Source organism: Streptomyces sp. NPDC007971 (assembly GCF_042958635.1).
Taxonomy (GTDB): domain Bacteria; phylum Actinomycetota; class Actinomycetes; order Streptomycetales; family Streptomycetaceae; genus Streptomyces.
In genome coordinates, this window is sequence record NZ_JBIBJK010000023.1 from 110,968 (window position 1) to 167,872 (window position 56,905).

The 56,905-nt window shown below is 71.7% G+C and carries 44 protein-coding genes, 1 tRNA gene and 4 pseudogenes (2 of these 49 running past the window's edge); 21 read left to right on the forward strand and 28 right to left on the reverse strand.

What is annotated here, in order from left to right:
• Positions 1-1,602: the 3' portion of an aminopeptidase N gene (pepN, locus tag ACFZCP_RS37150; RefSeq protein ID WP_391437709.1), read on the forward strand. 840 nt of this gene lie to the left of the window's left edge; 1,602 of the gene's 2,442 nt are visible here — the last part of the coding sequence; its start codon lies beyond the left edge, outside the window; it ends in the stop codon at positions 1,600-1,602.
• Between the two features lie 405 nt (positions 1,603-2,007).
• On the opposite strand, the gene ACFZCP_RS37155 is transcribed toward pepN, so the two are convergent.
• The 5 genes and pseudogenes from ACFZCP_RS37155 to ACFZCP_RS37175 all read right to left on the reverse strand — a co-directional run.
• Complete coding sequence (locus ACFZCP_RS37155) at positions 2,008-2,514, reverse strand: GNAT family N-acetyltransferase (protein ID WP_391437715.1); 507 nt, start codon at positions 2,512-2,514, stop codon at positions 2,008-2,010.
• Between the two features lie 8 nt (positions 2,515-2,522).
• A complete protein-coding gene (locus ACFZCP_RS37160; RefSeq protein WP_391437722.1) occupies positions 2,523-3,233 on the reverse strand; it encodes a hypothetical protein in 711 nt (236 codons plus the stop codon).
• A 300-nt stretch (positions 3,234-3,533) separates the two neighbouring features.
• Complete coding sequence (locus tag ACFZCP_RS37165; protein ID WP_391437729.1) at positions 3,534-5,108, reverse strand: alpha/beta fold hydrolase; 1,575 nt, start codon at positions 5,106-5,108, stop codon at positions 3,534-3,536.
• A 462-nt stretch (positions 5,109-5,570) separates the two neighbouring features.
• Positions 5,571-6,149 (reverse strand): annotated as a pseudogene (locus tag ACFZCP_RS37170) (LLM class flavin-dependent oxidoreductase); the annotation flags it as partial.
• A gap of 468 nt (positions 6,150-6,617) precedes the next feature.
• A pseudogene (locus ACFZCP_RS37175) lies at positions 6,618-6,927 on the reverse strand (IS5/IS1182 family transposase); the annotation flags it as partial.
• A 257-nt stretch (positions 6,928-7,184) separates the two neighbouring features.
• On the opposite strand from ACFZCP_RS37175, the gene ACFZCP_RS37180 reads away from it, so the two are divergent.
• The gene (locus ACFZCP_RS37180) at positions 7,185-7,355 is read left to right on the forward strand and encodes a hypothetical protein (protein ID WP_391437732.1); all 171 of its coding nucleotides are present in this window, start codon (positions 7,185-7,187) and stop codon (positions 7,353-7,355) included.
• A 253-nt stretch (positions 7,356-7,608) separates the two neighbouring features.
• Here the strand turns inward: ACFZCP_RS37180 and ACFZCP_RS37185 are convergent, their stop codons facing one another.
• Genes ACFZCP_RS37185 through ACFZCP_RS37205 form a run of 5 tightly spaced genes read right to left on the reverse strand, consistent with a single transcriptional unit; the run spans position 7,609 to position 13,976 of the window.
• Positions 7,609-8,544, reverse strand: coding sequence for an ROK family protein (locus ACFZCP_RS37185; RefSeq protein ID WP_391437737.1), 936 nt, complete (start codon positions 8,542-8,544; stop codon positions 7,609-7,611).
• On the reverse strand, positions 8,541-10,349 hold the full coding sequence (locus ACFZCP_RS37190) for a dipeptide ABC transporter ATP-binding protein (protein WP_391437742.1): 1,809 nt from the start codon (positions 10,347-10,349) through the stop codon (positions 8,541-8,543). Before ACFZCP_RS37190 ends, ACFZCP_RS37185 begins: the two co-directional genes overlap by 4 nt.
• Positions 10,346-11,227, reverse strand: a complete 882-nt coding sequence (locus ACFZCP_RS37195; protein WP_391437748.1) for an ABC transporter permease subunit — start codon at positions 11,225-11,227, stop codon at positions 10,346-10,348. The genes ACFZCP_RS37190 and ACFZCP_RS37195 overlap by 4 nt, the downstream gene beginning before the upstream one ends.
• Positions 11,224-12,183 (reverse strand): ABC transporter permease subunit, encoded by a 960-nt coding sequence (locus ACFZCP_RS37200; protein WP_391437753.1) that lies wholly within the window; start codon positions 12,181-12,183, stop codon positions 11,224-11,226. The genes ACFZCP_RS37195 and ACFZCP_RS37200 overlap by 4 nt, the downstream gene beginning before the upstream one ends.
• Before the next feature lie 2 nt (positions 12,184-12,185).
• Positions 12,186-13,976: an ABC transporter substrate-binding protein gene (locus ACFZCP_RS37205; RefSeq protein ID WP_391437760.1), complete on the reverse strand. Its 1,791-nt coding sequence runs from the start codon at positions 13,974-13,976 to the stop codon at positions 12,186-12,188.
• A 185-nt stretch (positions 13,977-14,161) separates the two neighbouring features.
• Between ACFZCP_RS37205 and ACFZCP_RS37210 the strand changes: the two genes are divergently transcribed.
• A complete protein-coding gene (locus ACFZCP_RS37210; protein WP_391437764.1) occupies positions 14,162-15,358 on the forward strand; it encodes an ROK family protein in 1,197 nt (398 codons plus the stop codon).
• A 208-nt stretch (positions 15,359-15,566) separates the two neighbouring features.
• On the forward strand, positions 15,567-17,075 hold the full coding sequence (locus tag ACFZCP_RS37215; protein ID WP_391437769.1) for a M81 family metallopeptidase: 1,509 nt from the start codon (positions 15,567-15,569) through the stop codon (positions 17,073-17,075).
• Positions 17,076-17,248: 173 nt separating this feature from the next.
• On the opposite strand, the gene ACFZCP_RS37220 is transcribed toward ACFZCP_RS37215, so the two are convergent.
• Entirely contained in the window at positions 17,249-17,632 is a 384-nt protein-coding gene (locus ACFZCP_RS37220; RefSeq protein WP_391437772.1) for a hypothetical protein, read from the reverse strand.
• A 553-nt stretch (positions 17,633-18,185) separates the two neighbouring features.
• Here ACFZCP_RS37220 and ACFZCP_RS37225 point away from each other — a divergent pair.
• Together ACFZCP_RS37225 and ACFZCP_RS37230 are read left to right on the forward strand one after the other, a co-directional pair.
• A complete protein-coding gene (locus ACFZCP_RS37225; protein WP_391437777.1) occupies positions 18,186-19,124 on the forward strand; it encodes a CHRD domain-containing protein in 939 nt (312 codons plus the stop codon).
• A gap of 508 nt (positions 19,125-19,632) precedes the next feature.
• Positions 19,633-19,848, forward strand: coding sequence for a hypothetical protein (locus ACFZCP_RS37230; protein WP_391437781.1), 216 nt, complete (start codon positions 19,633-19,635; stop codon positions 19,846-19,848).
• A gap of 117 nt (positions 19,849-19,965) precedes the next feature.
• Here ACFZCP_RS37230 and ACFZCP_RS37235 read toward each other — a convergent pair whose 3' ends face one another.
• Complete coding sequence (locus ACFZCP_RS37235; protein WP_391437785.1) at positions 19,966-20,910, reverse strand: hypothetical protein; 945 nt, start codon at positions 20,908-20,910, stop codon at positions 19,966-19,968.
• A 249-nt stretch (positions 20,911-21,159) separates the two neighbouring features.
• On the opposite strand from ACFZCP_RS37235, the gene ACFZCP_RS37240 reads away from it, so the two are divergent.
• Together ACFZCP_RS37240 and ACFZCP_RS37245 are read left to right on the forward strand one after the other, a co-directional pair.
• Positions 21,160-21,825 (forward strand): VC0807 family protein, encoded by a 666-nt coding sequence (locus ACFZCP_RS37240; RefSeq protein WP_391437789.1) that lies wholly within the window; start codon positions 21,160-21,162, stop codon positions 21,823-21,825.
• Between the two features lie 582 nt (positions 21,826-22,407).
• Entirely contained in the window at positions 22,408-23,907 is a 1,500-nt protein-coding gene (locus ACFZCP_RS37245; RefSeq protein ID WP_391437795.1) for a S1 RNA-binding domain-containing protein, read from the forward strand.
• A gap of 117 nt (positions 23,908-24,024) precedes the next feature.
• Here ACFZCP_RS37245 and ACFZCP_RS37250 read toward each other — a convergent pair whose 3' ends face one another.
• Both ACFZCP_RS37250 and ACFZCP_RS37255 read right to left on the reverse strand, forming a co-directional pair.
• Complete coding sequence (locus tag ACFZCP_RS37250; RefSeq protein ID WP_391437798.1) at positions 24,025-25,605, reverse strand: hypothetical protein; 1,581 nt, start codon at positions 25,603-25,605, stop codon at positions 24,025-24,027.
• A gap of 237 nt (positions 25,606-25,842) precedes the next feature.
• Positions 25,843-27,459, reverse strand: a complete 1,617-nt coding sequence (locus ACFZCP_RS37255; protein ID WP_391437803.1) for an ADP-ribosyltransferase domain-containing protein — start codon at positions 27,457-27,459, stop codon at positions 25,843-25,845.
• Positions 27,460-27,650: 191 nt separating this feature from the next.
• Here ACFZCP_RS37255 and ACFZCP_RS37260 point away from each other — a divergent pair, with 191 nt between their 5' ends.
• Complete coding sequence (locus tag ACFZCP_RS37260; RefSeq protein WP_391437813.1) at positions 27,651-28,328, forward strand: macro domain-containing protein; 678 nt, start codon at positions 27,651-27,653, stop codon at positions 28,326-28,328.
• Positions 28,329-28,815: 487 nt separating this feature from the next.
• Here ACFZCP_RS37260 and ACFZCP_RS37265 read toward each other — a convergent pair whose 3' ends face one another.
• From ACFZCP_RS37265 to ACFZCP_RS37290, 6 genes and pseudogenes are all read right to left on the reverse strand, one after another.
• Positions 28,816-30,030, reverse strand: a complete 1,215-nt coding sequence (locus ACFZCP_RS37265; protein ID WP_391437828.1) for a cytochrome P450 — start codon at positions 30,028-30,030, stop codon at positions 28,816-28,818.
• Between the two features lie 701 nt (positions 30,031-30,731).
• A pseudogene (locus ACFZCP_RS37270) lies at positions 30,732-30,830 on the reverse strand.
• A gap of 408 nt (positions 30,831-31,238) precedes the next feature.
• Positions 31,239-31,997: an SDR family oxidoreductase gene (locus tag ACFZCP_RS37275; RefSeq protein ID WP_391437833.1), complete on the reverse strand. Its 759-nt coding sequence runs from the start codon at positions 31,995-31,997 to the stop codon at positions 31,239-31,241.
• 159 nt (positions 31,998-32,156) lie between these two features.
• Positions 32,157-32,843: an SDR family oxidoreductase gene (locus ACFZCP_RS37280; RefSeq protein WP_391437837.1), complete on the reverse strand. Its 687-nt coding sequence runs from the start codon at positions 32,841-32,843 to the stop codon at positions 32,157-32,159.
• Between the two features lie 559 nt (positions 32,844-33,402).
• Complete coding sequence (locus tag ACFZCP_RS37285) at positions 33,403-34,830, reverse strand: alkaline phosphatase family protein (RefSeq protein WP_391437842.1); 1,428 nt, start codon at positions 34,828-34,830, stop codon at positions 33,403-33,405.
• 403 nt (positions 34,831-35,233) lie between these two features.
• Positions 35,234-35,308 (reverse strand) — tRNA-Met (locus ACFZCP_RS37290).
• Between the two features lie 388 nt (positions 35,309-35,696).
• Between ACFZCP_RS37290 and ACFZCP_RS37295 the strand changes: the two genes are divergently transcribed.
• From ACFZCP_RS37295 to ACFZCP_RS37320, 6 genes are all read left to right on the forward strand, one after another.
• The gene (locus ACFZCP_RS37295; RefSeq protein ID WP_391437846.1) at positions 35,697-36,725 is read left to right on the forward strand and encodes a 3-oxoacyl-[acyl-carrier-protein] synthase III C-terminal domain-containing protein; all 1,029 of its coding nucleotides are present in this window, start codon (positions 35,697-35,699) and stop codon (positions 36,723-36,725) included.
• The gene (locus ACFZCP_RS37300) at positions 36,722-37,462 is read left to right on the forward strand and encodes a glycosyltransferase (RefSeq protein ID WP_391437857.1); all 741 of its coding nucleotides are present in this window, start codon (positions 36,722-36,724) and stop codon (positions 37,460-37,462) included. The genes ACFZCP_RS37295 and ACFZCP_RS37300 overlap by 4 nt, the downstream gene beginning before the upstream one ends.
• A complete protein-coding gene (locus ACFZCP_RS37305) occupies positions 37,462-38,985 on the forward strand; it encodes an AMP-binding protein (protein WP_391437861.1) in 1,524 nt (507 codons plus the stop codon). The genes ACFZCP_RS37300 and ACFZCP_RS37305 overlap by 1 nt, the downstream gene beginning before the upstream one ends.
• A complete protein-coding gene (locus ACFZCP_RS37310) occupies positions 38,982-39,149 on the forward strand; it encodes a hypothetical protein (protein WP_391437865.1) in 168 nt (55 codons plus the stop codon). The genes ACFZCP_RS37305 and ACFZCP_RS37310 overlap by 4 nt, the downstream gene beginning before the upstream one ends.
• Before the next feature lie 335 nt (positions 39,150-39,484).
• On the forward strand, positions 39,485-40,636 hold the full coding sequence (locus ACFZCP_RS37315) for a cytochrome P450 (RefSeq protein ID WP_391437870.1): 1,152 nt from the start codon (positions 39,485-39,487) through the stop codon (positions 40,634-40,636).
• Positions 40,633-41,568 (forward strand): NAD-dependent epimerase/dehydratase family protein, encoded by a 936-nt coding sequence (locus tag ACFZCP_RS37320; protein WP_391437882.1) that lies wholly within the window; start codon positions 40,633-40,635, stop codon positions 41,566-41,568. The genes ACFZCP_RS37315 and ACFZCP_RS37320 overlap by 4 nt, the downstream gene beginning before the upstream one ends.
• A gap of 123 nt (positions 41,569-41,691) precedes the next feature.
• Here the strand turns inward: ACFZCP_RS37320 and fabV are convergent, their stop codons facing one another.
• A complete protein-coding gene (gene fabV / locus ACFZCP_RS37325; protein ID WP_391437891.1) occupies positions 41,692-42,894 on the reverse strand; it encodes an enoyl-[acyl-carrier-protein] reductase FabV in 1,203 nt (400 codons plus the stop codon).
• Between the two features lie 586 nt (positions 42,895-43,480).
• Between fabV and ACFZCP_RS37330 the strand changes: the two genes are divergently transcribed.
• A complete protein-coding gene (locus tag ACFZCP_RS37330; protein WP_391437896.1) occupies positions 43,481-44,281 on the forward strand; it encodes a GNAT family N-acetyltransferase in 801 nt (266 codons plus the stop codon).
• Between the two features lie 41 nt (positions 44,282-44,322).
• On the opposite strand, the gene ACFZCP_RS37335 is transcribed toward ACFZCP_RS37330, so the two are convergent.
• The 4 genes from ACFZCP_RS37335 to ACFZCP_RS37350 form a co-directional block, all read right to left on the reverse strand.
• On the reverse strand, positions 44,323-45,315 hold the full coding sequence (locus tag ACFZCP_RS37335) for a trypsin-like serine peptidase (RefSeq protein ID WP_391437900.1): 993 nt from the start codon (positions 45,313-45,315) through the stop codon (positions 44,323-44,325).
• 277 nt (positions 45,316-45,592) lie between these two features.
• Positions 45,593-45,919 carry a nuclear transport factor 2 family protein gene (locus ACFZCP_RS37340; RefSeq protein WP_391437906.1) on the reverse strand — a complete coding sequence of 109 codons (327 nt, stop codon included), beginning with the start codon at positions 45,917-45,919 and terminating at the stop codon, positions 45,593-45,595.
• Positions 45,849-46,217, reverse strand: a complete 369-nt coding sequence (locus tag ACFZCP_RS37345) for an esterase/lipase family protein (protein WP_391437909.1) — start codon at positions 46,215-46,217, stop codon at positions 45,849-45,851. Before ACFZCP_RS37345 ends, ACFZCP_RS37340 begins: the two co-directional genes overlap by 71 nt.
• 111 nt (positions 46,218-46,328) lie before the next feature.
• On the reverse strand, positions 46,329-47,546 hold the full coding sequence (locus tag ACFZCP_RS37350) for a protein kinase (RefSeq protein ID WP_391437912.1): 1,218 nt from the start codon (positions 47,544-47,546) through the stop codon (positions 46,329-46,331).
• A gap of 662 nt (positions 47,547-48,208) precedes the next feature.
• Here ACFZCP_RS37350 and ACFZCP_RS37355 point away from each other — a divergent pair.
• A complete protein-coding gene (locus tag ACFZCP_RS37355) occupies positions 48,209-48,967 on the forward strand; it encodes an IclR family transcriptional regulator C-terminal domain-containing protein (protein WP_391437920.1) in 759 nt (252 codons plus the stop codon).
• Positions 48,968-49,065: 98 nt separating this feature from the next.
• Positions 49,066-50,175 (forward strand): annotated as a pseudogene (locus ACFZCP_RS37360) (PP2C family protein-serine/threonine phosphatase); the annotation flags it as partial.
• Between the two features lie 413 nt (positions 50,176-50,588).
• Here ACFZCP_RS37360 and ACFZCP_RS37365 read toward each other — a convergent pair.
• Positions 50,589-51,014 carry an ATP-binding protein gene (locus tag ACFZCP_RS37365; RefSeq protein ID WP_391437926.1) on the reverse strand — a complete coding sequence of 142 codons (426 nt, stop codon included), beginning with the start codon at positions 51,012-51,014 and terminating at the stop codon, positions 50,589-50,591.
• 196 nt (positions 51,015-51,210) lie between these two features.
• On the opposite strand from ACFZCP_RS37365, the gene ACFZCP_RS37370 reads away from it, so the two are divergent.
• Together ACFZCP_RS37370 and glpK are read left to right on the forward strand one after the other, a co-directional pair.
• Positions 51,211-51,978 carry an IclR family transcriptional regulator gene (locus ACFZCP_RS37370; protein WP_362699822.1) on the forward strand — a complete coding sequence of 256 codons (768 nt, stop codon included), beginning with the start codon at positions 51,211-51,213 and terminating at the stop codon, positions 51,976-51,978.
• Positions 51,979-52,018: 40 nt separating this feature from the next.
• Positions 52,019-53,530, forward strand: a complete 1,512-nt coding sequence (gene glpK / locus ACFZCP_RS37375; protein WP_391437939.1) for a glycerol kinase GlpK — start codon at positions 52,019-52,021, stop codon at positions 53,528-53,530.
• Between the two features lie 43 nt (positions 53,531-53,573).
• Here glpK and ACFZCP_RS37380 read toward each other — a convergent pair whose 3' ends face one another.
• A complete protein-coding gene (locus ACFZCP_RS37380) occupies positions 53,574-54,362 on the reverse strand; it encodes a CAP domain-containing protein (RefSeq protein ID WP_391437948.1) in 789 nt (262 codons plus the stop codon).
• A 565-nt stretch (positions 54,363-54,927) separates the two neighbouring features.
• On the opposite strand from ACFZCP_RS37380, the gene ACFZCP_RS37385 reads away from it, so the two are divergent.
• Complete coding sequence (locus ACFZCP_RS37385) at positions 54,928-55,401, forward strand: DUF1348 family protein (RefSeq protein ID WP_391437954.1); 474 nt, start codon at positions 54,928-54,930, stop codon at positions 55,399-55,401.
• A 291-nt stretch (positions 55,402-55,692) separates the two neighbouring features.
• Here ACFZCP_RS37385 and ACFZCP_RS37390 read toward each other — a convergent pair whose 3' ends face one another.
• On the reverse strand, positions 55,693-56,905 hold the 3' portion of the coding sequence (locus ACFZCP_RS37390) for an MFS transporter (protein WP_391437959.1). The gene runs 92 nt beyond the window's last position; the window shows 1,213 of its 1,305 coding nt (coding positions 93-1,305); its start codon lies off the right edge, out of view; the stop codon is at positions 55,693-55,695.

The window sequence follows — 56,905 nt, forward strand, 5'->3', positions numbered from 1 at the left end:
ACGCCCGCCGAGAGCGAGCTGCTCGCCAAGGTGCTGCTGCACGAGATGGCGCACATGTGGTTCGGCAACATCGTCACCATGCGCTGGTGGGACGACCTCTGGCTGAACGAGGCGTTCGCGGAGTTCGCCTGCCACTGGGCCGCCGAGCGCGCCACCCGGTACAGCGACGCATGGGCGGGCCACCTGGCGAGCGACAAACTCAAGGCGTACCTCGCCGACCAGGGCCCCGCCTCGCACCCGATCCATCAGCCCATCCACGACGTCGCCCAGGCCGCGTCGATCTTCGACAACATCACCTATCCCAAGGGTGCGTCCGTTCTCCAGCAGCTGATGACGTATGTGGGCGAAGAACGCTTCAGGGCGGGGATGACCGCGTACTTCGCCCGCCACGCCTGGGGCACCGCCACACTCCAGGACCTGACCGACGCCCTCTCCGAAGCCGGCGGGCGCGATCTGGACGCCTGGCGCACGGCCTGGCTCGCCACGGCGGGCACCGACCGCTTCTCGCTGGAACGCGACGGCGACGACGTCACCCTGGTGGCCGCCGGCACTCCGCGCCCGCAGGTCCTGGCGGTGGGCGCCTACGGCAGGAAGGGCGACGTCCTGGAACGCAGGGCGCTGGTGCGTGTCGAGGTGACGCAGACCCGCACCCCGGTCACCGGCCTCCCGTCCGAGGCGGACACCGACGTGCTGCTGATCAACGACGAGGACCTGACGTTCGCCACGGTCCGCCCCGATCCCGCGAGCAGGGACGCCTTCTTCCGGTCGGCGGCGGAACTGCCCACGGCCATCTCCCGGGGCGTGGCGACCGCGACGGTGTGGGACATGCTGACCACCGGCGAAGCCACCGCCGCGGAGGCCGGCCGGTGCATCACGGGGGTCCTCGTTGCCGAGACGTCCGACGCCGTGATCGAGCCCTGTCTGACCCTTGCCGCCAACATCGCGGAACTCTGGGCGCCGGAAGCCGAACGCGAGGGGATGACGGCTGCGGTGGCGGCAGCCTGCCGGCACCTCGCCGCGGACGCGGGCCGCCGGCAGGTCGCGCTGCGCGGCCTGGCCCGCACCGCGACGGGCCGGGACGACCTGGCCTGGCTGCGCGAACAGGCGGGCGACGACGTGGACCTGCACTGGCGTGCGCTGGTCCGTGCGGCGGAGTTGGGCGGGGACGTCTCGGCGGAGACGGCCCGGCTGCTGGAACGCGACCCGGACCCCGACGCCTGGGTCCGCGGCCTCGCGGTACGGGCCGCCCTGCCGGACCCGGCCGCCAAGGCGGAGGTGTGGCAGAAGCTGGTGGAGGACCGCGAGGTCCCCGTCAGCGCGGTCGGCCAGGTGGCTGCGGCGTTCTGGCGTCCCTCCCAGGAGAGCCTGCTCGCGCCCTACACCCGGCGATACCTGGAGGCCATCCCGCAGCTGCACCGAGGCGGAATGATCCCGGCGATGGTCGCCGCGAACACCCTGTTCCCCCCGTACGCCATCGAGCCCGCGTACATCGAGGAGGCCCGGCAGGCAGCCGAGCAGGCGGCCCCGGTGGTCCGCAAGACCCTCCTGGAACGCTCGGACGTGGTACGGCGCATGCTGCACTCCCGCACCAGGACGACCTGACCGGGGCGGACTCCGAGGGCGCCGTCCGCCTGCCCGCACGGGCCCTGCACCCACGGGCGGCCGGCGGCCCGGGGCGGTGTCGGCCGGCGCCCCAGCCGGGTGTCGGCCGGCCCCGGGTCGGTGTCGGCCGGCCCCGGGTGGGTGTCGGTCGGCGCCGAGGGGCGGTGGCAGCCGGAGACGGTCACGCCGCGGCCGAGGAGGAACCGGCCGACACTTGCACACGGAGGAACCCGCCGGCACCCACATACCAGGGTGCGGCCCCCAAGAACGCGGATCAGCCCCTGGGCCGACCGCATCAGCTCTCTGCGCGGAGGACATCGGCGGCCGGGGCCGAGCGCGTCGGTTGCCGGGCCTGAGCGTCTCAGTGCCCGAGGCCCAGTGCGTCAGTCCTTGAGGCCCAGCAGATCAGCCCCCGACACCCAGCCCGTCAGCCCCGAGACCGAGGGCGTACGTGAGACCCGGTCGGCCGGACAGCTCCGTCTCGCCGGTGACGGTGAACCCGGCACGGCTCAGCACGGCCCGCGAGGCCGCGTTGTCGAGGGTGGTCGCGGCCCGCAGGACGGTGAGTCCGTATCTGCCGAGGGCCAGGCCGCACATCTCCCGCACGGCCCAGGTGGCCAGCCCGCGGCCCGCGGCCCGCTCCGCGATCCGGTAGCCGAGATCGGCGGCGCCGTCCGCGACGTCCACCAGGTTCACCCGCCCCAGCACGTCGCCCCCTGCGCCGACCAGGACGTGGAAGTAGCAGTCCCCGGCCTGCTGTTCGGCGAGCAGGGCGCGGTGCCGCTCGTCGAACCGGGCGAAGTAGTCGTCGCCCCGGTCGGGTATGGATGCGGCGAAGTAGGCCCGGTTCTCCCGCTCGAAGGCGCACAGCGTCGGGGCGTGGTCCGGACGGAGCAGTTGGAGTTCGGGCATGGGCATCCTCAACCAGCCGCCTTCACCATCGCGGAGCGGATCCGGAGCGTGGTCCCGGCGGCGACCTTCAGATCGGCGTTCTGGGAGGCGTTGAGCGTCATCTGTGCCACCCGCGCCCATGTGTTGCCGTCCGCCCAGGCGCAGACCGGGTAGGTGAGATGCTTCCCGTCCGACCAGGTACGCCGCAGCACTTCGCAGTCGACGGTGACGGCCGAGCCGGACGGCGTCACGTCCCTGGGAGGTACGAGCAGGGTCACATGGTCGGCTTCGCCGCGGTTCGCCAGGACTCGGGCGCGCACCTGGGCGGTGTGCTTGAACCGGCCGTACATGCCCGTGACCACCAGTGTGCCGTGGTCGTCGCCGGCCGGGTCGTACACCCCGACGACGCCGTGGGCAGCCTTGGCGTCCCAGCTGCGCGCCCAGTCCTTCTCCAGGGTCCGTCCCAGCGTCCCGGACTCGTCCTGGGCCAGTTCGTAGCGGCCGTCGAGCAGTGTGCGGGGCAGCGTCAGGATGGAGCGGTCCTGGGGAAAGCCGCCGTCCAGCACCCGCTCGATCAGGACGAAGGCCATCAGGGCCGAGACCGAGACGACGAGGATGCCCCCGCCGATGATCCCGAGGACGAGGCCGGCCCTGTTCTTCTTCGGGGGCGGCGGGACGATGGGCGACGTCCCCCAGGGATGGCCCTGAGGGATCTGCGTTGCCGACGGTGGCGTGTACACGTCGGAACGGTACTCCACGTGGCCACCGGTGCCACGCGCGGCCTCCCGCAGCGGGGAGCCCGAGCGTGGCGCCGGTGGCCGAGGAGAGTCCGCTGGGCGGGAGGCTGCGCCGGTTCCCGCCCAGCGGGCCGCGAACGGGCTGCCGCCGCCGGGCCGTCGACGAACGACGTCCCGGTCGGGCGGCCCGCCGACGCCTGCTCCACCGTTCCCGGCATCCGTCCCCGGCCCGCCGACGCAGACTCCTGCCGGCGGCGTGACCAGAGCGGTTGAGGTGTCGGCGGCACGCCCTCCGTGCCGTGATCAGAAGCGGGGCGCTCCCGGGGTGCGCTGCGGCGTCGGGAGGATGTGCTGGTTCACGCCCGGGCTCCGGCGGCCGGGCGCCTCGCACGTGACGTCCCGGGCCGGAAGCCTTCCGGTGCTCAGGTAGGCGTTGACCGTGCGGTTGGCGCACGAGCGCGGGTCGTCGGAGTAGACACCGTGGCCCTCGCCCCCCTCGACGTAGACCATGCGCGACCCCTTCAGGGCGTGGTGCATGCCCAGGCCGCTGGTCAGGGGTGTCTGGGGGTCCCACTGGTTCTGGACGGTGAGCACACCGACCCTGTTGTCGATCTTTGTGACGGGCTCAGCGGGTTTGTTCCAGAACGCACAGGGCGTGATGTTGGAGCCGAAGTCGCCGTACAGCGGGTACTTGGCCTTGTCCCGGATCGCGTCGCGCCGGTACTGCTCGGGGTCGTGCGACCAGGCCGCGGTGTCACCACAGACCACGGTCCAGAAGACGGCGCCGGAGTTGTCGGCCGGTGCCGCCGCGGCAGCGAAGCGACGCGGTCCCGTCCCGTCGTCCGCTGCGGGGGACCGGTGCGGGACCGGCCTGCCGTCGGCGGCCTTCTTCAGCTCGACGACCGCCTCCGCCGCGCTCTTGGGGCTGAAGAACTCGGGGCGCAGGCTGGCGCGGATGTCGTCCCCGGTGAGCTTCCTGCCGTGGACATCGACCGGATCGCGGTCGGCCCGTGCCACCAGGTCCCAGAACGCCTTCTTCACCTTGGCCGGGGTGTCACCGAGCCTGTAGGTGGTGTGGTGCTGTGCGGTCCACTTCGTCCAGCGGGTGAACGCCGGCTCAGTGCCCTCCGCCCAGACCTGGATCATGCCCCGCCAGACCCGGGCCGGATCGACGGCGCTGTCCAGCACGAAGCGGTCGGTCCGCCCGGGGAACATCTGCGCGTAGACGGCGCCCAGATACGTACCGTACGAATAGCCCAGGTAGGAGAGCTTCTTCTCGCCCAGGACGGCGCGGATGACGTCCATGTCCCGGGCCGTGTTGCGGGTGGTGATGTACGCGAGCTTGTCGCCGTTCCTGGCACGGCACTTGTCGGCGACGGTGCGGGCCCACTTGACGTCACGGCTGAACGTCTGTGATCTGTAGGGGTGTTCGGTGTTCTGCTCCGCGTCCGTCAGACCGCAGGTGACGGGGCTGCTGCGGCCGACGCCGCGCGGGTCGAAACCGATGAGGTCGTACTGCTCACGGACGTTCTTGGGCATCGACTCCTTCATCATGACCGGCATGTCCAGGCCCTCGCCGCCGGGACCGCCGGGGTTGAAGAGGATCGCACCGTGCCGCTTGCCGGGAACGCTCGTCTTCATACGGGAGATGGCAAGATCGAGCGTCTTGGAGCCGGGCCGGCTGTAGTCCATCGGGACCTTGATCGTCGCGCACTGGAATGCGGCGGGCATCTGCGCGTCGCATCGGTGCCACGCGGGCTTCTGGTTCTCGAATCTCTTCAGGGGTTCTGCCGCGGATGCCTGCGCCGGGGCGAGGGCGGGGAGCACCGTTGCCGTGATCCCCACTGCGAGCAAGGGCGCCATGCGTCCTATCCGCACGATGGCCGTTCCTTTCGATCAACTTGCAGGTCGGAACGACCATTTCGTGTCGGCGGAGGCGACCGAATCCCTCTGCGGGGCGGTCTTGCTACGACTTCCGGCGGACGCAGAAAAAGACGTGCGGTGGAGAACCCAAGTGCCCTGATTGTCATCCGCACTTATGGACGGCGGGGAGGTCCGCGCGGGACACGTACGGCAGAAGCGGCCGCGTGGCAGAGAGGCGTGTCCGCAGGGAGGAGGGCATCCGATGGGGTGGAGGGAGTTCCTCGCCGGACTGTCTGACGACGACGGTAGCGGGACAGCGCCTGCAGGCTGTCCACGCTCCGCCTGGAGCCGGGCGGCGGCATTGGCTGACCCGCCGCCCAAGGGTCGGTCACCGCATGCACCGGCGACCGGTGCCGGCCCGGGCGAGAGAGGAGACGTCGCCCTGGCCGAAGGCTCCGGATGCGACGCCGACTTGTGTCAGGCGGTTTCGCCCTGGCCCTTTGCCTCGCCGGCGCCACATACGTCGCGCAGTTGCTTGAGATAGGTCAGGCCCTCGATGACCTCAGCGGCCGGCCCGAGCAGATGGGTCAGCAGCCCGGCGCGGACACGGCCCGCGCTCCGGAAGGTCTCGACGTCGCCGACGCTGGTGATCCATACCGGAAGCTCGGCCTGGCCCGGGGGTAGGAACGACCGCACCTGCGCAGGATTCCCCATTCCGTCAGTGGCATCGATGGGCTCTCCGCGCCACAGGGCCCGCACCTGCTCGACCCGCTCGTACATCACCGTCCGGCGATCGGCGTACGCCGACGGATTCAGCGCGAAGTCGGTGGCGTGCCCTCCGGAGGCGAAGGACACTCCGGCGCGGCCGCGGGAGATGTTGTCCACCACCGACCATTCCTCTGCGATCCGCAACGGGTGGTGCAGCGGTGCCACTACGCTTCCGGCCCGGATTTTGACGCGGCTGGTGGTCGAGGCGATCGCCGCGCTGGTCACCGAGGTATTCGGATAAGTCCCACTGAATGGGTGAAAATGGCGTTCCGGGGTCCATGCGGCCTGGAAGCCGTGCTCGTCCGCGAAGCGGGCGCCGTCGAGTAACGGCCGGTACGGTTGTCCTTGGCAATTCCGCTGTCATTGGCGAAGTAGAAGAGGCTGAAATCCATCGTGAAGGCCCCCTATGCCGATCATTGATGCATAGGTGAACTGTTGTGTATGTCATGGAGCGCTGAGCTGTCCCGTATGCCGGGTCCCCTCCCGCGCCCGGTGAGCATGCGCAGCGTTGTGGCGTTTTCGCAAGCTTTTCACTGGCCGGAGCGGTGCGGAGCCAACGGCGGACGTCGCACTCCCAGGATTTTCTCAGGCAGGGGCGCCCTCGTAAGTGTCAAGCGTGCGAGCGGATGTCTCGCGAGCGAGACAGGCACAATATCGGCTGAGCTGCACCTGGGCATGCAACTGTTGCAATGCGTGACCGCTGGACAGCGGTTGTCCCGTATAGTGCGTGAGATATCCGGCGACCAGTGGTGGACCCCGGCGACGGACGGCGTTCTCGGCTTCCTGCCGGGGGCTGGGGCGCGTTCGGCCGTGCCGTTCATGATGCGGAATGAGAAGGCCCGTGCGCTGGTGGCCCGTCTGCGATGACCGGATCTCCGCGGCAAGCGCGGTCGACTCCGGATTTTGCGATCGCACGGCAGCCCTTGTTTCGTGAACGCCCAGCAGCCTTTGCGGCTGCCGGGCGGCGGGAAACCGATCGCGACGATAAGGCGGCGGCCGGCGTCGACCCGACCGGCGAGTTGCTCGACGACCGGTGGTTCTCGCGTGACGCGAGGACGGGACGGTCGCCGACCGCTGATGGCGCGGTGTCATCAGCGGTGTCGAGCGGTGTCGAGCCGTGTCGAGCGATTTCAGGCAAGGGTGAGCGATTGGCCCCCGCGTGGCCCGCCGCCCCGGGATCGGCGGGCCGGCGCTTTGGAAGGCGCCGACGCGGGGTAAGCGGAACCTACGCTTCCGAAAGCGAAAACGGAACCCCCTTCTGCTATTGACCCTCAGCCTGCCCAGAAGCAACCCTGAACCTCACGCGCCGCAAGGGAGCAGAGCATGAGCCGAGCCACCGACACCCACCGCGTCGTCGAGTACTGGACGGACAAGGGCACTCACGTGATCTTTCCCGTCGCGAGGAACGACGAAGTCGACCGCATGAGCGACGAGCAGCTGATCTCGATGTACGGCGACCCCGAGGACGGGGCTGTCGCGCGCATCGCCCGCTAGGCCGCTCCGCCACCGGTCCGCGGCCGGGAGCCGTGCGCGGCTCGATCCACGTGCCCTTCCTGTGTGCGACAGCCCCGCAGGCGTACCGGTCCTCGAAAGCGCCCTCGTGCCGAGGGGCCGGCAGCCCGGCTGTCGTGCCCCGTGGGATCAAGTGAGCGGACGGAGCCTGCGAGGCCACCCGTCATCGGTTCGACCTGGGGCACCGCCGGATCGCCTTCGTGCCGCCCGTAGGCGTTCCGCCCGCGCCGGATCCTCAGACACGGATGACCGGGCCCAGTTCCGCCCGCGCCCGGGACGCCGCGCCGACCGCCACCGCGTCGCCGCCCAGGAGGGCGGGCCGCACCCGGATCCGCCGTCCGCTGACCGGGGGCTCGTCGGTCAGCGTGTGCCTGACCGACGGTTCCAGAAGCGCCCACGCCCGGCTGACGCCTCCGCCGATCACGAAGGTGGTGACATCCAGCAGACCCGCGGCGACGAGGATCGCACGGGCCACGGCGGTGCCGGAGGCCTCGTACACGGCGAACGCGTCGGGGTCGCCGAGGGCCGCCGCCTCCGCCACCCCGCGGGCGGTGGTGGTTCGTCCGGTCCGCTCGGCGTACCGGGCGGTGATCGACCTGCCGGACGCCAGCGTCTCCAGGTGGCCGCGGCCTCCGCAGGTGCACCGCAGATCGCCGAAACCGGGCACATGGCCGATCTCGCCGGCCGCGCCGTGCGGACCGTCGTACAGCCTGCCGTCCAGCCACAGCGCACCGCCGACACCGGTGCCGAGGGTCATCCCGAGCACATGCCGCTCACCCACGACCGCGCCCCGCGCGACCTCGCCGCGCAGGAACGCGTTGACGTCGTTGTCCAGGTACGCCGGTACACCCAGCGCCTCCTCGACCGCCGCCGCCACCGGGAAACCGGCCCAGCCACGGAAGGAGGAGTCGCTGGCCACGAGGATCCGTCCGGCCGGGGCGTCCACCACACCGGCGGCGCCGATCCCGACCCCGAGCAGCCGCCCGGGCGTGCGGTCGAGGAGCAGGCGCAGGGCGTCGAGCGCGGCCGAGACCATCGCCGTCCCGCCCTCGTGCGCGGGGGTGGGCACGGCGAACCGGTCGATCACGCCGAGGTCCGCAGCGCACAGCACCACCTCGGTGAGCGTCCCGCCGATGTCGACACCGGCGAGCACCCCGGGAGGAGCCGTCACGGGGCGGCCTCCAGCCCGGGCGAGGCCCGTCGGCGGCGTTGCAGCACCGGGTCCGGCACGGGCACGGCAGCGATCAGCCGGCGCGTGTACTCGGTCCGAGGGCGCAGCAGCGTGGTCAGGGTCGGCCCCTCCTCCTCGACGGCCCCGGCCCGCATGACGACGACGCGCTGTGCGAACTCCTGCACCACGGCCAGGTCATGGGAGACGAACAGGCACGCAAAGCCCAGTTCCGCCTGCAGATCGGCGATCACTTCGAGCACCGTGCGCTGCACACTCACGTCCAGGGCGCTGGTCGGCTCGTCCGCCACCAGCAGCCGCGGCCGCAGGACCAGGGCCCGGGCCAGACTCACCCGCTGCCGCTGCCCGCCGGACAGCTCGCGCGGCCCGCGTCTCGCCAACCCGGGCGAGAGCCTGACGAGTTCGAGCACCTCGGCGACCCGCGCACGCCGCTGCGCGGCGGACATGTCCCGCCGGTGCACGCGCAGCGGCTCGGCGACGCACTGGGCGACGCTCATCCGTGCGTCCAGTGAGGCCACCGGGTCCTGCAGCACCACGCCGACGCCGGAGAGCAGCGAGCGCCGCGGCCGTCCGCGGGTCCGGGCGAGATCGTTGCCGAAGAGGGTCACAGAGCCGGCGTCCGGGCGGACGAGGCCCAGGGCGACCCGGGCCGCGGTGGACTTGCCGGAGCCGGACTCGCCGACAAGGCCGACCGTCTCACCGGTGCGGACGGTGAGGGACACGTCCCTGAGCGCCTGGACGCCACGCCGCCCGCGGCCGAAGCGCACGCAGACGCCGCGCAGTTCCACGACCGCCTCCGGCCCGGCCGACGCCTCGGCGTCTCCGGCAGGCTCCGGACTCCTGGCGTCCCCGGCAGGCTCCGGGTACTCGGCGCCATCGGCCGGTTCGGGGTGCGCGGCTTCCCCGGCAGGCCGGGGCCGATCGACGTCCCCGGCCGTCGTCGGCCCGGTGATGTTCCCGGAAGGCCGGGGCTGCCCGGCGTGCCCGGCACGCTCCGGCTCGCCCACTGCCAGGCGGGGCACGGCGGCCAGCAGCCGCCGCGTGTACGCGTGTGCCGGCCGCAGCAGGACCTCCTCCACCGGTCCCGTCTCCACGACCTCGCCCTCCAGCATGACCGCGACCCGGTCGGCGAAGTCCGCGACCACGCCCATGTTGTGCGTGACCAGCAGTACGCCGGTGCCCGCGTCGGCGGCCAACGCCCGGAGCAGGTCCAGGATCTCGGTCTGCACCGTGACGTCGAGGGCGGTCGTCGGCTCGTCGGCGATCAGCATCCCGGGCGCGTTGGCGATCGCCATGGCGATGACGACTCTCTGCCGCTGTCCGCCCGACAGCTGGAACGGGAACGCCGACGCCCGGACCTCAGGCTCCGGGATGCCGACCCTGCGCAGCAGTGCGACCGCCGTCCGGGCGGCCTCGGCGCGGGTGACCGGGCGGTGGTTGCGCACGACCTCCGCGATCTGCGCGCCCACCCGGGTCAGCGGATCGAGTGCGGTGGCCGGCTCCTGGAACACCATGGAGACCGTACGGCCGCGCAGTCCCGCCAGGCCGGACTCGTCGGCCCCGACGACCTCGGTACCGTCGACCGAGACCAGGCCCGACACCCGGGCGCTCCCCGGCAGCAGTCCCATCGCGGCGAGGGCGACGGTCGACTTCCCGGAGCCCGACTCGCCCACCAGCGCCAGCGTTTCGCCCGGCCGGACACACAGGGACACGTCCCGCACGGCCGGCACCTCGCCGGTGTCGGTCGAGAAGGTCACGGTGAGACCCTCGATCCTGAGGACGGTCATCCGCGCCCCCTCACGTCGAAGGCGTCGCGCAGCCCGTCGCCGATCGCGTTGAAGGCACACACCACGAGGATGATCGCCACCCCCGGCGGCAGGATCAGCCACCAGCGTCCGGAGTACACGGCGGTCAGACCGGCCGACAGCATGCCGCCCCAGTCGGTCGACGGCGGCTGCACCCCGAGGCCGAGATACGACACGTACGCCACCAGCAGGATCGCGTCGGCGACCTGGAACGTCGCCGCGACCACGATGGTGGACACCGAGTTGGGCAGGATGTGCCGCCCGATCGCCCGGCCGTGCGTGCCGCCGACGGCGCGCAGGGTCAGTACGTAGTCCCGGCTCTTCAGGGTGAGCGTCTCCGCCCGCACCAGCCGGGACGGCACCAGCCACGACACCACTCCGAGGACGACGATCAGGCCGAGCGTGTCCGGGGTGGTGACGGCGGAGACGACGAGCAGGATGAACAGCGCCGGAATGGCGATGCCCGCGTCGACGATCCGCATCATCACGGCGTCCACCCAGCCGCCCGCGTAGCCCGCGACCGCGCCCCAGAGCGTGCCGACGACGGTGGCGAGGATCCCGGAGGTGAGCCCGACGAGCAGGGAGACCCTGCCGCCGTACATGAGCCGCCCGAACTCGTCGTGCCCCACGGCGTCCGTGCCCAGGGGATGCGTGCCTCCCGGCGCGAGGTCGACCTGGGCCAGGTCGGTGTGGGTCTGGTCCGTCGGGTGGATCAGCGGGCCGGCGAAGCAGAAGAGCAGGAAGAGCAGCACCACGAGGAGCCCTGCCACGGCCAGCCTGTTGCGGGCGAATCGGCGCACGGGCAGCCGGTGGCCCGCCACCGGCTCGCCGGCCGGAGCGGTCGGGAGTACGGCGGTCATGTCCGCTCCGTTCTCACCCGGGGGTCCACGATCCACTGCACGATGTCGGCCAGCAGCGTGCCGATCACTGTCGCGACGGAGATGACGAGGACGCAGCCGAGCAGCACCGGATAGTCGGAGGACTGGGCGGCGCTCCAGAACAGCAGCCCCATGCCGGGATAGTTGAAGAGCTGTTCGACGACGAGGGCGCCGCCGAAGAGCACGGGCACGTAGTAGCCGAGCATGGCGATCACGGGCGTGAGCGAGTTGCGGAAGACGTGCTTCCACAGGATTGCCGCGGGCCGGGAGCCGCCTGCGCGGGCGGTGCGCACGTAGTCCTCGGCGAGGTTCTCCAGCGTCGCGGCCCGCATGTACCGGCTGAACACCGCGACCATGGAGGCGGCCCCGGTGACCACCGGCAGGACGAGGGCCGCCGGGTCCGCGAACACCTCGGACAGCGTCGCGCCCTGGGGGCCCTGCGAGGGGAACCAGCGCAGGCTCTGCGAGAACACCAGGATCAGCAGCAGCCCCAGGAAGTACACGGGCGTCGAGTACGCGACGAAGCCGAGCGCCGTGACGACGTAGTCCACCGGCTTGTTGCGCCGCATCGCCTGCCACATTCCGAGCGGGATCGCCGTCACCAGACCGACGAGCGCGGACAGCACGGTCAGCACCAGGGTCTTCGGCAGACGCTGTTCGATGAGCCGGGAGACGGTGTCGTTGAGGGTGTACGAGGTGCCGAGGTCGCCGTGCAGGAGGGTGCGCAGGTAGGAGAGGTACTGGAGGGGGAGCGGCCGGTCCAGGCCCTGTTCGTGGTTGAACGCGGCGATCTGCTGGGCCGTGGCCTGAGGGCCGAGGATCCCGCGTGCGGGGCCTCCGGGCAGGGCGTGCAGCAGACCGAAGACCACGACCGTGACGACGAGGATCACGGCCAGCGCCTGCAGGAGCCGCCGGGTGAGGTACAGCGGGGTCTCCATGGTCAGCTGCTCCACTTCCACTGTGCCGGGTGGAAGTTGGCGAGGGAGTCCTGGGAGAAGCCGCCCAGGCCGCCCCGGACGACGGAGATCTGGTAGACGGGCTCCGGCAGCCAGATCACCGGCAGGTCCCGGGCGAGGGCCGCGCTGTAGTCCTGGATCGCCCGGGTCGAACTCGACGTCGTGGACCGGGAGACGAGGTGGTCGACGTCGGGGTTGGAGTACGAGCCGAAGTTCGAGCCGCCCTTGGACTGGAACAGCGAGTCACCGGTCGGGAAGGCGGGGAAGTACCAGCTGCCCGCGGTCCCGAAGAAGGACAGCTGCCACGTGCAGACCGCCTGCCCGGCGGTGCACTGGGGGGTCTGGGAGAGCACCGAGTTCACGGGTGCGGTCCTGATCGAGAACTTGATCCCCGTCTTCGCGAGCGAGGACTGGATGGCACTCATCATGTTGTCGGTCACCGCCGAGCCGGACTGCGCCAGCACCCGCATCGCGAACTCGGTGCCCTTGGCGACGCCCGCACCGCACTGCGCCGGGCCGGTGCCAGGATCGGCACAGGTCATGACGCCGTCCTGCTCCCTCCAGCCGTGCTTGGTGAGCAGTGCACGGGCGGCCGAGGTCGAGAACGGGTACGGGTTCCTGCGCTGCACCGGGGAGACGAACCCGGACGCCTGGCCCTGCGGGACAGGTCCGTAGCCGGGCACCGCAGTGCCGTTGAAGATCACCTTCGCCAGGCCGGTCTGGTCGATCGACCGCTGCACGGCCTGGCGGGCGTAGAGCTGTCGGAACACGGCGCCCATGCCGGGGTTGTTGAAGTTGTACGGCATGTACGTGACCGCCCAGCCGGACCAGGGCTTCACCGAGTAGCCCTGGGCGGTGAACCGCTCCTTCTGGTCGAGGTCGGTCGCCTCGATGTAGCCGTAGTCGAGGGTGCCGGAGCGCAGCGCGTTCTTCTCGGCGTCCGCCGTGGTGAACGGCAGCAGGTTCACCGTCGCGATGCCGGGCTTCTCACCGCCGTCGTAGGCCCGGTTGGCGGTGAGCACCACCTTGCCCGTGGTGGAGAAGGACCGCAGCGCGTACGGGCCGCTGATGGTTCTCCACAGGGCGTCCTTCTCGTAACCGGCGATGTTCTTCGCCGCGTTGTTGAGGTACGCCCACACCTGCCGGGCGCCCGCGGGCGTGCGGTCGGCGTCGGACACTCGCGTGGAGGAGCCCGTGCGGTCCCAGGCGTGCTGCGGCAGCGGGGTGATGCTGCTCAGCTCGTTGGCCAGCATCCACTGGGAGTTGTAGGCGCGGTCGAAGGCGAGGGTGAAGTGCCGGGCGTCCTCCGCCTTGAACGACGTCCAGTTGTCGGGCGCCTTGCCGGGACTGTAGCCCGCCCACTGGGCCTTGTCGGCCTTGATGAGGTTGAACCAGAACTCCACGTCCCGTGACGTGACGGGCTTGCCGTCGCTCCAGTGCCGGTCGCCCAGCGTGATCCGCACACTCTTGCCGTCGGCGGCGAAGTCGGCGGCGGTGGCGACGGAACCGGCCTTGTTCCAGGCGATCCGCCCGGTGGAGCCGTCGTAGGCGACGAGTGGCTCCCACAGTGTGTTCGCGATGGAGATGTTGTTGGTGTTCAGGTGCGCCGCGGTGCCGATCGGCAGGATCCAGCTCGGGGTGAAGTTCGCGGGCAGGGCGTAGTCGACCGAATTGTGGGACGCGGACGACGTACCGCTCGTCCCGGAACAGCCCGCGAGCAGCAGCGTGCCCGCGGACAGGGCGGCGGCGAGAGGCCTGGTGCGAGCAGGAGACATGGTTCACCTCGGGGGAGTGGAAGGGACCGGAGGTGGGCGGGAGGCCAGTCAACGACCGCCGTGTCCGAAGAAACAGACGCACTGCTGTAAAAAGCCTGTTACTGCTGTTCTGGAAAAAGCGATGGGGGGTGGTCGCGGGCATACGCTCGACGCTTGGACCGCCGATGCCGGAAGTGGGTTCGCCCGTGACCGAAAAAAGTCCACCGCGCAGGAAACACTCCGTCGGAGTCTCGTCGTTGGCCGAGCGGGTTCTGGAACTCCTCGCCTCCGGGCAGGCGTCGACGCGCACGGAACTGGCAGGGCTGCTCGCCGCCGCCCCGTCGACGATCTCGTTCACCGTGAGCCAGCTGCTGGCCCTCGGGCTGGTCGCCGAGGAGGGCACGGTCACCTCGACCGGCGGCCGCCCGCGCAAGGCACTTCGCCTCGGAGGCAGCGACGGCTTCGCGGTGGCGGCCGAACTCGGCGGCCGGCACGCCCACATCGGGGTGGTGCCGGCCGGTGGCGGGCTCACCGACGTGTCCACGGTGCCTTTCGCCACGGCCGAGGGCCCCGAGGCCGCACTGCCCGGACTGGCGGCGACGCTGGAGCATCTCGCCGAGCAGCATGGCCGGCACGTGCTCAAGGGCGTCGGCCTCTCGCTCCCCGGCCCGGTCGACCTCGCCTCCGGTGTCGTCACGCTCCCGTCCCGGATGCCCGGCTGGAACCGCTTCCCCGTCCGTGCCTGGCTGGAGGACCGCTTCGGCGTCCCCGCGGCGATCGAGAACGACGCCAACTGCATGGCCGTCGGCGAGCACATCGTGCAGCCCGCCGAGCGCCGCCAGTCCATCATGGTGAAGGCCGGCACGGCGATCGGCGCGGGCGTGATCGCCGACGGACGGCTCTACCGGGGCGGCTCGGGCGCCGCCGGCGAGATCACCCACGTCCGCGTCGAGGCCGCCCACGACATCCCCTGCTCCTGCGGCAACACCGGCTGTCTGGAGACCGTGGCCTCCGGGGCCGCGCTCGTGCGGATCCTGCGCGAGCGGGGTCTCGGGGTGACGTCCACCGAGGACGTCGTACGGCGCGCCTCGGACGCCGACCCCGAAGCCACCCGCGCGGTCCGCCAGGCCGGGCGGTACCTCGGCATGGTGCTCGCCGCCAACGTCAACTTCTTCAACCCGGACGCCGTGTACCTCGGCGGGATCCTGTCCACGCTCGAACCCTTCGTGGCCGCCGTGCGGAGTCAGTTGTACGAGGGCTGCCACCCGCTGGTGACCGAGCACCTGGCGATCGGGAGGGCGAGCCTCGGTGCGGATGCCGGACTGCTCGGCGCGGGCCAGTTCGCGCTGCAGCGTGCACTCGCCGGTGCCCTGCGCACGGCCACCGGTCACCGGCACCCCTGAGGCCGGGCGGAGGGAGCCGAACCCGGTCCGTACGACGCGTGAAGCCGGGAGGGAGGGCCGTCCCGGTCACCACGGCGCCCGGGGCCGGGCGGGGGAGTCGAACCCGGTCACCACGATGCCTGGGGCCTGCCCCGGCGAGTACGACTCCCGGGGCGGGCGCGGGTAGCCGGCCCCGGTCACCACCACGGACCCAGACAGCGGAGGAGCCATGCCAGCATCCCGTCCCGTGATCGCCGTCGCCGGTCTCGGCATCGAGTCGTCCACCTTCTCCCCGGCCCGCACCGAGGCCGCCGCCTTCCACCCGCAGCGCGGCGCCGACGTCCTGACCCGCTATCCGTTCCTGGCCCCCGGGACGCCGTTGCGCGCCGCCGCCGACTGGCGCGGGGCGCTGGTCGGCAAGGCCCTGCCCGGAGGCGCGGTGACGGCATCCGCGTACGCCGACCTGTCCGACGAACTCATCGTGAGAATCAAGGAGTTCGGCCCCCTCGACGGCCTCTGGTACGACATCCACGGCGCGATGACCGTCGACGGCGTCGACGACGCGGAGGCGGAGCTGCTGGCCCGCATCCGCCGGACCGTCGGTGCGGACACGATGGTCTCCACCTCCATGGACCTGCACGGCAACGTCTCCCGCGCCCTGGTCCACCTGACCGACCTGATCACCTGCTACCGCACGGCCCCGCACGAGGACGTCCTGCAGACCAAGGAGCGCGCCGCCCGCAACCTCGTCGCCCACCTGCGGGGCGGCGGAACCCGGCCGGTCAAGGCGTGGATCCCGGTGCCGGTGCTGCTGGCCGGTGAGCAGACCTCGACCCGCATCGAGCCCGCCCGGAGCGTGTATGCGGCCGTCGGGGAGGTGGAGGCCACCGAGGGGGTGACGGACGCGGCAATCTGGGTCGGCTACGCGTGGGCGGACGAGCCGCGCAACCGCGCAGCCGTGGTCGTCACCGGACCTGACGAGAACGCCGTCACCGCCGGCGCCGAGCGGCTGGCCCGCGCCTTCTGGCGGGCGCGGCACGACTTCGCCTTCGTCGCCCCCACCGGCACCCTCGACGCCTGCCTCGACGAGGCGCTCGCCTCGGTGGCGCGCCCCTTCTTCGTCAGCGACACGGGAGACAACCCGACGGCCGGAGGCGCGGGCGACGTGACGTGGGGACTTCGGCAGGTACTGGCCCGCCCGGAGTTCCGGGGCCCGTCCGGCCCGACCGTGCTGTACGCCTCTCTGCCCGGACCGGCCGCGGTCGACACGGCCGTGCGGGCGGGCGTCGGCGCCACGGTCACCGTCACCGCGGGCGCCGAGAGCGACGACCGGCACTCCGGACCGCTCACCATGACCGGTGTGGTGCACGCGGTACGGCACGGCGACCGGGACGCACACACGGAGGTGGTGCTCCGCGTCGGCAGCGTGTACGTGATCCTGACCCGGCTGCGCAAGCCGTACCACCACGAAGACGACTTCACCGGCCTGCAGCTGAACCCGCGCACGGCCGACGTGGTCATCGTCAAGATCGGCTACCTAGAGCCGGAGCTCTTCGCCATGGCCGCAGGCTGGCGGATGGCACTCACACCGGGCGGCGTCGACCAGGACCTGCTGCGGCTCGGTCATCACCGCATCCGCCGGCCGATGTTCCCCTTCGACCCGCAGATGCCCGAGCCGGACCTGACGGCCCGGATCGTCGCCTCCGCCGACCGTCCGCTCGGCGGACCCGAGGAGTGAGACGGCCCGCGCCCCGCTTGCCCCACGCCGCCCACCCCGTCGCGCTTGCCGTACCGCAGCCCGTCCCGCCCCGTACCGCCGCCCACCCCGTTCGCCGTCCCGCCCCCGCAGCGCGGACGGGCCGCGGCGCGGGGGCGGGACGGCTGCTGACGAGCCGTCGGCCCAAGCCGCTGTCAGCACATGTTCTGGACGGACCAGACCGGGGCCCAGCTTCCGTGGGCGTCCGAGGAGGGCGCGCCCTTGGTGGTGAAGATCAGCTTCTTGTTCTTGTCGAACATCTTCGTCACCGTGCCCCGGGTCTGGTTGTTGTACCAGGAGCCTCCGCGGCCCATGCCGTTGGGGATCTCCTGCCTGTAGCAGTCCTTGTACTTGAATCCGAGCTGCTTGAAATCGGCCTGCTTGTAGCCGCAGAAGTACCCCTTGGGGCAGTCGGCCGGCGCGGACCGCACGGCAGGCTGAGCGGCGCTCGACGGGGCCGTGGACAGCGCCACGGCGGCCAGCGCCCCGGCGGCCACGACAAGCCGCCGCAGAGATGTCCGGCGGGTGGAGTTCAGCATGTGAGTTCCCTTCTGTACCTGCTCGACGAAGGCGGAACCGGGTGGAGCGGAGCGGCGGGGTCGCGGCGCGCGACCCCGGCTGTCCCTCCACCGGACCCCGTGGGCGTCCGGCGTTCCTGGCCCGGGGCGCCCTGGGGCTCGCATCACTCATCCCAGCGGTCCGGCGCATTGTTTCGTCAGTACCGTTCGGACGGGCAAACAATGGCCGCAGGCGGTTCTGACGGGGTCGCGCGGCGCCCGCATCGAGAAGAGGGTCAACTCGGGGTGGCGCACCGGAGTGTGGGGTGGCGCGGGTTGCCGTCAGGTGCCGGTCCGTCCGGAGGCCGGCCGGGTCCGTGCCGAGCGGTCGGCCCGCGCACCCGGCTGCCGGAGCTCGACGAGGAGACCGTCGAACTCGCCCACGAGATGTTGATCATCCGATCCGGTCGGCCGAACCTGTGACGCGCGCCACTAGTCTGGACTGAGTCCAATCCGAGATTCCTTCCGTACTCATGCACAGAAGCTGACGCAGGGGGCGTCAGCCGAGATACGGGGAGCAAAGAGAATCATGGGTATGAACAGGATGTCCTCGGCGCGCCGCAAGGGTCTGACCACCGCCGCGGTCGCGTTGGCCGCTGTCGGCGGCATCGCCACCGCGGTGATCCCGGCCTACGCCACCGAGGGCCACACCGGCAAGGACACGACCATCCTCGCCACCAGCCTGCGAGGCGCCAACGAGGTGCCCGTCGCGGGCGGGCCCGCCGTCGGGGACAAGGACGGCGCCGCGCTGGAGTTCATCAAGGTCCGGGGCGACAAGGTGTCCGTCGCCGTGGCCTGGCGCCACATCGGAAGGCCGACCTCGCTCCACATCCACGAGGGCGCCAAGGGGACCAACGGCGGCGTCAAGATCGACTTCGGCGGGCTGCTGCACAAGGCCAAGGGGCACACCGTCACCGGCACCGTGAAGGTGAACGACCCGGCGCTGCTCAAGAAGCTCACCACCGAGCCCGGTTCCTTCTATGCCAACCTGCACACGGCGCAGTTCCCGGGCGGCGCCGTCCGCGGCCAGCTCCACAGGATCACCACGCCCGTCACCTTCCGCGCCGCGACGCACAGCTTCCAGGCCTCCGTGGTCAAGGGCAAGCAGATCTACCAGTGCAAGCCGGCCGACGGCGGTGGCCACGCCTTCGCCCAGCGGGACGTCAACGCCCTGCTCGGCGGCTCCATCCGGCACTCCTCCGTCAAGCCCAACTCCGGCACCCCGCAGTGGATCGCGCCGGACGGCAGTGCCGTCACCGGTGCCCTCATCGGCAAGACACCCAACGGCAAGGGCAACATCCCCGAACTCGACCTCAAGGCCACCGGGTCGGGCAGGCACCACGGACTGCTCGCCGGCACCGCGGAGATCCTTCGGCTGAACACCGTCGGCGGAGCCGCCCCGGCCGGATCCTGCACCCCGGGCTCGATCGCCGCGGTGCCCTACCAGGCGGACTACATCTTCGTGCAGCGCTGATCCCGGCACACAGTGTGCTGCGGCGGCGTCTCCCCGACCACCCCCACGGGGACGGGGGAGGCGCCGCCGCCCACGTACGGCTTCATCCGCCCCGGGCGACCCGGCCAGGGAACGCCGCATCGAGCGTCGTCATCGCCCTCTGCCCGGGACGACCTGTGCCGACCGGGCGGCAATTCCCCGACCGGGCGGCAATTCCCCGGCCGGGCGGCAATTCCCCTGCTGACGGAGGCCAGTTACCGCCAAAACCCTGACCGATCGCCTGCGCAGCCTTCGCATCGGGAATGTTCCCCTTCCGGAGACAGGAAAGGACGTCGCGGTGCCGGGGCGGTCGCGGGAAGGGCCATGGTCATTCCGCAGGACATCGTGTTCCACCTTCCCTTCGCACCGGAGGTCAGTCCGGACGCGGACGGCGCCCGGCAGCGCAGCCTCGACTGGTGCCGACGTCAGGGACTGGTCGCACACCCCGTCGACCGGGAGCGTTTTCCTGCGCTGGGACATCGCCGGGCTGATGGCGGCGTGGGTCCCGCGGGCCGTGGGCGACCTGCTGGACCTGACGGTGGACGCGGTCGTCGTGGCCACGTTCCTGGACGACCAGTTCGACGGCCCGCTGGCCGCCCGGCCGGGCCGCGTCGCCGCGGCCTGCCGCGCGTTCACCGACGTGATCGCCTCGGGCGGCGTCGCACCGGCCGGGATGGACGTGCTCCACCCGGCACACGCGGCGTAGGTGACGGTCACGCTCGAACGGTGCGTGGCTCTGGAGGTCGGTCAGGACTTCTTCCGGCGCCGGGGCCGGGCTGCCGGTTCGGGGAGGGTGACTCGGCTGCCGGGCACAGGGACGTGGTCAGGCTGATGTTCCGCCGGCTGCGGCCCACCGGCCGCCGGTCACCTCACGTGCGACACGGCGCCACCGGCCATCCCCGCCCGGCAGCGGCCAGGTCCAGGTCGGCCGTTGCGCCGTGCGCAGTTCCTGCAGGCGCCGGGCGAGGGACGGTCCCGCGACGGCGGCACCGTCCGGCACGGCGGCGCCATGGACAGTGCGCAGGTCGGCGAAGCGGGCCAGTTCGGCCTCGTAGAGGTGCACCGCCTCCTCGGTACCCGCGACCACCTCATCGCCCGGTGCGGTGCGATGCAGGTTCAGCAGGGCGGGCGCGGTCGACTCGGCGATCGCTGCCGAGAGCCGTGCATGACCGTCCAGAATCAGATGGCAGTCGAGTCCGCTGACCCACCACAACAGGACGGGCGGGAGCGTTCCGTCACGAGCCTGCTTGCGGTACGCCTTGACCCGGCTGTCGTCGGCATCGGGCATCGGGCGCAGAGGGAAGATCTCCCACGACCCGGAGTGGACGAACCAGTCGATGTATCCGTCCGGATGGCCGTCGACGAGCATCGACTTCCAGTACTCGCCCTGCGGCCGGCGGCCGTGGTTCCAGCGCAGGAGCGGGCTCTCGCAGGACATCAGCCACCGCCCGTCGTGCAGCGGACTGCCCGGTGAGCCGAGCAGGTGCTCCATGAAGCGGTAGGCCCAGCGGTCCGGGCTGCCGGCCAGGGCCCGTGCCGTCCCGGCCCGCAACGGCGGGACGGGGGAGCGGTAGGCGTCGGTGCGCCAGAAATCGACTCCTGCGAGATGCTCGTCGACATCGGCGAGGAGCACGGGCCGCGACTGCTGCGCAAGCAGCAGCCGCCGCTCGGCACTGAACAGGCACAGACCTGGCCGGCGGCGTTCCTGTACCTCCAGGGACAGGCCCGTCCATGTGCCGTCGTCCCGAATGATGTCCGTGCGCCGCATGCCGGGACCATAGTCGGCGCACGCCCTCGACCGCACGGCTGTTTGCGCCGGTGCCCGAGTCGCTCACGGTCCGGCGCGTGCGGCGGTTCCCCCGTCAGGCACGGCCCGAGGCCGGGCCGCGTGTGTCTGGACCCCGCACCGGGGTGGGTCTGGACCCACCCCATCCCGGCGGCTGGCGGCATGGTCCGTGTTCATGCAGGTCCGTAGCGTCGAAGACATCCAGAACGGACACGGACAAGGGTGAAGGACATGACCGGGACGCACATCGTGGACAAGCACATGAGGTCGTCGAACGGACCGCTGCTGCAGAGCCTGGGACTGAACGTCGTTGCGCCGCTTGCCGTGTTCTACGGCCTGCGAGCGGCGGGGGTCGGCCTGTGGTGGGCGGTGCTGGCGAGCGCCGTCCCGCCGTTGGCGGAGGGGGTGCTGACCGTGGTGCGGGAGCGGCGCGTAGGGATGCTGGGCGTCCTCGTGCTCAGCCTCGTGATCCTGGGCGCGGCGCTGTCGGCGGTGACGGGGAGCGCGCGGTTCATGTTCGCCAAGGACGGCTGGATGACGGGGGTCGTCGGGCTGGTGTTCCTGGGCTCGCTGCGCGGACAGCCGATCATCTACCGGATCCTGTCGTCGGTGGCGAGGGGTGACAGGCGTGCGCAGGTGGAACGCAGCTGGGAGGCGTCGCCGACCTTCCGCCACGTCATGCGGCTGCTGACGGTGGTCTGGGGTGTGGGTCTGCTGCTGGACTCGGTGGTGCGGGTGGTCCTCGCGTACACCCTGCCCATCGACTCGGTGATGCTGTGGACCTCGCTCCAGTACGTGGCGCTGTTCGTGTCCCTGGAGATCTTCAGCAGGCGCTACGGGCGGAAGCCGGCCCGGATCGCCGCCATCCACCAGGAGGCCGGGACGACGCCGGCCTGACGGGTCACCATCGAGAGGTGAATCGTTCATCGAGCGCGCTGCGGGGCGCGAGGAAAGGCCTGCCGGCCACTGGATCCCGTGGTGCTGGAGCTGGCGCCTCGTCTGATCATCGTCCGGCGCTGCCGGAGACGCCTCGGCTTGCTCGCCTGGGACTGTCTGGGATTGCAGTGGGGGTGTAGTGCCGACGGGGGAACGGCACCACACCCCAACGAGAGCAGCCTACCGGCAAGTAGAGGCCCGAGACCACTCCCTCAATGATGTGCGTAGGTAAATATCTTGATTTGCAACAGGTCCTGCGCGGGGGAGGCGGCACGGCTGACGGGACCGGTCGCGGCACGCGCTCCTCGTACACCGACGGCGCAGCAGTGGGTGACGGTCACACCCGCCGGACAGCGTGGGCGCATGCTGCTCCGTTCGGCCTGGTGCGGCACGGAATTCTCCTTTGCCCAAGCATGTCGTGAGGGGCGATCCTCGAACCCCGGAGCCGGACCGGGCGGCAAGGGGTTGGACAAGGGGGCGCCTGCGCTCCCGATCACGACAGGGGTCGTTGCGCCGGCATCGTCGACGACCACGGGGAGCACCATGCTGCGTTTCGTCCACCGGATCACCAAGTACGACCCTGCCGACCGCGACGAGCGCGGCAGCTACATCGGCACCGAGGACTCGACGAGCGACCACGGCCCGGTGGAGGCGGCCTACCTGCAGGCCGTCGAAGCCTTCGCCGAGGCCGCGGGCATCGATCACCTGGTCGTTCGCGAGCCGCAGATCGGCCCCGCCCGGTTCGGCAGGGAGCAAGCGGTCCCGGGCCACGGTCTTGACGGCCTCTTCCCGCCCGACCTCAGCGGGTTCCACGACGGCGCGGAGGTGTCCGTCCGGGTCGGTCTGGAGCTGGTCCGGGCCATGCTCCGCGACAACGGTGCCTGGTGCCGCCTGGAGGTCGAGGACGCGTTCGCCGTGCACGTGGGGTGGGACCAGTACGTCTATGTCGGGAGCGACAGGCCCTGCCCCGAAGCCCTTGCGCAGGCCCGGACACTCGGCCTCTTCCCGGAACGCCTGGATGCCTCGCCCTACGATGCGGCCCACGACGAGGAAGCCGGCGTGCAACGGCCTGCCGACGACGACTTCTGGGCCCGACTGCGCCTTCCCTTCGCGGGGCGGCAGGCAGCCATTTTGGAGGAGGGGTACGTCGACAACGCCTCCCGCTGGCACCGCCTCACGGAAGAGACCCTCGACGCGGTGCGCGCCAGGCTCACCCCTCGTGCCAAGCTGACCGTCTGGCCGGACCTCTGCGCCGACGTCGGCGCGGTTCTCGCCGCACTGCCGGAGGAAGGCCCGGTGGAAGTCGTCTGGGAGGACGAGGACGGATCGATCACCAGCACGATCGCCGACGAGACCGAGTGCCGCGCACTGGCGGCCCGGGTGGGGGGTGCACGGGCCGCCGCTGCGTGGCCCCTGTATGTCGACGCACGTCATCCTTTGTGCACCGCTGTCGTGCCCGACAGGGACGGGGTGTTGCGCGCCAGATGGCGGACCGAGCCAACTCCCAGCGACCGGTGCTGGGCCTTTCTGAAGACCCTGCGCCGTGGGCAGACCGTCACCGGCGTGGTCACGGAGATCGCCGACTTCGGTGTCACGTTCGTGGACATCGGCGGCTTCACCGCAATGATCAACGGTCCGGAGCTGTCCTGGAGGCCCATCGACCACCCGTCCGACATCGTCGCGGTCGGGAAGACGGTTTCCGCAGAGATCCTCGACGTCGACATGGTGAGAGAGCGCGTACCGCTGTCCTTGAGGGCCTTGCAGGAGGACCCGCTGACGCAGTTCGCACGGCGGGTCGGGCAGGTCGTGACCGGTGTCGTGGTCGGACTCCTGCCGTTCGGCGCCCTGGTGCGTATCGAGGAAAGGAAGGACGGCTTCATCGGGCTCGTACACAACAACGAGCTGTCCGAGGAACCCGTCGCCGATCCCGGGGCGGTGGTCCGGGTCGGCGACCCGCTCGTCGTCAAGATCCTCCAGGTCGACCTCACACGGCGCCGAATCACCCTGTCCCACCTGCAGGTTCATGCCCCCGGAGGATCCTGACCGGCCGGGCACGCCGGCCCACGCCCCGGCGTGCCCCGTCCCGGTCCGGGGCACCGAGTCCGGCCGGCGCGCGGGTGCTTCACCACCGGCCGCACACGAACCGTCCCGGGTGGCGGATCAGCTTCCGTCGCGTACGGCGGCCAGACCGTTGAACACGCCGACGTACGCGGTGCCGTCCGGGCCCACCGTGATCGGCGCCCAGTTGTTGTCGTATCCGATGCCGGTGCCGACGAGCTGCTTCCAGCGGGTGCGTCCCGTACGGAAGTCCACGGCGGTCAGGTACCAGGCGTCGATTCCGAGGGAGTTGGGGTCCTTGGTGTAGAGATAGACCAGCCCGTTGCCGGTGGACAGCTTCGGCACGACGGAGGGCGAGCGCTCCGCGCTCTCCCACACGGTGTCGCATCCGCTGCCGTCGCGCCGGACGTCGATCCGGGTGACACCGCCGACGACGCTTCTGCCGAAGGTGAGCGACGTGATGTTCTCGTAGCCGTAGTTGTTCTCGACCACGAGGCTGTTGCCCCAGCTGATCAGGGAGTTGTCCGTGGTGGATGCACCCGCTTCGAAGACGGGAATCTCGCACACCAGCCGCCGCTCGGCGGGGACGTCCGCGCCGCGCCGGTAGACGAGCACATGCATGCGGTCGTCGGCATTGTCGGTGATCGCGACGTAGCGGCCGCCGTCGCCGAAGATGTCCGGGGTGGTGCCCGAGCCCTGGTTGACGGACCCGGGCTTGGTGCCGGTGCCGCGGTCGTAGGTCTGCCGCCACACCACGGCGGGTGTTCCGTCCGCGGCGGCGGTGAACTCGTACAACGCGTGGTCGGAGACGATCGACACACCGTCGGCGGCGACGGAGAAGGAGTTCTGGATCTCCTCGTCGGCCAGCCGGATGGAGCGGATGGTCCCGGTGGCGGGATCGACGGTGCCGATGCGGCCCTGCCGGGTGACCCACCAGATCCGGCCCTGCCAGTCCGGCATGACGGAGGTGACCGGGTCGCAGGTCCCGCTGGGGTGCAGATTGGTCCAGGTCACGCAGTCGTGGGGAACCTGTCCGGTCAGGTCCCAGTCGTCGGAGACGGTGAACTCCCAGCTGCCGTCCGGCTTCTGCCGGTGCACCAGCCGGACGATGTGCTGCCGGGAGTCCGCGAGGACCAGGCGGTCCTCGTTGTCGAGGTACGAGTACGCGCCACCGGAGGTGTCCTTGAAGATCCGTGAGAAGTCGAGCCGGGTGATCGCCTCCACCGTGGACGGGCGTTGCGGCAGCCTGTACTCGGCCAGAGTCGCGAGGGTGTTCGGATCGAGCAGCTTGACCAGGAACCCGCTGAACGTCCCGCACACGGTGACGATCCGCCCCGCCCGGTCGAACGTCACGTTGGCGCACTCTCCACCCAGCAGCGCCATCCGCTCACTGCCGACCTGCGGGTGAGCGCCGAGCGGTCCGGACCACGGGTAGGTGGCGCTGCCCCAGCCGTCCGCATGCATCCCGGACCGGCCGTTCGCGGCGAGGTAGGGGTGCTGCGGGGGCTGTGTGCCGGGCAACGGCTGCGCGACGGCCGGGGCGCCGGCATAGGCGTCGACCAGACGGTGGCCGGGCGCCTCCGGTATCGGCTCGGCCAGGGCGGGCGTGGGCCCGGCGACGGCCGTCACTCCGGCCAGGGCCAGGGTGACGGCCAGCGCACGGCAGATCGTCCTGCGGGACATGCGGCTCCTCGGGATGCGAACAACAGGTGGTCGCGCCGCCGTGACCATAGGAGCGCACCACCGAGGAGTCCACACAAACGTGAGGATTGTTCATGATCTCGCAATGACAGACGTGCCCGTGGCGTACCAGCAGCCACCCTCGCCACCCCGCCCGGGCCCCGTGGAAGCGCCGCCAGCCCGCCGGGCCCGGTGGCAGCACCCTTGCCCCGCCGGGCCCGGTGGAAGCACCGTTGCCCGTCAGGACACCTGGGTCTGCTCCTCCAGCTCCGTCAGTCTCACCGTGCACAGGCCGCCGCGCTCGCTCTTGACCTCCGTCACCTTCAGCTGCGTGCCCGGCAGAAGGATGAACTCCTCCTCGCCGGTGAACGCGGAGAAGTCGCGGATGCCCACGGCCCGAGCGGGGGTCACCTCGAACAGCGTCCGCTTGCCGCGGCTGCCGAGAAACCCCTTGGCCACGCCGAGCTCGGACGTGCACGAGGACACGCCCCACCAGGTCACGGTCCGTCCGAGCGGGTACTGAGGACGGAGGTCCAGCGCCACCCCGCGCCACAACGGCGCACCGCGCACCGGGAGTTGCGACACGGCCGAGAACAGCAGCCGCAGATACGACAGGTACGGGACGACCCTGGACCGGTCCGGGGAGCGCAGGACGGCGTTGATCTCCCGGTAGAACGCCGACTCGCAGGTGTACAGGTAGAGGGCGGCGATCGCGTCGGCGGACAGCCCGTCGGACGTCTCGTCCGCACGCCGCTTGCCGAACTCGTGCGACAGGTCGACGTGCCGGCCCAGCCCGGACAGCAGCGCCGCGACCGGCGCGACAGCCTCGCGGAAGTCCAGGACGGGGGTGTCGAACACCCCCGTGATCGCGGGAAGGGCGAGCCCCTCGTCCCTGACGCTGGAGAGCCGGTCGAGATAGAGCTGGTGCAGCTCCATGGTGGAGGCGATGAACGCACCCATGCGGTCGGCCACATCTCCGTCCGCGCCGCTGGTCTGCGCCGTGAGCTTGTTCCAGCCGGTGCTCGGGAGCCAGTCGATCTCGTCGGCGCCCAGCGAGGCGAGGGCGGCGTTCACCGTGGCGAAGTGGTCGCCTTCACAGAAGATGTCGCCCTGGGCCGCCGGGTTGGCATGGTCGATGTGCCGGACCTCTACCTCGGGATACTTCTTCTGGAGGTCGAGAACGACCTTCTTCAGGCTGCGCGCGTGCGCTCCCCACCAGGCGAAGACGACCCCGCGGTCCTCGTCGTCGGCGGTCTGCTTGGCCTTGAGGATCTCCTCGACGATCCGCTCGGCGACCGGCCGCCAGAACCGTGTGTGCTGGTCGGTGCCGATCGCCCCGTCGCTGCTGGCCGTCAGCGCCGCGTTCAGCAGCAGGACGCCCTGCGTGAGCATCGCCTGGAACCACTCCGGCGGCTGGACGGTGTCCTGCTCCTTCAGCAGCGCACGAATGTCGGCTATCGGGGTCTTCTTGGCAATGCCGTACTTCCACATCGCAGCCGCCTTGATGATGCAGCGGATGCTGACGACCCTGCCGAACTGGCTGTCCTTCCAGTCGTGGAAGGTGTTGTCGAACATGGCGATACCGGTGGCGCTCTCCGGCCGCGGGTACGGGTTCTGGCCGAAGACGACGACCTTCCACTTGTGCGGCGCGTTGGGCTTGAGCGCCTGGAAGGTCAGTTCGCGGACGGGGACGACGTCCGGGCTGCGACCCGGGCCGATGAAGGCGGCGGCGTTCGGCTGCGACTCGATGACCGGCTTCAGCAGCGGAAGCCACGGTTCACCGCCGCCCTTGAACAGTTCAGCCAGGGCGAGCGGGTCGTTCGGGTCGGGCGTGGCGGAGGCGTGGGCATCGCTCATGGTGAAAGGGCTCCGAGAGGTCGAACTGTGCTGGTGGAAGGCCAGATCGGCGAAGTGCCAGTGAGGATATGTCAGCCCACTGACAGTCCCCTGGAGTTCGGGGGACGGAGGCTAGGTTGAGCGGCGTCGCTGTCAGTGGCCCGCGGTAGCGTTCGGATCAGTTGAGAGACCGTTCCCGATCGGAGTGAACCATGACCGCAGACCGCGAGCAGTCGCAGCTCAGGGTGGTACTGACCGACATCAACAGCGCAGTGGTGGAGTCGTGGCGAGCCGCTTTCGCCGACACCCCCGGGATCGAGATCCGCAAGGGCTCGATCCTCGCCGAGGACGTCGACGCCTGGGTCAGCCCCACCAACGCGCGGGGCCGGATGGACGGCGGGGTCGACGCGGTCATCAAGCGGCATCTCGGCGCGGGTATCCAGCTGCGGGTACAGAAGGCGATCCGCAGCCGGTTCGCGGGCCATCTGCCGGTGGGCAGCGCGGTGTGCGTCCCGTCCGGGGCGGTCGTGCCGAGGTTCCTGATCTCGACGCCGACCATGGAGACGTCCTCCCAGAACGTCAGCGAGACCCTCAATGTGGCCCTGGCCTGCGCCGCCGCGTTCCAGGCGATCCACCAGCAGAACAGGGAGGCGCCGGGGAGCATCCGGTCGGTGGCACTGGTCGGCATGGGCGCCCAGACCGGCAGGGTGCCGGCGCGGGTGTGCGCCAACCTGATGTGGACGGGCCACACCCTCTTCAACGACCACTCCTTCGACGACTACGACGACCTGCGCAGCACGATCGTCGCGCAGCTGGACGACATCGAGAGCGCACCTGTGGACAAGAGGGTGCGCATAGCACCGCCGAAGCGCGCGACGCCGCGCCGCTGACGAGGCCTGGGACGGCCGTGGTTTCGCACCCGCGCCGGAGCCGACCGCCTCAACCGGCCACAGATCCAGTCAATTCGAGGGGTGGGGGAGGTGAGGGTGTCTCACCTGTGGGAGGAACACCCGTGCAGCCCGCCGAACAGGAGGAACCCGAGCAGTCGGCTCACTCAGGCGCTGTGCTCGGCGGGGCAGGCGGTGGAGGAGTCACTGGTGACTCAAGGGCGACTTACTGGAAGGCGTCCGGGGTGACTCCATAGGGACTCGCTGGGAGGCCTCCGCGGTGACTCTATGGGGAATCACCAGGGGGCGTGCACAGTGACTCAGCAGGGACTCATCAGGGGGTGGCGTCCACCGGGAATTTCCTCCCGGCCGCGCCCAGCGGGGATGGCGATGTCGTGCCGGTGAGCGTGCCGGCGGCCCACGGTGAACCCGCGGGCCGCCATGAGTCATCCTGCACGGCCGGGCGCAGTGCTGCCGAGCCGTCCCGGTCTCACCAGGTGACCGGTAGGTGGAGGGGGAAGCGACGGATGGTCCCGGTGTCCCATTGGATCTCCTCCGGGGCCACGTCGAGGCGCAGGTGGGGGAAGCGGGTGAGCAGCCCGGTGACCGCGCTTTCGAGTTCCGCGCGCGCGAGGGGCGCGGCGAGACAGTGGTGGCCGCCCCAGCCGAACGTCATGTGCGGATGCGCCGGGCGTTCGAGGTCGAGGACGTGCGGGTCGGGGAAGACGGCCGGGTCACGGTTGGCTGCCAGGTAGGACACGTGGACGTAGTCGCCCGCGCGGATGGCGGTTCCCTCCACCTCCGCGTCCTCCAGTGCGATCCGCGGGATGCCCACGCCCTTGCGGAAGGGGATGAACCGCAGCAGTTCCTCCAGCGCGCCGGGGAATCGGTCGGGCTCGCGTGCGAGCGCGGCGCGATCCTCGGGACGGGTCAGCAACAGGTAGGCGATGTTGCTGATCTGGCAGGTCGCCGTGTCGTTGCCGCTGAGGATGAGCGTCACCGCGAGAACGGCCAACTCGTCGTCGCTCAGGGGCGCTTCACCCTCCGGTACGGGGGCGGTGGCCATCGTGCTGAGCAGGTCCTCGCCCGGTGTGCGCCGCCGGTCCGGGATCCGTTCGGTGAAGTACGACCGCAGGAGGGCCTTGGCGTCGGCCGCGTCCTGCCGGGCGTCCGGGGAGGTGGCCAGCAGCCGCATGGTGCAGTCGCGCAGGTGATCGCGGTCGGACTCGGGGACGGCGAGCAGCTCGCAGATCGTCTGGTGGGGCAGCGGGACCGACAGATGCTCCACCAGATCCGCGGGCGGCCCCGCCTCGGCCATCGCTGTGAGGAGCCGGGCCACCACCCGGTCCACGGCGGGCCGCATGGCCGCCACGCGCTCCCGTGTGAACGCCTGGGCCGCCACGTGCCGCAGCCGGGTGGCGTGCGGCGGGTCCGTGACGTTGATCGACTCCGGCGACACGATGGGCTCGGGTGTCATCCTCGGGTAGTTGCGCCCGACGATCGCCGCCCGGCTGAACTTGGGGTCGCACGTCACCTGGCGTACTCCGGCGAAGCTGGTGACCAGCCACGCCTCTGCCTCACCGTAGGGCAGCCGGATCCGGCAGACCGGGCCGTTCTGTGCCAGCGCGGCCAGCGAGGGGTCGAACTCCAGGGCGTCGGCGAAGTCGAAGGGGCAGGAGCGATCTGCCGTGTCGTGGAACGTCATGTGGGGTCCTTAATGCGTCGCTCGGCGCGTCGCTTTCGAGAGTGCCGGCCTTTCCCGCGCTGCCCGTACAGCGTCCTTCTGGTCACCCGTGTGGGCGGAAGGCGTTGTCCGGGCAGCAGCAGAGAACAGGGTCGAGAGGCTTGTGGTGCCCGAAAACCGATCTCTTGAAGTCCATCACCGTGTCGCGGACGCCGCCCGTCGAAGCCCGGCTGAACCCGGTCGGCCTCGAAGGGGCGTAGGTATGACCGGGGGTGTCGCCGCGAGGGGCCGGCCGGTCCGTGAGGACCAGGGCTGTGCTGCGGCTCTCGCCGTGATGTGGGCAGGCGTGGGTCCGGTCAGCTGTGCTGCCTGGGTGATGGCCGCCCAGTCGGCCACCGTGGTGATCTGCCGAGCAGTGGCAGCGGTGTTCGGGGCGGTGGCGATCGACGTGACGCCTCGTGCCTGGAGCCGGCATCGGAGGGGAGTGATGTCGCAGAGCGGATCCCGTCCGGCGGGAGAACATGGGTGCGCCGCCTGGGGGCTCGCGGGACATGGCGCCCTCCCGGTCGTACGGCCTGAAAGAGGTCATCCGTACCAATATGCGGGAGGGCGACCGACCTCGCAGATCAGGAGCTTCAGGCAACGATCTGGCCGTTCGAGGGTTCCTCGGAACTCTTCGGGCAGGGCGTTTTCCCCCTTCCGGGGTACCGAGTGCGTCCGTTTGGCGGAGAGGGCAGGATTCGAACCTGCGTGGGCCTGGTGGGGCCCGACCTTGAGGCGTGGCTCGCTGGTCCCCGATCAACCACTCCGGGCACCTCTCCTCGCTCCCGGCTCCGGCGGTGTCCCGAGCCGTTCACGTGAACAAGACTGGCAGGAAGCGCTGACGGGCGACCGACGTGCCGCTGATGCGCGGGTGCGGGGGCTGTCGTGGCGGCCGGCAGCCCGCAGGCGCACAGGAGCCGACGCACGAGTTCGTGCGGGAGCCCGCAGCAAGCCCTGGGTGCCGGGTCCCCCGGAAACGACCTGGCTCAACCGGACGGCGTGACCGGGGACCACACGCCGAACCACTGCTCGGGGAGGCCCGGGCGGTCGACACGGAACTGCTGGCCGTCCGTGCCTCGATCGCCGAGGACCTTCGTCGATGGGCCAGCTGACTTCGTCCTTCCGAAGGCGCCGACCTGCCGGCCCAAGTGCCCGGCCGTCCCGCGGAGTCCAGGATGCCGCGGCTCTCAGCCGACCAGTTGCTGGCCGCCGTCGATGTCGTACGTCGCGCCCGTGAGTGCCGTGTTGGTCATGAGGTGAACCGCGAGTGCGGCGACGTCGGCCGGTCCGACGACGCGGCCGATCGGGAGTGTGGAGCGCAGTTCCTCGCGACGGGCGTCGAGTTCGTCACCGAGAAGCCTGGCCGACAACGGCGTGTCCACGAAGCCGGCGGCGATCAGGTTGACCCGGACCGGCGCGAGTTCGAGCGCGAGACCGGCGGTCAGTGCGGGCATCGCCGCGGTGGTCGCGGGAGCGATCCCGAGGCCGGCACGGACCCGCCGGGCGCCCGTGCCACCCAGGAGCAGCAGCGTGCCGCCCGGCCGTACCGCGTCGGCCGCATGGCGCGCGACCTCCAGCGCCAGCACCATGTGCCCGCTGATCGCCCGGCGCGCCTGGTCGGAGTCCATGTCCAGCAGGCGCCCGTAGGACGGCTGTCCGGCCGTGACCATCACGTGGTCGACCGGCCCGGGCAGCTGCCCGAAGAACTCCTCCAGCTGTTCCGGCTCGTTGGCGTCGAACGCGGCGGTGCTGAGCGCGTCGGCCTCCGTGGCCGCTGTGCGCAGACGTTCGGGGTCCCGTCCGGTGAGAATCGCCCGCGCACCCTCGGCGCGCGCATGCTTGGCGGTCGCCAGCCCGATGCCCGCGCTCCCGCCGATGACGACGAGGGTCTGTCCGAGCAGGGCCGGTGCGCGGGGGTTGTACGCCGCCGGTGACTCGACACTCATGAATCCTCCTTAGCCGGGGCGGCCCGGAGGCTCCTGCCGGGGTGGGGGTGGTCCACCGGCTCTTCGGCGGTACCCGGAACGATCGGGAGGTCACCGGGGGAACCGGTCGATCATCCGCTCATGGCCGGCTTGTCCCGTCAGCACGGGGCAGGCCGCCCCTCACTCTTCGGGCGGCTGCGACAAGGCCTGTTTGACCTGCCTGGTCCGCTCGTCGGCCAGGACCTCGACGCGGTCGTTCTCCAGAGCCTCCAGGGTCTGCTCCGCGACATCGGCCGCGCTGATCTTCGGTGCGTCGGTGAAGGAGCTCAGATCCGTCTCCACGAAACTGGCGTGGACCCCGACCACGAGCGTCCCCTGGTCGCGCAGGGCCTGCCGCAGCGCGCCCGTCAACGACCACTGGGCTGCCTTGGAGGCCGCATAGCCGGGGTACTCCGGCCGTGCGGCCCAGGAGGCGGCCGACAGCATGTTCACCAGTGCGCCGCCGCCGTTGCGGGCCAGGACGGGGGCGAAGGCACGGGAGACCGCCCAGGTACCGAAGTAGTTGACGTCCATCGCCTCGCGCGCGCTGTCGAAGGAGCCCGTCAGGAGCTTGGTGTCGAAACCGCCCACAGCGGCGTTGTTGATCACAATGGTGACGTCCTGCGCGGCGGCAGCCGCCGCGGCAACCTCCGCGGGCTCGGTGACGTCCAGACGCACCGTGGTGAGGTCCTGTTCGCTCACGGTCGCAGGATCGCGGACAGCGGCGTAGACCTTGGCCGCTCCGCGGTCGATCAGCGCGCGGGCGAACGCGCGGCCGATGCCCCGGTTGGCCCCCGTCACCAGGGCGATCGATCCCTTGATCTCCATCGCGCTTCCCTCCTGCTGGTGACTGCCCCACTCGGTGGGCACCGGAGCCGGTCGCGTACCCGGCAGACAGCGGGCCACAAGGGATGCACCCGTGCTCCCGCGGCTGCCCGCCGCGGCCCCAACGCGCCGGGCCCCATCGCGCCGACCGGACAGGCAGCCCTACGGGTCAGCGGCGCGTCCAGGAGCCCGTTCACTCCACTGCCAGCCTGCACCAGATGCCGCCGCTTTGCATGTGCCCGGCGGTGCCACGCCCGCGGAGCGTCGGTGGACCACCGCCGACCTGCGTCTTCGGTCGGGATGGCGCTCGATCAGCCGTGCCAGGTCGTCCAGCCCGGCGAGGACGCGGGATGCCGGCAGCTCGTCGATGACGAGTGGTGAAGAGCGGCAGCCGCGCGACTCCGGCTTCCACGTGGGCGTCGATGAGGCGCTCGTCGTCCCCCGGGACGTTGTGGACGACACGGGGACACCGTCGGCGACGGCCCTCTGCGCCAGGACGCCGGGCCGGCCGGGTCCGCGGCGGTGAGGGCCCGGACACGCGCGGTCCGGGCCCTCGGGTGTGTCACACGTGCGGACGGCTGCCCGGCTCCTGATGCGGGAAGGTCTGGTCCGCTCCGGGGAGCGTCGGCTTCGGCAGCGTCGCCACCTCCTCCTTGGCCTTCTCCAGCTGCTCCGCCGTGTCGTCGGGGAGCCCGGGCGGGCCGGGGCGGGCGTCGCTGAAGCGGAAGGCGGTCGTGAGGTCACCGAAGGTGGCACGCCGCCAGTTGCTGATGTTCGGTTCCTTCACCCCGGTGAACCGCTCCAGGAACTGCAGGGCGGACGTGTGGTCGAAGGCCTCGGACGCGACCCAACCGCCCACGGTCCAGGGCGAGATGATGATCGCCGGCACCCGGAAACCGCCGCCGATCGGCAGACCCTGGATGTACTCGTCCGGCGTACCCTGCGGTGCGGTCGGCGGGGGCACGTGGTCGAACAGCCCGTCGTTCTCGTCGTAGTTGAGGATGAAGGCCGTCTTGCGCCACACCTCGGGGTTCGACGCGATCGCCTCGATCTTCGAGGCCACGAAGTCGGCACCTGCCGCCGGGAGGTAGTCGGGGTGCTCCGACTGGTAACTCGTCGGCATGATCCAGCTCACCGCCGGGAGACGGTCGCCCCGGGCGTCGTCCTCGAAGGTTCCCTCGGGCTGCGGGTGCACGCCTCGCTCGTACAGGTCGGAGCCGGGCCGCGCGTTCCTGAACGTGGCGAACTGTTCGAGCATGTTGCAGCCGTAGTCGTCGTCCTGCTGGTACACCTTCCAGCTGACGCCGGCCGCCTGGAGCCGTTCGGCGTACGTCGTCCACCGGTACGGTCTCGGCGCGGCGTTGCTGATGACGGGACCGCCCCGGGTGCCGCCCGGGTCGATCGAACCGGTCATCCACATCAGGCGGTTGGGCCAGGTGGGGCCGAACACCGAGCAGTAGTAGTTGTCGCAGACGGTGAAGGTCTCGGCGAGCGCGAACTGGAACGGGATGTCCTCGCGCGTGTAGTAGCCCATCACATAGGGGCCGTTGACGCCGTCGGCCTTGCGGTGGGCGGGCAGCCACTGGTCCATCCTGCCGCCGTGCCAGGCCTGGTGCTGCACGGACCATGCGTGGCTGGTGGACGGGATGGCCTGGGCGCTCGACGTGTGGGTGTCGAGATGGAAGGGGAGCAGATAGCCCCTCGGGTTCACGGCGTCGGGCTGGTAGAAGACCGAACGCCCGTTGTCCAGCCTGAGAGCGTCCGGGTCACTGAAGCCCCGGACGCCCGAAAGGGTGCCGAAGTAGTGGTCGAACGACCGGTTCTCCTGCATCAGCATGACGACGTGCTCGATGTCGCGCAGCGAGCCGCCCTCGGGGGCTCCGGCGGCGACGGCTTTCTGGACGCTCGGCGGGAGGAGGGAGAGCGCCGCGGCGCCGCCCAGCGCGCCCGCGGCCGAACTCAGAAGTCTACGGCGTGTCAACTCGGCCATGGTTGCCCCTTCTGGAGGGAGAGAAGCTCACCGGAGTGACGGCCGGCCCGGCGAAAAGGCGGACCGTCGATCACTCTCCGCCCAGGGCGACGCGCGGCATCAGGGGGCGACGATGAACATGTGGCCAACGCCCGGAAAGGGGTTGGCCAAGCCGTGACTCCCAACACCCGTGTGTTGCACGGTTGTTGCCGTACGTTGAGAAATCGATGGCAGGTGCATACATTTGGGTGCGGTCTCGGGCGGCCCGGGCAACTCCGATCCACCGCGACCCGGTGACCCGCATGCCCGTCCCATACGGCCGGCCGGCGGATGCACAGCACGTGACGCGGCTCCGGTCGGCTCGTGACACCACGATGCACAGGGCGCCGGCCCCTCGACCTGAGGTCGAAGGGCCGGCGTTCGGTAGCGGGGGCGGGATTTGAACCACGCGACCTCTGGGTTATGAGCCCAGCGAGCTACCGAGCTGCTCCACCCCGCGTCGGCGCGCCCAGCGTACGCCACGGTGATCGACCGGCCAGGGATTTACCTGCCCACCGCATGTCACCTTCCTTCAGGCGCATGCATCCCACCTTGTCGGGACGCAGGCGTCACACCCCGTCGGAAGCACGCATCACCTCCTGTCGGGCGGACGGGTGACATCCCGTCAGTCGCCTGCTTCCCACCCTGTCGGACGCGGGCGTCGCACGCCGTCGGACCCACGTGTCACACCTCGTCGGGCGTACGCGCCACCTCCCGTCGGATGCACGCGTCAGCTCCCCTCGGGCGCACGTGCTCCGGCCGCCGCCCTTCCCAGCGGCCGGGTACCCACGGCGGTTGAGTACGCGTGCTCAGGCAGGCAGTCCGGATCCGCTCGTAACGTCGGCCCCATGCACATAGACCATCCTGCCGAGGGCCCCTTGCTCCGGGCGGGCATCACGGCCGTAGCCTCCAGCCTGCCGGAACCCGAAGTGACCTCCCGGCAGTTGCAGGAGCAGATCACCGCGGCATCGGGGCTGCGACTGCCGGCACGGACGCTCGAACGGGTCACCGGCATCGTCTCGCGCCGGGCGGTGCCGGAGGGCGAGTACGCCTCGACGCTCGCGGTGCGGGCGGCGTGCACGGCGTTGTCCCGGGCCGGGCTCGCCCCGTACGACGTGGACCTGCTGGTGTTCGCCTCCGCGACGCGGGACGTGGCCGAACCGGCGACCGCGCACATCGTCCAGGCCGAACTCGGCTCCCGGGCCCATGCGCTGGACGTCACCAACGCGTGCAACAGCTTCGTCAACGGCATCGACACGGCACGGGCGATGATCCTGGCCGGCCGGGCCCGCCGCGCCCTGGTGGTCACCGGGGAGACCCCGAGCCGGGCGGTGCAGCGCGCCCCCTCCAGCCCCGCCCGGCTCCGGGACGGCTTCGCGGGCTACACCTTCGGCGACGCGGGCGCCGCGGTCGTGCTGGAGGCGGTGGACCGGGGCGGCATTCTCGACGTGGACACCGAGACGCATTCGGAGCACTGGTCGGTCGGGGGCATCTTCGGCGGCGGTTCGCGGCACCCCCGCGGGGACGAACACACCTACTTCCGCGGCGACGGGAAGGAACTGCGCGAGGTGTTCGAGAAGGTCGGCACGTCGGTGCTCGACCGGATGCGGCAGCGCACCGGGCTGGCGTGGACCGACTTCCGGCACATCCTCGTGCACCAGGTCACCCTGCCCTACCTGGAGCGCTTCGTGGAGCTCACCGGCGTTCCCCGGGAAAGGCTCGTCGTCACGGTCCCCGAGCTGGGCAACATGGCCAGTGCCACGTTGGGTGTGCAGCTCGACCTCGTCCACGAGGGCTTGTATCCCGGCGACCGGGTGCTCTTCGTCGGTCTGGGCGGCGGCGTGAGCATCATGACGATGGTGTGGGAGAAGGCGTGAGCGGCCTGTGGGTGGTGGTGCCCGCGTACCAGGAGGCCGCGCGGATCGGCGCCACGCTGGACGCACTCGCGGGCCAGCGCGACCTGGACTTCACACTCGTGGTGGTCGACAACGCCTCGACCGACGGCACCGCGGCCCTCGCACACGACTTCGCCCGCTGGGCTCCCTTCCCGGTCCATGTCCTCAGCGAGCCGCAGAAGGGTGTGGGCTGCGCGGTGGACACCGGCTTCCGGTACGCCATTCGCAACGGTGCGACGCTGCTGGCCCGGACCGACGCCGACTGCCTGCCGCGCCCCGGCTGGACGGTCGGTGCCCGCGACGCCCTGCGCCACGGGGCAGGCATGGTCTGCGGGCGCATCGACGCACGACGCGACGAGCACGGCCCGCTCGGGCGGGCCGCCTTCCGCGCGCTGGTGCGCGTCGCCGCGTTCTTCGGCCGGGTACGCCCCGCCCACCGGCGGCGCCACGGCTATCTCGCCCCCTACCGGATGCACGCGGGCAACAACATGGCCATCACCGCCGCCCTCTACGAGGCCGTGGGCGGGATGCCGCGCCGGCCTTCCCCCACCGACCGGCTCTTCCTGAACCGGGTGCGCCGCCGCACCACCGCCGTCGTCCACGCCCGCGCCATGGTCGTGGAGAACTCCACCCGCCGCCTGCGCACCTACGGCCTGCTCGGCACCGCCCGCTGGTACCTCGACAGGGGTCCCGGCCGCCACGGGGAGGACCCCCGCTGATGCTCGATCTCCTCACCCGCGCGCTCCGCACATGCCCCGAGCGGCCCGCACTCCTCGGCACCACCCGGACCGGAGCCGTACGCACCAGGGCCACGTGCGGGGACCTGGCCGCACTCGCCGACCGCTACGCCGCCGCCCTGCACACACGGGGCATCGGACGGGGCAGCACCGTCGGTGTCGCCGTACGGCCCGGGCCCCGGGCCCTCGCGGTGATGCTCGCCGTACACCGGCTCGGCGCACGGGTCGCGGTACTCGATCCCGGCGCCGGACCGGACGTACTGCGCGCCCGGCTCGCCCTGGCCCGGCCCGACGCCGTCCTCGCCGATGCCGCTGCCCAGGCCGTCGCCGGATGGGCCCGGCCGTTCGCCCGCCGCGCCCGGCTGGCCCTGCCGGACCTTGCCGAACTCGGTCCGGTGGCCACCGTCGGACCCCGGCTGCCCGGCTGCGCCCCCGCCCTGGACGCCGACGTCCGGGCGGTGATCCTGCCGCGCCCGGTCGACGAGGACGGCGACGCGGTCATCGTGTTCACCTCGGGCACCACGGCGCACCCCCGCGCGGTGGTGCACACCCGGTCCTCGGTCGCCGCCGGTATGGCCGCCGTGGCCGGACTCGTCCGGCCCGAGGCCGGGCGGCCGGTCCTCGGCGGTACCTTCTTCGTCCTCGTGCCGTCCCTCGCCAGTGGTGCCCCGGTCGCGCTGCCCTCCCGCTCCCCGCGCGTCCTCGCGCGGCAGCTGGGCCGACTCGACGCACAGGCCATCTACCTGACGCCGCCCCAGCTCCGGCTCGCGCTGGCGCAGGGCGCCCGCTTCACGGGACGGGTGTGGACGGGCTCGGCTCCGGCCAGTGCCGGCCTGCTCACCCGCGTCAAGCAGGCGGGGGCCGAGGAGGCCTGGGGCGTCTACGCCCTGACGGAGCTGTTCCCCGCCGCGGCGGTCGAGCAGGCCGAGAAGGCCGCCTTCAGGGGGGAGGGCGATCTGGTCGGCGCTCCCCTTCCCGGCGTGCTGGCCGAGACGGACGCGTCCGGCGAACTGCTGCTCGGCGGCCCGGCAGCGCGCGACCGCTACCTGGGCGAGGACCCGGACCCGTGGGTTTCCACCGGTGACCGGGCCCGCCTCGACGGCGGCCGGATCGTGCTGGAAGGGCGCCACAAGGACATGGTGTTGCGGCACGCGGAGAACATCTACCCGGGGCTGTACGAGCCCGCGCTGCACGTACCCGGCGCCGAACTGGCCCTGCTGGTCGGCGTTCCCGCAGGTGACGGCGACGAGCGCCTGGTCGCCGTCGTACAGCCGGGCCCGCGGGCCGACCGGGACGCGCTGCGGGCCGCTCTGGCCGCCCCGCTGGAACGGATGGGGTCCGCCCGGCCGGATGCGGTGCTGCTGGCCGACATCCCGCTGTCCGGACGCTCCTTGAAGCCCGATCGCGCCGCCACGGCCCGGCTTGCCACCGCCCGGCTTGCCACTGGCAGTCTCGGTACCGCCCGGCTCGCCGACGGCCGCGTCGCCGGCGGGAGGCGACGATGACCGCGTCGGCCGGCGTGCCGCTGTGGGCCGTGGTGCAGGCCTACAACGAAGAGGTCCGCATCGGCCTGCGCCGCCTGCGGGCCTGGGGCGTCCGCAGAACCCTGCTGTGGTGCTGGGACCGCCGTTACCGCCCCGCCGACGTGACGGAGGTACACGTCCGATGAGCACGCCCACCGACTCCGCGTCCGTCCCGGACCCCACCGTGCCACCGGCTCTCTCGGGTCCTACGGTGCCGCCGGCTTTCCCCGGCCCCACCGTGAGCCCGGCCGTGCCTGGCCCGACTGTGAGGCCGGCCGTGCCCGGTCCTACCGTGAGGTCGGCCGTGCCTGGCCCGACTGTGAGGCCGGCCGTGCCCGGACCCATCGCGAAGCCGGCCGTTCCTGGCCGTACCACGCCGTCGGTCTCTTCCGGCTGCACCACGCCTTGGGTCTCCTCCGGCCGCGCCACGCCCTCGCCCTTCGCCGGCCCCACCACGCCCTCGGCGCTCTCCGGTTCCCCCATGCCCTCGGCCTTCCCCCGCCCCACCGCGTCCACCGTGCGCGCGGCACGCCGTCGCGACCGGTGCGTGTACACCCGGTCGCATCCCCTGCTGTTCGCTCTCCTCGCCGCCACCCGCCGCCGGGCCGTGACAAGGATCGGCGGTGCGGTGCTGGTGCACGGCACCGACCCGTACCGGCGTGCCCTCACCCGCATCCCGCTGGACCGCACCGCGGCCGGAACCACCGGCGGCGCGGCCAGGGAACTGTCCACCGGCGGGACGCTCTTCGACCAGGAAGGCGCCGGTCACCACGCCACCCGGCGCGCGGTCGCCGAGGATCTCGGCGCGGCCGGGGTGGAGCGGCTGCGCCCGGTGTGGCGCGAGGTCCTCGACCGCCGCCTCGAACCGCTCGGCGCGGGCCACACCGTCGACCTCGTGCCGGTGGCCCGGGAACTGGCCGGAGCGACGGTCCGCGCGCTGCTGGACAGCGCCGGGGACCCGGAGGGCCTCGCCGACGCGGCGGCCCGCGCGGCGGCAGCCACCGTGCGCGACCACCTGCCCTGGCCCCGGCTGCCCGGCTCCGCCCGGGCGGCGGCCACGGCGGCGGCCCGGTTGGAGGCGATGCTCGCCCCGGCCGCTCCCGACGGGGCCGAGGAGACCGCCCTGCGGGCGATGCTCGCGGTCGCCGCCGTCAACACCACCGTTGCCGCCCTGCCCCGCGCCGTCGCCTGGTGCGCCGACGCGAGGCTGTGGGACGAGGCGGCCGACGACCGGCTGCGGCCGACCCTGGTGGGCGAACTGCTGCGGGTGATCGCCCCCTCGCCGCTGCTGCCGCGTGTGGCGGCCGCCGACGCCGACCTCGACGGATGTCCCGTACGGGCCGGGGACCGCCTGATCCTGGTGGCACGGCACGCCGCACGGGCCCACAACGAGCCCCCGAACGCCCGCCGACCGGCCCCGCCCGCCGTGGCCCAGCTCGTCTTCGGCGCAGGCACCCACGCCTGCCCCGGCGCACGGCTGGCCCGCGCTCAGCTCGACGACACCCTCGCCGCGCTCGCCCCTCACCGTCCCACCGTCGTGCGCGCCCGCGTCGACCGGGGCGCGGCCCTGCCCGGCTGGCGCTCCCTCACCGTCCGGGCGGCAGGCGGCCTGAAGCCCCGGGAGGGCCGATGACCACGATCGCCGTCACCGGGGCGAGCGGCTTCTGCGGATCCCACGTGGCCGCCGCTGCTGCCGCCCGTGGCGCCGACGTCCTGTGTGTCGGGCGCCGGCCCGGCCCGGCCGGGCGGCACATCCGCTGGGACGCCGCACGCGAGGTGCCGGACCTGACGGGGGCCGACCTCGTCGTGCACTGCGCGGCCGCGGTCGGCGACCCGGTACCCGGCTCTGCGGGCGAAGCCGTGATGCGTGCCGTCAACGTCGACGGCACGGCGCGGCTCCTCGACGCGGCCGCGGGCCGCCCGGTGGTGTGGGTGAGCAGCGCCAGCGTCTACGCGCCCGGGCCCGGCCGTTCCCGGATCACCGAGGACCATCCGGTGCGCGGCCAGTTGAACGCGTACGGCCGCACCAAGGCCGCGGGCGAGGCGCTGGCACTCGCCGCCGGCGCCGTGGTGCTGCGTCCCCGCGCGGTCTACGGCCCCGGGGACCCGCACCTGGTGCCCCGGCTGCTGTCCCGGGTCCGCCGCGGCCGGCTCCTGCTGCCGGGAGGCAGCGTCCTGCTCAGCCTGACGGCCGTCGAGAACCTCACCGACGCCTGCCTCGCCGCGGCCGACTGGCCGCCGGGCGCCTACAACATCGCCGACCCGACGCCGTACGAACGCGACGAGGCGCTCCGGACCGTTCTGCGCGCCCACGGCGTCCGGGCACGGATCGGCCACATCCCGCCGGGGCTCGCCCGCACTGCGGCGGGCGCTGCCCAGACCCTGGCCCGGCTGCGTCCGCACACGGAGCCACTGCTCACCCGCTACGCCGTGGACCAACTGGCCAACTCCGTCGTCCTCGACGTGTCCAGGGCCCAGGCACAGGGATGGACGGCCCGTCGCACGCTCGACGCCTACACGGCAGCCGGGCCGGCCGGCCGCGGCACGGGCGGTTCGTCCGCGTGATGCGCCGGCTGCCCGGCCTGCGTCTGCGTCCGACCCGGACGTCCTTCTCCGGCCGGTGTTCACCGGTGCGCAGGCGGTGTCCCCGTGCTGACGACGGGCTGCACGACGGGCTGCCGAGGAGCACTACCGGATCGTCGCAGGCCAGGGGACCGTGGTCTGGGCCGGGGCGCTGTAGTCGATCCCGGGAACATTCCAGCCGTAGAGCCGGCCGACCTGGGTCCGGAACCAGGTGGTGTCCGCGAGTTCGGCGAGGGTGCCGGTGGTCACGCCGGTCCAGCGTTCGCGGACGGCGTCCTGGACCTTGTCGTCCAGCTCCCATCCGTCGAGGCGGATCCGCTGCTGCTCGTCGAGCTGGAGCGGTGCCGCGCCGGTGAGCTGCTGCCACAGGGCACTCGCCTGCTGGGCGGTGCTCCGGAAGCCGTCACCGAGGACGGCGTGGAGGATGCTCGTGTAGAGGGCGATGGAGGGGATGGCGGTGGAGGCCTGGGTGACGGCCGCGCCCGCGACGGCGGTGTGGGCCTGCCCGCCGAGCGGGGCCAGGTCCTGCTGGAGGCCGCGTGCGGTGTCCTCCAGGTGCTGCTTGGCGGTGCCGATGGTTCCGGACCGGTAGATGGGCGCGGTCAGGTCGGAGCCGACATAGGAGAGTGCGACGGTGTGGAAGCCCTCGTGGATCAGGCCGCGGTCGGCCAGCGCGTCGATCCACAGGCGCCAGTCGGCGCCGCCCATGACCTGCACGGTCGCGTTGCGCTCGGCGTCGACGGCGGGTTCGAGTTCCAGGGAGCCGACGAGCGGGGCATCGCCCTCGAACTGCAGGGTCTTGGCCCGGTAGGCGGATCCTAGGGGTTTGATCACCGAGTGGTGGACCTCGCCGGTGGCAGGATCGGTGCGGCGCGGGGCGGCCACGCTGTAGATGAGGTGGTCGACCCTGCCGTAGCGGGCGGCGAGGTGGTCCAGGGCCTGGTCCTTGGCCGCGGTGGAGAACGCGTCGGCGTTCAGGAAGGCGAAGTCGGCGTCCGGTCCGGCGAGTTCGGCTGTGCGGGCGGTGCGGTACCACCCGGCGGTGGCCGTGCGGCGCTCGGTCTCGGGGGTCTCGAAGGCGATGGCGAGGCCGCGCATCCGGTAGGTGCGCAGTGCGGCGACGGTGGTGGCCAGGCCGTAGCCGGCGCTGGAGCCGACGATCAGGGCCACGTCCCCCGGCGCGATCGGCGAGGCGCTGGAGGCGGGGGTGCGCTGCCACAGGTCGTCGACGACGGCCGCGCAGCCCTCGGGGTGGGAGTTGACGTAGAGATAGCCGCGGCCGCCGGGCTTGATCTCGCGGAGGGTCATCGCGCTCCTTCGTGCTGGGCAGTGGTCCGCGCCGCGTGGGCGAGGGGTGCCGGGTGCGTCGCCGGTCGCCGACGAGGGCCGGCGATCCGGTGGCGTCGCAGGGGATGCCGACGCCGGGGCGCTGTTGCGGGGCCATGACCCGGCCGAGCGGGGCAGGGCCGTCGCTGCCGGGGTCCTGTTCCCGGTGCGCCTGGTCCTCATCCTGCCCGGACAACCCGCCCGGTGCCGTGGCGACTTGTGCCAGGGTCCGCCGGTGAATCTTGTCGGTGTCGTCCTCCGGCATCCGGGCCTCGGCAGGGCGGGGACGGAGACCGGCCACCGCCGTGTCCGGAAGTGATCACCTCCCGGTCCCCGGCCTCCGCCCGGGCGACGGCGTCGGCCCGGACGTCACCGTCCGAGGCTTCGCCCAGCAGCTCCGGGCCGCGGCCGCGGAGGCCGTCGAGGGCGAGGGCTGGGTCGGGTATCTCCTTGCACGAAACGGCTGCAAGCGGACGACACGGGGCAGAAGGGCCTTCTGCCATGCATGTTTGCCGATCGGAGGGCCTGCGAAGGTCCCTTCCGTAAATCCACCGCGCAAGAGGATCTGATGACGCGTCGCACGGAGTCGATCGAACCGATGGAGCAGCTCACCGGGGTCTGGCGCGCCATGGTCCTCGACCGTGATGCGGACGCCGACGTGCGGGAACTGCCGGGTATCGCCGTCCGCTGGGCCGACTGCCGCTTCCCCTTCTGGAACTGCATCACCTTGACAGAGGTCGGCAGGGACACGGCCATCCTCGGAGAGCGGATGAGCCAGGCGGCGGACATCATGCGCTCGAAGAGGCATCCTGGTTTCCTGTGGGTCTTCGAGGACCTCCTCGGCGACGAGGCACGCGCTGGAGCGCGGACGGCGGCGGAGAAGGCGGGCCTCGCGTACGCCTTTCCCGGCGTCGGCATGGCCGGAGACCTCCTCCCCGTCCCCGAGCCGTCCCACCCGGATCTGACGTTCGTGCGGGTCGCCACGGAGGAACAGCTGCAGGCGTACGCCGACCTGAACTCGCGCGCCTACGGACTCCCGCTGGAGGACGGCCGCGACGGGCTCCTCGGGTCCACGCTGTGGAAGGAGGGGGTACATGCCTACCTGGGGGTACGGGACGGCGTCCCGGTGACGTGCGCCGCAACGGTGGAAGCAGAAGGCCGTCTGTTCGTCGTGCTCGTCGCCACCGCCCCCGAATGGGAGCGCAGGGGCTACGGAGAGGCGGTGACACGAAAGGCTCTGCACGAGGGCTCCCTGGCCACCGGCCTGCCCCGCGCCACCCTGCACGCGACCGCGGCAGGGGCACCCGTGTACCCCCACATCGGGTTCGAGCCGAACTCGCCGATGCACTTCTACGCCCTGAAGCGGTGAGCCCGCCCGCAAGCCACGCCGCTCGGTCCTCGCCGCCCTGCCTACGAACCCGCGGCGGTGTTCGGTCCCGCAGGCGGCGCGCCGGTGACCGCGGCACGGTACAGGGCCTGGGTGGCGGCGCCGAAGTAGGCGCTGTAGGAGACCTGCGGCGTGTTGCCGCCGGTGTGGTAGCCGCCGATCACTCCGACGACGGCCCAGCCGCCCGGCCACGGCACGAGCATGGGGCCGCCGCTGGTCCCGCCCACGAACGCGTCGCAGGCGATACGCGGGAACGTCCCCGGGTCGGCGGAGTCGTCGCTGAGCCACTTGGTGGTCCAGCTCCAGCACTCCAGCGGCTTCTCCGCCCCGCCCGGATAGCCGATCATCCGTACGGGCGCGTGGTAGTAGCCCGTGCCGGTGAGCAGCTGGACCCCACCGGCCGCGTCCTGCAGCCGAGTTCCGTCCTGGTTGGGTTCGGTGACCGCGAAGGCGAAGTCGTACTCGGCTCCCGCGTGCTCGCCGAGGTCGTAGTACTGCTGGGACACATACACGCCGTTGGTCCGGACCGGGAAGATCCCGAAGGGCTTGAGGGCGTCGTGGTACTGCGGGACGAATCCGAGATGGCGGCGCGGGGACGTACCGGCGTAGCCCTGGAGGCAGTGCCCGGCGCTGAGCACGAGGTCGCGGCCGGGGCTGCGGACGACGGAGCCGCTGCACGTGCGACCGGTGCCGGTGGCGTCGGTCCAGAAGAAGGTGCCGGCCTGCGGGATCCCGTCGAAGCTCCGGCTCGGCGGGATGTACTCGCCCGGCAGGGGCCCGTCCACCGCGGGAGAGGCGGCGGGCGCCGTCGGGCCGGACTCGGTCCCCTTCGTGGTGTCGGCGGGCAGGGCGGAGGCCATGCGGCCCGGGGTCCAGTAGGCGTCGAGCCGGGTGGCCACCGGGTTCGGGGCGGCCGGAGCGGTGTCGGCGGACGCCGTGGCGGCGAGTCCGACGCAGGGCAGGAGGGCTGCCGCACAGACGGCGACGTACCGGAGGATCCTGGCTCTGAACACCATCAGTTCCCCTCACCGCAGACAGAAGTGACGGCTCACCATAGGCCCGCGGCCACTTATGCAGAAGTGTCCACCGAGATTATCGGCGAGTCCGCCGGGACCCGGCCGCGGAGCCGGGCGTGGTGGCCGACGGCGGACCGCTGTGCTGTCGGCGGTCCGCCCCAACTCCGTTGCGTTCACGGGCCTTTGGAATCCGACGCCCGTAGTGGGGGAGGGGTGGAGCGGTCCGGGGAAGGGGGAGGGCGGCGCGGCCCTTGCGCGCGGTGCCGCCCCGCGCCCCTCAGTGAGCCTCGGCCCCGGCCGCCTCGGGTGACGCGAGAGCGGCCTGCATCGCCACCCCGTCCACGTAGGAGTGCTTCTTCTTCACCGCTCCGCCGTCGACCACGACGAAGTCGGCGAGATCGACGTCCACCGCGGCGGCGGTCACGGTCGTCCCGGTCAGCTTCCACTGGACGACCCAGAACTCCTCGCCGGTGCGCAGCGAGACGAACTCGAAGGCCAGGTCCGGGACGAGCGCGAACATCCCGGCCACCGCCTCACGGACGGCCGCCCGCCCGCGCACCGGAGCTGCCGAAGGAGTGGGCCACGATGTCGACCCTGTGGGCACCGGTGCGGGCCAGGACCTGGTCGACGTACGCGGCGAAGCGGCCGGAGAGGGTCTCGTTGACGGACTGGCTGGTGTCGTAGCCCCAGGCGAACACGTCCTCTTCGGGGTATCCGGACGCCACCAGGTCGGTCCGCAACGAGCCCCACACACCGGGGTCCGCGTTGTAGCCGTGGACGAGGACCACCGGCGTGACCGCGGTGCTCGCATCCTGCCCCCGGGTTGCGGCCGCGGCGGGCGCGACCGGGCCGAGCAGCAGGGCGAGCGTGCCCAGCAAAGCTCGGGCATGCAGGCGTACCACTGGTCCTCCTGGCGTCTCGTCAGGTGGGGCGGTGGCCACATGATGGGGGTGCAGGACGCAAATGAACACCCGTGGCCGTCCTGCGGGCGCGACGACGAGGGGACCGGGACCTCAGCCCTCTTCGTGTCTGCCGTGCCGTCTCTCCGCGCCCTGCCGGTGGTGCTCCTCGGCGTGCCGCTCCGCCTCGGCGCCCTCGCGGCGCTCCGCCGGTGCGGAAGGGACGTCCGCCGAGGGCGTGTCGGACAGCGGGGTTCCGCCGACGGAGGCCGAGCCGGAAGGACCGGAAGGCGCGGGCGAGGACGGTGTGCCGTCGGAGGAGCCGAGGTTTGCGCCGACGGCCGCTGCAGCCGCGAACAGCAGCACGCCCGCCCCGCCCAAGACGGCCTGCGTGGCACGGCTGCGGTTCCTTCTCCGGGAGCGAGCGGCCCGCGTGCTCCCCGCGGCCTGCGTGCTCCCCGCGGCCCGGTGGGCGCGCGGAGCAGGCGGCGCGGCCGGCGGGGGCGGGGCGTCCTGCGGCGGGTGCTCATGGCGGGTCCCGGCCAGCCAGGCCGCTGCCTGTTCCGCCGTGGGGCGCCGTGCGGGGTCCTTGGCCAGCATGTCGACGACGTAGTCGGCCAGGGAGTCCGGTATCCCGGCGCGCAGCCGCGAGGGCGGGACGGGTGCGGCGTCGACCTGCTGCTGCACCACCGCCAGGGGGGTGGCACCGAGGAACGGCGGTCGGCCGGTGAGCAGTTCGTACAGCACGCAGCCGAGCGAGTAGACGTCCGAGGCGGGCTGCGCGGGGCGTCCCAGGGCGCGTTCGGGAGCCAGGTAGTCGGCGGTGCCGACGACCTTCCCGGTGGCCGTGAGAGCGCCGGCGGCATCGTCGGCGAAACGTGCGATGCCGAAGTCCGTGATCTTCGCGGTGCGGTCGGGGGTCAGCATCACGTTGGCCGGTTTGATGTCCCGGTGGACCACGCCCTGGGCGTGTGCGGCGGACAGCCCCGCCGCCATCTGTGCCCCGACGGCCGCCGCCTCGTGCGGGGGCAGGGTGCCGCGCAGGGAACGTTCCTGGGCCAGGGTCCAGCCTTCGATGAGCTCCATGACCAGGTAGAGCCGGCCGCCGTGGGAGCCGAAGTCGTACACGCCCACCACGTGGGGGTGGTGCAGACGGCCCGCCGTCTGGGCCTCCAGCCGGAAGCGCTCGGTGTCCGCCGCCTCATCGGTGCGCAGGAGTTTCACCGCCACCGGACGGTCCAGGGTGCGGTCCGTGGCCCGCCACACCTCACCCATGGCGCCGCGTCCCAGCGGCTCGTCCAAGTGGTAGCGGTCCGCCAGAAGCAGTCCCACGTGCGTCCCTTCGCTCTCGACGACCAGCTGCGCCGTGCCACCCGATGACCGACAGAGCGGACGCAGGGGTGGTGTTACAAGATCACTTTATCGAAGACGGGGTGTGCACGACGCCTGCACCGGGTGGGCACCCGTCGGCAGGCGGTGCGCCCGCGGCCGCCACGAAGGAGGGGGTGTGTGCCATCCGGAGTCGTGCAGTTGCGCAGCGTGGCAGGCGAGGCGGAGGTGGCAGGCGAGGCGGAGGTGGCAGGCGAGGCGGAGGTGGCAGGTGAGGCAGGGGTGGTCGGGCGCCGGGTGTGCCCCGCTGTCCGGTGTGGAGGAGGGGTGCCCGGGATGCTGCGTAACGGCCCGGAACCTTGGCACCTCCTGCTGATCGTGGCGATCGTCATCATCCTGCTCCTCGGTTCCGGTCTTCGGTTCCGATCTCCGGTCTTTGGTTCCGAGAACCTGCCGGAGGCGGTGCGCGGGCTGGGGCAGGTCGATGCCCATCCGAAGAGCGAGGCGAAGGCCGTGAAGGAGGCCGACGCCCCGCAGTCGGCGGCCCCCGCCGCGTCCGGGAGGGCGGCCCATGAGCCGCCTCCGGCCCCGGCCCCGCCCCTGGAACCGCACCCCGACCTGAGGCTCGCCTTGCCTGCGCCGGGTGACCGGGGCACGCTGGGCCTATGGGCGCTCCCGACGGCCCGACGCTCATCACGTCAGTCCAGCGGGCCTTCCGCCTGCTGGAGGCGGTGAGCGCGCACGCGAACGGCGCGCCGGCCAAGCAGCTGGCACGCGAGACGGGGCTGCCCCTGGCCACCGCCTACCACCTGCTGCGGACCCTGGTCCACGACGGATATGTGCGCAAGCTGCCCGACGGCGGCTTCGTCCTCGGTGACAAGCTCCAGACTCTGCACGGCGCGGGCAGCGCGCAGGTGCTGCTCAGCCGCGTCCGGCCGGCGCTCGCCTCGCTGCGGGACGAGTTCGGTTCCGCGATCTACCTCACCTTCTACGAGGAGGGCGAGATCAGGGTCGCCGAGATCGTCGACGGCCCCCGCGCACCCCGGGTCGACCTGTGGGTGGGATTCGAGGACGCCGGGCACGCCACCGCGCTGGGCAAGTCCGTGCTGCGCGAGCTGGACGAGGAGTCCCGCCGGGACTACCTCTCCCGGCACCACCTGGCCGACCTGACACCGCGGACCATCACCAGCCTCGCGGAACTGCTCAGGAAGCTGGACACCGACCCCATGGCCCCCGCCATCACCGATCTCGAGGAGTACGCGATCGGCACGGTGTGCGTCGCTGTGCCCGTCTACCGCGGGGACACGCTCGGCTCCCTCGGCATCTCCCTGCCGGTCGAGCGCCGCCACCGGCTCCGGGAGATCCGGGAGCGACTGCTCCCGGCCGCCGACCGGGTGACCAGGAGCCTCTCGCTCACTATCTGAAATCCCACTCCTTGAGGCTGCAGCGCCGAGCCGTTTTCCTGGATGAAACGGACATTCTGGGAGCTGTATCCCGTACAGGTGAGGATTTGCGGACCACGATGAGCCAGGCTCGAGACCATGGCGGCGGCAACCGGCCGAAGCAGCCGTACCGGAACCGATTCACCGGCACTGTGAACGCACAGCTGGCCGCCGGTGTCCCCGTGCTGATCGTCGCCGGGATCGTGTTCGTCGACGTCCTCGGCGGCGCCGGGACGATCTGGCTGCCGCTGCTGGCGGCCGGGCCCGCGCTGGCCGCCACCACCAACGGGCCCCGGGGCGTCCTGTGCGTCGGTTTCCTCGCCACCGGGCTCGGCGGGCTGCTGGGGAGCAGGCACGGGGTGCCGGGCCACGAGCTGGCGGCCGTCCTGTCGGCCCTGATGGCCGTCACCCTGGCGAGCGGCCTGGCCAGCGCGCTGCGCGACCGGCGGGAGCGGGTGCTCGCGGCCGTCCGCTCGGTCGCGGAGGCCGCCCAGCACGCCCTGCTCCAGCCCGTACCGGAGACCGTCGGCCCGTTCCGGGTGGCGGTCCGCTACAGCGCCGCGGCGGCGGAGGCCCGTATCGGCGGGGACCTCTACGCGCTGGTGCCCACCCCGCACGGGATCCGGCTGATCGTCGGCGACGTGCGCGGCAAGGGGCTGCCGGCCGTGGGGACCGCCGCACTCGTCCTCGGCGTGTTCCGCGAGGCGGCCTACGACGAGCCCGATCTGCTCGCTGTCGTGGACCGGATCGAGCGGAGCCTGGCGCGCAACCTCGGGGCCGACGACTTCGTCACGGCCGTGGTCGCCGGCTACGCCAAGGAGGGCGAGCTGGAGGTGGTCAACTGCGGACACGCGCCCCCGCTGCTCATCTCCGGCTCCGGGCGCGTCGTGGCCGTGGAGTCCGACCACCCGGCTCCGCCCCTGGGACTGCGGGCCCTCCTGGCCGAGGAGCCGCGCCTGCAGCGGCTGCCCTTCGCCGCGGGCGACCAGCTGCTGCTCTACACCGACGGGGTCATCGAGGCCCGTGATCACGCGCGTGAGTTCTATCCGCTGGCCGAGCGGGTGGCGTGCCATGTGTCCGACGATCCGGCACGTACGCTCACCGGGCTCCACGACGAACTGCTGGCGCACGTGGGCGGCCGGCTGCACGACGACGCGGCCCTGCTCCTGCTGCGCCGCCAGGGCGCGGACGAGCCGGTCACGTCCGAGTCGGTGGTCCGCGCACCGGTCGTCCCGGAACCGCTGTCCGGCGAAGGCCGTGAGGCCGCGTCCGTGATGTCCCGTGTGCGGTCCGCCGCCCTGGGCCGGGCCGACGGGAGCCGTGCCGAGGGGCGGACCGGGGAGTCGCAGCCTTGGGCAGTCCGGGAGGCCTCGGCTCCGTCCGCACACCGGGGGAGGGCCTTCCAGGGATGGGGAGCCGCCTGAACGGACCTCCTCCCGAGTAGGCCGGACCGGTCCGGCAGGAAGGAAGCCTGCGTCCGGTCGACCGACGGGAATCCGCCCTGTCGGTCCGGCGGAGGGACTCGTCGGCATCGGCGCGGCGGTGGAAATCCTCTGGGAATCCTCCGCGGCGGACCTCGACGGTTCGGAGGGTGCGTGGAGTGTCAGGCGGCCACGAGTTCGGCCCACCGGGTGACCCCGGCGCCATGGATGTGGATGCCGTGCGAATCGGCCACCGCGTGGACGATGCCCTCGCCCCGGCCGTGCTCGTCGGGGTCGATCCCCGGGCGGGAGTGTCCCGCTGCGAGCGCGGGCCCCGCGTCGGAGACCTCCACGCGCAGCATGCCGAGCCCGTCGCACCGGACCCAGACCAGTCGCAGGACCGCCGGGGGCAGGGCGTGGACGATCGCGTTGGTGAGCAGTTCCGAGACGACCAGCAGTGCGTCCTCGACGATCTCCGGGGACACGTTCCAGTCGGCGAGCACCACTCGCGCGCGCAGGCGGGCGGCCGAGACGGCCCCGGCGACGGGCGGTATCGGACAGATGTCCTCGTACGCCTCCCGAAGCAGGGTGTTGAGCTGTACCGCCATCTTCACTCCTGAGGTGAGCGCTGCCGGTCGGGCGCCGGGACCTCGGCGCCTGTGCCGGGCTTGTCAAGCACGGTAGGAAGCTGCACCGGGGTGGTCAATGAACCAGGGTCGGCATTGCCGAACGCGGCTGCCCGTCGCCGCCCCCACGTCGCCCGCACGCAGAGCAAAACGCCCATGTCGGTAATAGGCTCGCATCATGGCAGGCCCAGTCCAGTCGATCGAACGGGCGGCGGCAATTCTGCGTCTGCTCGCCGGTGGACCCCGCCGGCTCGGGCTCGGCGAGGTGGCGGCCTCGCTCGGCCTGGCGAAGGGAACCGCCCACGGCATCCTGCGCACTCTCCAGCACGTGGATTTCGTCGAGCAGGACGCGGCGACCGGAAAGTACCAGCTCGGGGCCGCGCTGCTGCACCTCGGCACGAGCTACCTCGATGTCAACGAGCTACGGTCGCGCTCGATCAACTGGGCCGACGCCCTGGCCGCCCGCAGCGGGGAAGCGGTGCGCCTCGGCACCCCTCTGGAAGGCAGGGTCCTCGTCGTCCACCACGTCTTCCGGCCCGACGACTCGCTCCAGACCCTGGACGTGGGAGCGCTGCTGCCCCTGCACGCCTCCTCGCTCGGCAAGGTGCTGCTGGCCTACGGGACGGCACCCTTCGACGCGGCGGTGGAAGCGGGGATGGAGACCTACACCCGGCACACCCTGGTCTCCCCGGAGCGGCTCACCCAGGCGCTCGCCGAGGTCAGGGAGGTCGGGTGGGCCGTCGAGGTGCAGGAAATGAGCATGGGCGAGGCCGGGCTGGCCGCGCCGATCCGCGGGCACGGCGGCCTCGTCGTCGGCGCCATCGGGCTGTCCGGCCCGGTCGAGAGGATCTGCGACAGCCAGGGCCGGCCCAAGCCGAACCTGATCACCCTGATCCGTGAGGCCGCACGGGCGATCTCCAGAGACCTGGGCGCCGCGCGCTGGTAGAGCGTCCCGTCTCTCGATCCGTCGGAAGGAGGACCCGTTCATGGTTGAGCGGTACGTCATGTCCATCGATCAGGGCACCAACTCCACCCGATGCATCCTGTTCGACCACGGCGGGCGTCTGGTGTCGGTCGCCCAGCGGGAGCACCAGCAGCACTTTCCCAGACCTGGATGGGTCGAGCACGACGCCGTCGAGATATGGCAGAACCTGCGGCGCGTCATACCCGAGGCCCTGTCCGATGCGAACCTCGCCGCCGAACAGGTCGTCGCCGCCGGGGTGGCCAACCAGCGGGAGACGACGGTGCTCTGGGACCGGAGCACGGGCACCCCCCTGGGCCGGGCGATCGTCTGGCAGGACACCCGCACGTCGCCGCTCGTCGAGGACCTCAGACAGCGTCCCGGGGAGGACTTCTTCCTGGAGCGCTGCGGCCTGCCGCCGTCGACGTACTTCTCGGCGCTGCGGATCCGCTGGCTGTTCGACAACGTCAAGGGGCTGCAACAGCGCGCACAGGACGGTGAGGTGCTGTTCGGCACCATCGAGAGCTGGCTGATCTGGAACCTCACCGGGGGCGCCGACGGCGGCCTGCACATCACCGACCCGACCAACGCCAGCCGCACCATGCTGATGAACATCCACACGCTCGCCTGGGACGACGAGCTGCTGGCGTTCTTCGGCGTGCCCCGTTCGATGCTGCCCGACATCAGGCCCTCCGCCGAGGCCTACGGCGAGGCCCGCACCCCGGTGCCCGGTCTTCGGATCACCGCCGCCCTCGGCGACCAGCAGGCCGCCCTCTTCGGCCAGACCTGCTTCGCCCCGGGCGAGGCGAAGTGCACGTACGGGACGGGCAGCTTTCTGCTGCTCAACACCGGCACCGACGTCGTACGGTCCCGGCACGGGCTCCTCACGACCGTCGCCTACCAGATCGGCGAGCAGCCACCCGCCTACGCCCTGGAGGGGTCGATAGCCGTCACCGGCTCGCTGGTCCAGTGGTTCCGCGACCGCCTGGGACTGATCAGCAGCGCCCCGGAGATCGAGACCCTTGCGCGGACGGTCGAGGACAACGGCGGCTGCTACATCGTTCCCGCCTTCTCGGGGCTTTTCGCCCCGCGCTGGCGCAGCGACGCGCGGGGCGTCATCGTCGGCCTCACCTCGTACATCACCAGCGGGCACCTGGCGCGCGCCGTCCTGGAGGCCACCGGCTGGCAGACGCGTGAGGTGGTCGACGCGATGAACGCCGACTCCTCGGTGGCGCTGCTGGAGCTGAAGGTGGACGGCGGCATGACGGCGGACAATCTGCTGATGCAGTTCGTGGCCGATGTGCTCGACGTGCCCGTGGTACGGCCCATGGTCGCCGAGACGGTCTCGCTCGGCGCCGCCTACGCCGCAGGACTGGCCGCCGGCTACTGGCCGGACCTGGAGGTCCTGCGCCGCAACTGGCACCCGGCCGCCCGCTGGCTGCCGGACATGGACCCCGCCCGGCGGGATGCGGAGTACGACAACTGGCAGCGAGCGGTCGAACGGTCCCTGGGATGGATCAGACCGCCGAAGTCCTGACGGGCCCGTGCCCCGGCCGGGACAGGGCCTCGTTCGGATCCTCCTAGCGGGCGGTGCCGAAGTCCTGGGTCCAGTAGCTGTTGGGCTGCGCGAGACCGACGCCGATCTCCTTGAACGAGCAGTTGAGGATGTTGGCGCGGTGACCGGGGCTGGACATCCAGCCCGCCATGACCTGCTCGGGTGTGGCGTAGCCGTAGGCGACGTTCTCGCCGTAGGCGCTCCAGGCGTAGCCGCCACGCGTGATGCGCTGGCCGGGGTCGGACCCGTCGGAGCCGGTGTGCGACATGTTCTGGTGGGCCGCCATGTCCTGGCTGTGCGCCTGCGCCACCTTGGTCAGGGTCGCGTTCAGGGTGAGGGCGGAGCAACCGACCTTGGCGCGCTCGGCGTTGACGAGCTGCACGATGCGCGCGACGACCCCGGACGCCGTGGCGGTGGCCTTGGGGGTGCTCGCAGCCGCGTGGGTCGCGGAGGCAGTGGGCCTGGGAGCGGCGGCAGAAGCGGTGGGCCTCGGCTGCACAGGCCTGGTGGCCTTCGGTGTGCTCGGAGCGGCGCTCGGCGTCTTCGACGTCACCGGAGCGGGCGTGGCCGCCTTGTGGAGGTTGCGGTGATGACCTCGGTGGTGATGCCTCTGGCGGTGCTCCCACCTGTGGTGGGCGGCCGTCTCGGACGGGCTGCCGGCGCCCGCGTAGGGAGTGGCGCTGTCGGACTGGTCCGTACTCTTGCCCGGCCAGTCGACGCAGGCCATGGCGGCGGACGGTATGCCTACGGCCCCCATGGCGACTGCGGCTATGACCATCCGCCGGTAGTACTGCTTCTTGCGATGCTTTGCCATGCGTGACCTCACCCGGTAGGCGCAGAGTCCCCGTGTGAGGGCGGTTCTGCGCGGACCCCGCTCCTGAGCTGCGGAGACGTTGTGCGGGTCGCCATTGTTAGGACGGCTTCACAGCGAGCGCAAAGGGCCCTCGTACTACTGCGCCTAGTAGACCCGGAGGAGCCTTGCCAGGACATGCGGAGCGTGCTGGTCCGGTTCTGGCAGTCCGGCCGAGCTGCTGACGCCCCGTCAGAATCCCTGTGTGCCTCCATGAACCGGCGGTGTCGCCGCCCGGCCGGAGTGCCGCCCCGGCGGCGGCGGCCGACGCGGACACCAAGACGGACAAATCCCATATGTCGACAGAGCGGCACCTACTATCCGGCAGGGCTAGATCGGGACATGCCGTGACGGATGTCACGGAACCAAACCCTCCGCTTATGTCTCGGCGCGCCGGACGGGGGGAGTCCTTGCATGGAGAACGCTCGTTCTCTAGGCTGACGGGTGTCGGCGAGAACGAGCGTTCTCGCGTGGTTGTGGGGGCTCGCCCAGCTGTGGCGTGCCCGGAGTCCGAAGGAGTTGAGACGACATGACCGAGGCCACCCGCCCGCCGGTGCCGCCGTTCACCAGGGAGAGCGCGATCGAGAAGGTCCGCCTGGCCGAGGATGCGTGGAACACCCGTGATCCGCACAAGGTGTCGCTGGCGTACACCGAGGACTCCCGGTGGCGCAATCGTGCCGAGTTCGCCACCGGCCGCGACGAGATCGTCGCGCTGCTCACGCGCAAGTGGAACACCGAGCTGGACTACCGGCTCATCAAGGAGCTGTGGGCCCACGACGGCAACCGCATCGCGGTGCGCTTCGCCTACGAACACCGCGACGACGCCGGGAACTGGTACCGCTCCTACGGCAACGAGAACTGGGAGTTCGACGAGAACGGGCTGATGCGCACACGGCACGCCTCCATCAACACACTCCCGATCGCGGAGTCCGATCGCGCCTACTTCTGGCCGCTGGGCCGCCGCCCCGACGACCACCCCGGCCTGAGCGACCTCGGCTTCTGAGGCCCCGCCCCCGCACGGACGACCCGTCGCGGAGGTTCGGTCCCGCGCGCCGAGGGCCACTCTTCCCGGCGAGGAGGTGCCGTGGACGCGCGGACGCGCCCTGGCGCTCGGCGCGCCGGCACGAACACCGCCCCCTCCCCCTCGGTCATTCGTGGCACTGAGGTCTTTCCGGCACTCCGGGCCTTTCGGACTTTTGAGGTTCTTCAGATTCTTGCGGTCTTTCGAACTCTTGAGGTCTTTCAGGCATTTCTTGTCATTGTGGAGCGTCCTGGCGCCGGTGCGGCGGGAGCCTCAGGCAGGCTCGCCCCGCCAGGCGCCGTCCCGCTGCGCCCAGCGCACGGTGGGTGCCACGGCGAGCCCGGCCACGGCGAACATCACTCCGAGCACCGCCCAGCCCAGCGCGCCGTGGGCGATCGCGGTGACCGTGACCAGGGCCGGGCCCGCCATCATCCCGGCCGACATGCCGGCGCCGAACACGCCCTGGTAGACACCGTGCGCGCGGGCGTCCGCCAGCTCGTAGCCGAGGGTCCAGCCACCGGCCGCCGACAGCACCTCCGCGAAGACCTGCACCACGGCACCGGCGGTCAGCGACAGCACCGCCCACACGGGAGACAGGCCCGCGGACACCGCATACACGGCGCAGGACGCCGCCAGAAGAAGCCCCGACCAGCTCATCGCCCGTACGGCGCCGGGGACCTGGGAGGACCGCCGCGCCACCCGTACCTGAAGGAGCGCCACCAGCACGCAGTTGACGATCAGCAGCAGGGCCGCCGTCCAGCGCGGCGCCTCGGTCCGCTGCACGATCCACAACGGCAGCCCCACCTCGGGCAGCGTGTACTGCACGACCAGCACCGCGTTGAGCAGGGTCACCGCGAGGAACGGCAGGTCACGCACCGCCCGCCAGCGGTCCGCGGCCGGGGCGTCGGCGTCCGGGACCGCGCGCTCGCCCACGTGCGGTGCCAGCGGCAGCCGTGGGACCAACAGTGCCGGACCCGCGAAGGACAGCGCGTTCAGCACGATCACCGTCATGTACGCCCCCCGCGAGTCCGCCTGCAGTGCGACCGCGCCCAGCGCGCCGCCGACCCCCATCCCGATGTTCGTCACCGTGCGCAGGTAGGCCCGCGCCTCCACACGCGTCGCCGCCGGCAGCACGTCGGCGTACAACGCCCCCTGCACCCCACGGCTCGCCATCTGCAGACCCGTCGCGCAGATCACCGCGACGAGGAACCCGGCGTACGAGTGCACCAGGGTGTACGCCGCCATGGCGAGACCCGTGCCGCCCCACAGCAGCGCCCCGACCCGCCGGGCGCCCCACCGGTCCGCCGCCCGTCCGGCAGGGACCCCGGCGGCCACGCCGACCAGGCCCGCGACCGTCAGCCCGAGCCCGACCGCCGTTGCGTCGAGACCGACGATGCGGGTGAAGTACAGGACGCCGAGCGGGAAGAACAGCCCGTTGCCGAGGGAGTTGACGGCGGTCAGTACGCTGGCCAGGCGCAGCGCAGGG

Excerpts from the sequence above, each read along its gene's own strand:
- ACFZCP_RS37155 (WP_391437715.1), bottom strand. The coding sequence starts at position 2,514 with ATGCCCGAACTCCAACTGCTCCGTCCGGACCACGCCCCGACGCTGTGC.
- ACFZCP_RS37180 (WP_391437732.1), top strand. The coding sequence starts at position 7,185 with ATGAGCCGAGCCACCGACACCCACCGCGTCGTCGAGTACTGGACGGAC.
- ACFZCP_RS37190 (WP_391437742.1), bottom strand. The coding sequence starts at position 10,349 with ATGACCGTCCTCAGGATCGAGGGTCTCACCGTGACCTTCTCGACCGAC.
- ACFZCP_RS37195 (WP_391437748.1), bottom strand. The coding sequence starts at position 11,227 with ATGACCGCCGTACTCCCGACCGCTCCGGCCGGCGAGCCGGTGGCGGGC.
- ACFZCP_RS37200 (WP_391437753.1), bottom strand. The coding sequence starts at position 12,183 with ATGGAGACCCCGCTGTACCTCACCCGGCGGCTCCTGCAGGCGCTGGCC.
- ACFZCP_RS37205 (WP_391437760.1), bottom strand. The coding sequence starts at position 13,976 with ATGTCTCCTGCTCGCACCAGGCCTCTCGCCGCCGCCCTGTCCGCGGGC.
- ACFZCP_RS37215 (WP_391437769.1), top strand. The coding sequence starts at position 15,567 with ATGCCAGCATCCCGTCCCGTGATCGCCGTCGCCGGTCTCGGCATCGAG.
- ACFZCP_RS37220 (WP_391437772.1), bottom strand. The coding sequence starts at position 17,632 with ATGCTGAACTCCACCCGCCGGACATCTCTGCGGCGGCTTGTCGTGGCC.
- ACFZCP_RS37225 (WP_391437777.1), top strand. The coding sequence starts at position 18,186 with ATGAACAGGATGTCCTCGGCGCGCCGCAAGGGTCTGACCACCGCCGCG.
- ACFZCP_RS37230 (WP_391437781.1), top strand. The coding sequence starts at position 19,633 with ATGGCGGCGTGGGTCCCGCGGGCCGTGGGCGACCTGCTGGACCTGACG.
- ACFZCP_RS37235 (WP_391437785.1), bottom strand. The coding sequence starts at position 20,910 with ATGCGGCGCACGGACATCATTCGGGACGACGGCACATGGACGGGCCTG.
- ACFZCP_RS37240 (WP_391437789.1), top strand. The coding sequence starts at position 21,160 with ATGACCGGGACGCACATCGTGGACAAGCACATGAGGTCGTCGAACGGA.
- ACFZCP_RS37245 (WP_391437795.1), top strand. The coding sequence starts at position 22,408 with ATGCTGCGTTTCGTCCACCGGATCACCAAGTACGACCCTGCCGACCGC.
- ACFZCP_RS37250 (WP_391437798.1), bottom strand. The coding sequence starts at position 25,605 with ATGTCCCGCAGGACGATCTGCCGTGCGCTGGCCGTCACCCTGGCCCTG.
- ACFZCP_RS37255 (WP_391437803.1), bottom strand. The coding sequence starts at position 27,459 with ATGAGCGATGCCCACGCCTCCGCCACGCCCGACCCGAACGACCCGCTC.
- ACFZCP_RS37260 (WP_391437813.1), top strand. The coding sequence starts at position 27,651 with ATGACCGCAGACCGCGAGCAGTCGCAGCTCAGGGTGGTACTGACCGAC.
- ACFZCP_RS37265 (WP_391437828.1), bottom strand. The coding sequence starts at position 30,030 with ATGACGTTCCACGACACGGCAGATCGCTCCTGCCCCTTCGACTTCGCC.
- ACFZCP_RS37275 (WP_391437833.1), bottom strand. The coding sequence starts at position 31,997 with ATGAGTGTCGAGTCACCGGCGGCGTACAACCCCCGCGCACCGGCCCTG.
- ACFZCP_RS37280 (WP_391437837.1), bottom strand. The coding sequence starts at position 32,843 with ATGGAGATCAAGGGATCGATCGCCCTGGTGACGGGGGCCAACCGGGGC.
- ACFZCP_RS37285 (WP_391437842.1), bottom strand. The coding sequence starts at position 34,830 with ATGGCCGAGTTGACACGCCGTAGACTTCTGAGTTCGGCCGCGGGCGCG.
- ACFZCP_RS37295 (WP_391437846.1), top strand. The coding sequence starts at position 35,697 with ATGCACATAGACCATCCTGCCGAGGGCCCCTTGCTCCGGGCGGGCATC.
- ACFZCP_RS37305 (WP_391437861.1), top strand. The coding sequence starts at position 37,462 with ATGCTCGATCTCCTCACCCGCGCGCTCCGCACATGCCCCGAGCGGCCC.
- ACFZCP_RS37310 (WP_391437865.1), top strand. The coding sequence starts at position 38,982 with ATGACCGCGTCGGCCGGCGTGCCGCTGTGGGCCGTGGTGCAGGCCTAC.
- ACFZCP_RS37315 (WP_391437870.1), top strand. The coding sequence starts at position 39,485 with ATGCCCTCGGCCTTCCCCCGCCCCACCGCGTCCACCGTGCGCGCGGCA.
- ACFZCP_RS37320 (WP_391437882.1), top strand. The coding sequence starts at position 40,633 with ATGACCACGATCGCCGTCACCGGGGCGAGCGGCTTCTGCGGATCCCAC.
- fabV (WP_391437891.1), bottom strand. The coding sequence starts at position 42,894 with ATGACCCTCCGCGAGATCAAGCCCGGCGGCCGCGGCTATCTCTACGTC.
- ACFZCP_RS37330 (WP_391437896.1), top strand. The coding sequence starts at position 43,481 with ATGACGCGTCGCACGGAGTCGATCGAACCGATGGAGCAGCTCACCGGG.
- ACFZCP_RS37335 (WP_391437900.1), bottom strand. The coding sequence starts at position 45,315 with ATGGTGTTCAGAGCCAGGATCCTCCGGTACGTCGCCGTCTGTGCGGCA.
- ACFZCP_RS37355 (WP_391437920.1), top strand. The coding sequence starts at position 48,209 with ATGGGCGCTCCCGACGGCCCGACGCTCATCACGTCAGTCCAGCGGGCC.
- ACFZCP_RS37365 (WP_391437926.1), bottom strand. The coding sequence starts at position 51,014 with ATGGCGGTACAGCTCAACACCCTGCTTCGGGAGGCGTACGAGGACATC.
- ACFZCP_RS37370 (WP_362699822.1), top strand. The coding sequence starts at position 51,211 with ATGGCAGGCCCAGTCCAGTCGATCGAACGGGCGGCGGCAATTCTGCGT.
- glpK (WP_391437939.1), top strand. The coding sequence starts at position 52,019 with ATGGTTGAGCGGTACGTCATGTCCATCGATCAGGGCACCAACTCCACC.
- ACFZCP_RS37380 (WP_391437948.1), bottom strand. The coding sequence starts at position 54,362 with ATGGCAAAGCATCGCAAGAAGCAGTACTACCGGCGGATGGTCATAGCC.
- ACFZCP_RS37385 (WP_391437954.1), top strand. The coding sequence starts at position 54,928 with ATGACCGAGGCCACCCGCCCGCCGGTGCCGCCGTTCACCAGGGAGAGC.